The 45,218-nt window shown below is 75.1% G+C and carries 41 protein-coding genes, 2 rRNA genes and 1 pseudogene; 37 read left to right on the forward strand and 7 right to left on the reverse strand.

The window, feature by feature from the left end; translation table 11 throughout:
• From ACI783_RS15310 to ACI783_RS15325, 4 genes are all read left to right on the forward strand, one after another.
• Positions 1-78 (forward strand): 23S ribosomal RNA (locus ACI783_RS15310); the annotation flags it as partial.
• Positions 79-181: 103 nt separating this feature from the next.
• Positions 182-298: ribosomal RNA gene (gene rrf / locus ACI783_RS15315) — 5S ribosomal RNA — on the forward strand.
• Positions 299-1,682: 1,384 nt separating this feature from the next.
• Entirely contained in the window at positions 1,683-2,585 is a 903-nt protein-coding gene (locus ACI783_RS15320; RefSeq protein WP_457141241.1) for a hypothetical protein, read from the forward strand.
• A gap of 86 nt (positions 2,586-2,671) precedes the next feature.
• On the forward strand, positions 2,672-3,034 hold the full coding sequence (locus tag ACI783_RS15325; protein ID WP_457084176.1) for a single-stranded DNA-binding protein: 363 nt from the start codon (positions 2,672-2,674) through the stop codon (positions 3,032-3,034).
• 6 nt (positions 3,035-3,040) lie between these two features.
• Here ACI783_RS15325 and ACI783_RS15330 read toward each other — a convergent pair whose 3' ends face one another.
• Positions 3,041-4,363: a DUF1015 family protein gene (locus ACI783_RS15330; protein WP_457141242.1), complete on the reverse strand. Its 1,323-nt coding sequence runs from the start codon at positions 4,361-4,363 to the stop codon at positions 3,041-3,043.
• 86 nt (positions 4,364-4,449) lie between these two features.
• On the opposite strand from ACI783_RS15330, the gene ACI783_RS15335 reads away from it, so the two are divergent.
• Both ACI783_RS15335 and ACI783_RS15340 read left to right on the forward strand, forming a co-directional pair.
• Complete coding sequence (locus tag ACI783_RS15335; RefSeq protein WP_457084172.1) at positions 4,450-4,848, forward strand: tetratricopeptide repeat protein; 399 nt, start codon at positions 4,450-4,452, stop codon at positions 4,846-4,848.
• A 55-nt stretch (positions 4,849-4,903) separates the two neighbouring features.
• Entirely contained in the window at positions 4,904-5,992 is a 1,089-nt protein-coding gene (locus tag ACI783_RS15340; RefSeq protein WP_457141243.1) for an HAD-IIA family hydrolase, read from the forward strand.
• Between the two features lie 54 nt (positions 5,993-6,046).
• On the opposite strand, the gene ACI783_RS15345 is transcribed toward ACI783_RS15340, so the two are convergent.
• Positions 6,047-6,385, reverse strand: coding sequence for an alkyl sulfatase C-terminal domain-containing protein (locus ACI783_RS15345; protein WP_457084168.1), 339 nt, complete (start codon positions 6,383-6,385; stop codon positions 6,047-6,049).
• 442 nt (positions 6,386-6,827) lie between these two features.
• Between ACI783_RS15345 and ACI783_RS15350 the strand changes: the two genes are divergently transcribed.
• The 4 genes from ACI783_RS15350 to recN are packed head-to-tail and all read left to right on the forward strand — an operon-like array spanning position 6,828 to position 10,609.
• On the forward strand, positions 6,828-7,010 hold the full coding sequence (locus ACI783_RS15350) for a hypothetical protein (protein ID WP_457141244.1): 183 nt from the start codon (positions 6,828-6,830) through the stop codon (positions 7,008-7,010).
• Positions 7,010-7,807 (forward strand): TlyA family RNA methyltransferase, encoded by a 798-nt coding sequence (locus tag ACI783_RS15355; RefSeq protein ID WP_457084165.1) that lies wholly within the window; start codon positions 7,010-7,012, stop codon positions 7,805-7,807. The genes ACI783_RS15350 and ACI783_RS15355 overlap by 1 nt, the downstream gene beginning before the upstream one ends.
• Positions 7,808-7,848: 41 nt before the next feature.
• Positions 7,849-8,850: an NAD kinase gene (locus ACI783_RS15360; protein ID WP_457141245.1), complete on the forward strand. Its 1,002-nt coding sequence runs from the start codon at positions 7,849-7,851 to the stop codon at positions 8,848-8,850.
• Positions 8,825-10,609: a DNA repair protein RecN gene (gene recN / locus ACI783_RS15365; RefSeq protein ID WP_457141246.1), complete on the forward strand. Its 1,785-nt coding sequence runs from the start codon at positions 8,825-8,827 to the stop codon at positions 10,607-10,609. The genes ACI783_RS15360 and recN overlap by 26 nt, the downstream gene beginning before the upstream one ends.
• A gap of 61 nt (positions 10,610-10,670) precedes the next feature.
• Here the strand turns inward: recN and ACI783_RS15370 are convergent, their stop codons facing one another.
• Positions 10,671-11,510, reverse strand: coding sequence for a TetR/AcrR family transcriptional regulator (locus ACI783_RS15370; protein WP_457141247.1), 840 nt, complete (start codon positions 11,508-11,510; stop codon positions 10,671-10,673).
• A gap of 162 nt (positions 11,511-11,672) precedes the next feature.
• Here ACI783_RS15370 and steA point away from each other — a divergent pair, with 162 nt between their 5' ends.
• The 9 genes from steA to ACI783_RS15415 all read left to right on the forward strand — a co-directional run bounded on the left by steA (position 11,673) and on the right by ACI783_RS15415 (position 22,627).
• The gene (steA, locus tag ACI783_RS15375) at positions 11,673-12,857 is read left to right on the forward strand and encodes a putative cytokinetic ring protein SteA (protein ID WP_457141248.1); all 1,185 of its coding nucleotides are present in this window, start codon (positions 11,673-11,675) and stop codon (positions 12,855-12,857) included.
• On the forward strand, positions 12,854-13,807 hold the full coding sequence (locus ACI783_RS15380; protein ID WP_457141249.1) for a copper transporter: 954 nt from the start codon (positions 12,854-12,856) through the stop codon (positions 13,805-13,807). Before steA ends, ACI783_RS15380 begins: the two co-directional genes overlap by 4 nt.
• Positions 13,804-14,652, forward strand: a complete 849-nt coding sequence (locus ACI783_RS15385; protein ID WP_457141250.1) for a hypothetical protein — start codon at positions 13,804-13,806, stop codon at positions 14,650-14,652. Before ACI783_RS15380 ends, ACI783_RS15385 begins: the two co-directional genes overlap by 4 nt.
• Positions 14,649-16,277: a murein biosynthesis integral membrane protein MurJ gene (gene murJ / locus ACI783_RS15390; RefSeq protein WP_457141251.1), complete on the forward strand. Its 1,629-nt coding sequence runs from the start codon at positions 14,649-14,651 to the stop codon at positions 16,275-16,277. Before ACI783_RS15385 ends, murJ begins: the two co-directional genes overlap by 4 nt.
• The gene (locus ACI783_RS15395) at positions 16,270-17,430 is read left to right on the forward strand and encodes a glycosyltransferase family 4 protein (protein ID WP_457141252.1); all 1,161 of its coding nucleotides are present in this window, start codon (positions 16,270-16,272) and stop codon (positions 17,428-17,430) included. Before murJ ends, ACI783_RS15395 begins: the two co-directional genes overlap by 8 nt.
• Positions 17,427-19,790 carry a hypothetical protein gene (locus tag ACI783_RS15400; RefSeq protein ID WP_457141253.1) on the forward strand — a complete coding sequence of 788 codons (2,364 nt, stop codon included), beginning with the start codon at positions 17,427-17,429 and terminating at the stop codon, positions 19,788-19,790. Before ACI783_RS15395 ends, ACI783_RS15400 begins: the two co-directional genes overlap by 4 nt.
• A complete protein-coding gene (locus ACI783_RS15405) occupies positions 19,774-21,510 on the forward strand; it encodes a CTP synthase (RefSeq protein ID WP_457141254.1) in 1,737 nt (578 codons plus the stop codon). Before ACI783_RS15400 ends, ACI783_RS15405 begins: the two co-directional genes overlap by 17 nt.
• Positions 21,510-22,100 carry an NUDIX domain-containing protein gene (locus ACI783_RS15410; RefSeq protein ID WP_457141255.1) on the forward strand — a complete coding sequence of 197 codons (591 nt, stop codon included), beginning with the start codon at positions 21,510-21,512 and terminating at the stop codon, positions 22,098-22,100. Before ACI783_RS15405 ends, ACI783_RS15410 begins: the two co-directional genes overlap by 1 nt.
• 113 nt (positions 22,101-22,213) lie before the next feature.
• Complete coding sequence (locus ACI783_RS15415) at positions 22,214-22,627, forward strand: GlcG/HbpS family heme-binding protein (RefSeq protein WP_457141256.1); 414 nt, start codon at positions 22,214-22,216, stop codon at positions 22,625-22,627.
• Here ACI783_RS15415 and ACI783_RS15420 read toward each other — a convergent pair.
• Positions 22,612-23,256: a hypothetical protein gene (locus tag ACI783_RS15420; protein ID WP_457141257.1), complete on the reverse strand. Its 645-nt coding sequence runs from the start codon at positions 23,254-23,256 to the stop codon at positions 22,612-22,614. The genes ACI783_RS15415 and ACI783_RS15420 overlap by 16 nt on opposite strands.
• Before the next feature lie 142 nt (positions 23,257-23,398).
• Here ACI783_RS15420 and ACI783_RS15425 point away from each other — a divergent pair, with 142 nt between their 5' ends.
• Positions 23,399-24,328, forward strand: coding sequence for a helix-turn-helix domain-containing protein (locus ACI783_RS15425; protein WP_457141258.1), 930 nt, complete (start codon positions 23,399-23,401; stop codon positions 24,326-24,328).
• A pseudogene (locus tag ACI783_RS15430) lies at positions 24,325-24,711 on the forward strand (dihydrofolate reductase family protein); the annotation flags it as partial. The gene ACI783_RS15425 and the pseudogene ACI783_RS15430, both read left to right, overlap by 4 nt.
• 156 nt (positions 24,712-24,867) lie before the next feature.
• Here the strand turns inward: ACI783_RS15430 and ACI783_RS15435 are convergent.
• Positions 24,868-25,740 (reverse strand): oxidoreductase, encoded by an 873-nt coding sequence (locus ACI783_RS15435; protein ID WP_457141259.1) that lies wholly within the window; start codon positions 25,738-25,740, stop codon positions 24,868-24,870.
• Between the two features lie 126 nt (positions 25,741-25,866).
• On the opposite strand from ACI783_RS15435, the gene ACI783_RS15440 reads away from it, so the two are divergent.
• From ACI783_RS15440 to ACI783_RS15480, 9 genes are all read left to right on the forward strand, one after another.
• Entirely contained in the window at positions 25,867-26,310 is a 444-nt protein-coding gene (locus ACI783_RS15440; protein WP_457141260.1) for a winged helix-turn-helix transcriptional regulator, read from the forward strand.
• Between the two features lie 140 nt (positions 26,311-26,450).
• Positions 26,451-27,566, forward strand: a complete 1,116-nt coding sequence (gene ald / locus ACI783_RS15445; protein ID WP_457141261.1) for an alanine dehydrogenase — start codon at positions 26,451-26,453, stop codon at positions 27,564-27,566.
• Between the two features lie 38 nt (positions 27,567-27,604).
• Complete coding sequence (gene xerD, locus ACI783_RS15450; protein WP_457141262.1) at positions 27,605-28,522, forward strand: site-specific tyrosine recombinase XerD; 918 nt, start codon at positions 27,605-27,607, stop codon at positions 28,520-28,522.
• A 217-nt stretch (positions 28,523-28,739) separates the two neighbouring features.
• Positions 28,740-29,660 (forward strand): ParA family protein, encoded by a 921-nt coding sequence (locus ACI783_RS15455; RefSeq protein WP_457084128.1) that lies wholly within the window; start codon positions 28,740-28,742, stop codon positions 29,658-29,660.
• Positions 29,657-30,187, forward strand: a complete 531-nt coding sequence (locus tag ACI783_RS15460) for a hypothetical protein (RefSeq protein ID WP_457141263.1) — start codon at positions 29,657-29,659, stop codon at positions 30,185-30,187. The genes ACI783_RS15455 and ACI783_RS15460 overlap by 4 nt, the downstream gene beginning before the upstream one ends.
• A gap of 36 nt (positions 30,188-30,223) precedes the next feature.
• Complete coding sequence (locus tag ACI783_RS15465) at positions 30,224-30,568, forward strand: hypothetical protein (protein ID WP_457141264.1); 345 nt, start codon at positions 30,224-30,226, stop codon at positions 30,566-30,568.
• Between the two features lie 31 nt (positions 30,569-30,599).
• Positions 30,600-31,430, forward strand: coding sequence for a segregation and condensation protein A (locus tag ACI783_RS15470; RefSeq protein ID WP_457141265.1), 831 nt, complete (start codon positions 30,600-30,602; stop codon positions 31,428-31,430).
• Positions 31,427-32,347 carry an SMC-Scp complex subunit ScpB gene (gene scpB / locus ACI783_RS15475; protein WP_457141266.1) on the forward strand — a complete coding sequence of 307 codons (921 nt, stop codon included), beginning with the start codon at positions 31,427-31,429 and terminating at the stop codon, positions 32,345-32,347. Before ACI783_RS15470 ends, scpB begins: the two co-directional genes overlap by 4 nt.
• 62 nt (positions 32,348-32,409) lie before the next feature.
• Entirely contained in the window at positions 32,410-33,252 is an 843-nt protein-coding gene (locus ACI783_RS15480) for a pseudouridine synthase (protein ID WP_457141267.1), read from the forward strand.
• 140 nt (positions 33,253-33,392) lie between these two features.
• On the opposite strand, the gene ACI783_RS15485 is transcribed toward ACI783_RS15480, so the two are convergent.
• On the reverse strand, positions 33,393-35,753 hold the full coding sequence (locus ACI783_RS15485; protein WP_457141268.1) for a beta-xylosidase/alpha-l-arabinosidase: 2,361 nt from the start codon (positions 35,751-35,753) through the stop codon (positions 33,393-33,395).
• A gap of 72 nt (positions 35,754-35,825) precedes the next feature.
• Positions 35,826-36,824 (reverse strand): LacI family DNA-binding transcriptional regulator, encoded by a 999-nt coding sequence (locus ACI783_RS15490; protein WP_457141269.1) that lies wholly within the window; start codon positions 36,822-36,824, stop codon positions 35,826-35,828.
• 380 nt (positions 36,825-37,204) lie between these two features.
• On the opposite strand from ACI783_RS15490, the gene ACI783_RS15495 reads away from it, so the two are divergent.
• From ACI783_RS15495 to ACI783_RS15525, 7 genes are all read left to right on the forward strand, one after another.
• Positions 37,205-38,455, forward strand: coding sequence for an ABC transporter substrate-binding protein (locus tag ACI783_RS15495; RefSeq protein WP_457141270.1), 1,251 nt, complete (start codon positions 37,205-37,207; stop codon positions 38,453-38,455).
• Positions 38,456-38,500: 45 nt separating this feature from the next.
• Positions 38,501-39,376 (forward strand): carbohydrate ABC transporter permease, encoded by an 876-nt coding sequence (locus ACI783_RS15500; RefSeq protein ID WP_457141271.1) that lies wholly within the window; start codon positions 38,501-38,503, stop codon positions 39,374-39,376.
• Positions 39,373-40,284 (forward strand): carbohydrate ABC transporter permease, encoded by a 912-nt coding sequence (locus ACI783_RS15505; protein WP_457141272.1) that lies wholly within the window; start codon positions 39,373-39,375, stop codon positions 40,282-40,284. Before ACI783_RS15500 ends, ACI783_RS15505 begins: the two co-directional genes overlap by 4 nt.
• A gap of 45 nt (positions 40,285-40,329) precedes the next feature.
• Positions 40,330-41,520 carry a xylose isomerase gene (gene xylA / locus ACI783_RS15510; protein ID WP_457084108.1) on the forward strand — a complete coding sequence of 397 codons (1,191 nt, stop codon included), beginning with the start codon at positions 40,330-40,332 and terminating at the stop codon, positions 41,518-41,520.
• 37 nt (positions 41,521-41,557) lie between these two features.
• On the forward strand, positions 41,558-43,021 hold the full coding sequence (xylB, locus tag ACI783_RS15515; protein WP_457141273.1) for a xylulokinase: 1,464 nt from the start codon (positions 41,558-41,560) through the stop codon (positions 43,019-43,021).
• A 106-nt stretch (positions 43,022-43,127) separates the two neighbouring features.
• The gene (locus ACI783_RS15520; protein ID WP_457084104.1) at positions 43,128-44,204 is read left to right on the forward strand and encodes an ABC transporter ATP-binding protein; all 1,077 of its coding nucleotides are present in this window, start codon (positions 43,128-43,130) and stop codon (positions 44,202-44,204) included.
• Positions 44,201-45,118: an aldose 1-epimerase family protein gene (locus tag ACI783_RS15525; protein WP_457141274.1), complete on the forward strand. Its 918-nt coding sequence runs from the start codon at positions 44,201-44,203 to the stop codon at positions 45,116-45,118. The genes ACI783_RS15520 and ACI783_RS15525 overlap by 4 nt, the downstream gene beginning before the upstream one ends.
• Positions 45,119-45,218 lie beyond the last annotated feature (100 nt).

The raw sequence follows: 45,218 nt of genomic DNA on the forward strand, positions 1-45,218 counted from the left end.
AGCGGGTTGATAGGCCGGAAGTGGAAGCGGCGTGAGTCGTGGAGCTGACCGGTACTAATAGGCCGAGGGCTTGATCACACACACCATCCAGCCTTCTAGCAAGTGATGTGTCGCGTCCACTGTGCAGCTCTGAAACGACGAACACCTCCTGGTGGTGGGGGTGTCGACGGTTTCACAGTGTTACGGCGGTCATGGCGAAAGGGAAACGCCCGGTCTCATTCCGAACCCGGAAGCTAAGCCTTTCAGCGCCGATGGTACTGCCCGGGGGACCGGGTGGGAGAGTAGGACGCCGCCGGACAATCTTTCAACGAACGGGGGGTCGGAGCATCTGCTCCGGCCCCCGTTTCGTGCGTTCAGGGCCTCCTCTGCGCGTGCGGCCGAGGGCCACGAAACGGCCCGCCGGCCGCGATCCGTTCCGGTAGCGCTCAGGCGTGCACCGATTCCCAGTGAGGTACGTACACACCATGACTTCTCCGCGTCGCGGGCCCGCAGGCTCTGATCGAGGTCGAGGCGCTTCCTCCGGGAGCGGCCGCGGAGCTGGCGGTGGGGGGCGGTCCGGTGGACCGCGGCAGGACGCCGCCGGCGACCGCGGGCGCCCCGCCGGACACCGTGGTTCCCGTAGTGGCGACCCGCGCGGGGGTGCGCAGAGCGGTGAGCGTCCGCAGCGTTCCGGTGGCGGGGACCGGCCCTCGTGGCAGGACCGCCGTCCCGCAGGTGACCGTCCGCAGCGTCCCGGTGGCGGGGACCGGCCGTCGTGGCAGGATCGCCGTCCCGCCGGTGATCGTCCGCAGCGTCCCGCGGGTGACCGTCCGCAGCGTTCCGGTGGTGGGGACCGGCCCTCGTGGCAGGACCGCCGTCCCGCGGGTGATCGTCCGCAGCGTTCCGGTGGCGGGGACCGGCCGTCGTGGCAGGACCGCCGTCCCGCGGGTGACCGTCCGCAGCGTTCCGGTGGCGGGGACCGGCCGTCGTGGCAGGACCGCCGTCCTGCCGGTGACCGTCCGCAGCGTTCCGGTGGCGGCGATCGGCCGTCGTGGCAGGATCGCCGTCCCGCCGGTGATCGTCCGCAGCGTCCCGCGGGTGACCGTCCGCAGCGTTCCGGTGGTGGGGACCGGCCCTCGTGGCAGGACCGCCGTCCCGCCGGTGACCGTCCGCAGCGTTCCGGTGGTGGGGACCGGCCCTCGTGGCAGGACCGCCGTCCCGCCGGTGACCGTCCGCAGCGTCCCGGTGGTGGGGACCGGCCCTCGTGGCAGGACCGCCGTCCCGCCGGTGACCGTCCGCAGCGTCCCGCGGGTGACCGTCCGCAGCGTTCCGGTGGCGGGGACCGGCCCTCGTGGCAGGACCGCCGTCCCGCCGGTGACCGTCCGCAGCGTCCCGCGGGTGACCGTCCGCAGCGTTCCGGTGGCGGGGACCGGCCCTCGTGGCAGGACCGCCGTCCCGCCGGTGACCGTCCGCAGCGTCCCGCGGGTGACCGTCCGCAGCGTTCCGGTGGCGGGGACCGGCCCTCGTGGCAGGACCGCCGGCCGGATCGCGCGGCCGGTCGCTCTGCCGGGAAGAGGGACTGGCAGGACCGCCGGCCGGCAGATCCGGACGGCCCGACGGACGAGGTCGTCCGGCGTCCGGCTGCGCCGGAACTGCCCGAGTGGGCGGATGCCCGCGAGCTGGACCCGGCTGTCCGAGCCGCCTTGCGCGGTCTGGACTCACGCAACTCCGACGTCGTCGGCCAGCACCTGGTGGCCGCCGGCGGTCTGCTGGAGGAGGAACCCCAGCTCGCCCTCGAGCACGCCCGCGCTGCCCGGGACCGGGCGTCCCGGCTCGCGGTCGTGCGTGAAGCGGTCGGGGTCGCTGCCTACCACGCGGGTGACTACGCGGAGGCAGCTCGCGAGCTGCGCGCCTATGCCCGGATGGCCGGCGACCAGAGCTACCGCGCCGTGCTGGCCGACTGCGAACGGGCGCTGGGGCGTCCCGAGACCGCGCTGCGACTGGTGCAGGAGGCGCTGGTGACGTCGCCGGAGGGGGAGGAGCTCGTCGAGCTGCGGCTGGTGGAGGCCGGTGCCCGGCAGGACATGGGCGAGGAGCGTGCCGCCGTCCTGGTCCTGGAGGCCGCGCTCGGCGGTAGGCCCACGCCCGCTGATCTCGGCGACGCCGACCTCGGCCGGCTTCGGCTGGCCACCGCGTACGCCGACCTGCTCGCCGACCGGGGTGACGAGGACGTCGCTCAGCAGTGGTACGCGGCCATCGCGGCTGCCGATCCCGACGACCTGACCGGCGTCAGCGCGCACTTCGCCGAGGAACTCGAGGACGAGGAAGAAGACCCGGATGCCGCGGCTGACGACGTGCGTGCGGCCGGCGACGAGGCCACCGACCTCACGTCCGCGCCGGAGAGCGGGAGCGCCGACGACCCTCTCGACGCTGCCTTCGACGAGGAGATGCTGGACTCGGTGACCGGCCCGGTGACCGACGCCGACATCGAGGCGGAGGTGGCCGAGCTGCTGGGGGAGACGCCGCCGCCGGTGGAGCGCGACCACACCCGGCTCTTCCAGGAGCCGCCCGCCCACGGGGGCGAGGAGGACCCGACGACGGACTGAACTCCGTCGTCCACACCGGCCAAGGCTGTCCACAACTCGCGGTCAGCCCTGGCCGGCAGGTCCGGCTCCTGGCGAGGCTTGCCGGTATGAGCCTGGCCGTGATCGACCGGAACGACGTCGTGCTGCGTGGGCGGTTGTCCGCCCCGCCCGAACTGCGCCCATTGCCCAGCGGGGACACGCTGCTGCTGTTCAAGCTGGTGGTGCGACGCGAGAACCCGCGCCCGCGGGCGCCGAGGTCCGACGTCCTGACCTGCGTGAGCACCGTCCCCACGCTGCTGCGCTACGCCTCGGCCTGGCGCACCGACGACGTGGTCGAGGTCGAGGGCTCGCTGCAACGCCGCTTCTGGCGCACCCCCACCGGCACCGCCGTGGCCTACGAGGTCAGCTGCCGACGGGGTCGCAAGCTGCAGCGCACCAGCCGTGCTGCCGCTGCGCGTGAGCCGGTGTGAGCCCGGTCAGTCCTCGTGCGGTCGCAGCACCAGCCCGGTGCGCGGCTTGGGCAGGAAGAGCGTCGACTTGCGCGGCATGCGGGCACCGCTGCGGGCGACCGCGGCGACGTCCGCCGGAGCGGGGGAGTGGAGCAACAGGGCCACTCCCGCGCGCTCACCGGCCAACCGGAGCGCCTGGTCGACGTCGTGGGCGACCAGCACCGACGAGGGGTCGTCGGAGCGGTGCCACAGGTGGCCGAGCAGACCGTGGTGGGCCAGCACCACGTCGAGCGCCCGCCACGCCGCGGGGGCCTCCGTCGGCACGGTCGCCAGCAGGGTCGCGGTCGGGGCCGACAGCTCCACCACGCGCGTCCCGTCGGTCACCAGGAAGACCGGGCCGCCCACCGTGCCGGCCGCGCCGTCCGTGCCGCGGGCCCAGCGACGGCAGACCTCGGCGACCTCGCCGTCGGCGGGGGTGACGTCCCGTGCGGTCAACCCGGTCGCGGCGAGATCGACAGCGGCTGTCAGCGACAGATCGGGTGCGACGCGGTGGATCGCCTGCACCCGCAGGCCCCCGGGCCCGGCGGGCGTGAGCAGGGCGAGCACCGCACACCGCGCGGAGCCACCGGTCGCCTGGTGGGCCCGGGCAGCCGCGAACCGGTGGTGCCCGTCGGCGATGACCGCCTGGGTCCTCCCCAGGGCCGTGGTCAGCCGCTGCAGCACCAGCGGGTCGGTCACCCGCCACAGCCGGTGCGTCACGCCGTCCGGGTCGGTCACCTGCAGGGTGGGCGCGCCCTGCCCCGAGTGCCGCGTCACCTCGGCGACCTCCGGCTCCGGGTCGTGGGCCAGCACGATCGGCTCGAGGTCGGTTCGGGTCTCGTCGAGCAGCGCCCGGCGGCCCTCGACGGCCGGGGCGAACGTGTCCTCGTGCGGCAGCACGGCGGTCGACCCCGCCGGTGGCACGTGGACCGCCCCCAGCCATCCGGTGGTCGCGGTGGTTCCCGGGGTGGCCATCTCGTACCGCCACATCGCCGGCACGTCCTCCCGGACCAGCACCCGCTCGGCCAGCCACTGCCGCAGGTTGGCCGCCGCCGCGCGCGCCGAGGCCCGGTCGCGTGCGGCGCGGCCCCCGGTGACGGGGTCGACGTGCGGCAGGATCAAGCGGACGATGTTGTGCGGGTCGGCCTCGACCAGGCGGTCGCGGCCCCCCACGGTGACCAGGTCGTAGGCCGGCGAGCTCACCCGGGCCAGGTGCGCGGGGTCGTGCTCCCGGTAGACCAGGGCGCGGAAGGGCCGGACGTCGAGCCCCGTCGCGGTGGAGGGCGGGACGTCCGCCGGCGGGGTGGGCACCGCCCGATGGTAGGAGCGAGGTGCCGGCCGGCTCGCGCCGGCCGGGCCTCGGCGGGGCGGTCCGGGGCGACGGGGAAGGAGCAGCGGTGGAGCCAGGTCAGCCGGACGGCGGCGTCTACGAGTGGTACCAGCGCGGTCTCCAGCTGCTGGGAGACGGGCACCCCGATGCCGCGGCCACCTTGCTGGAGCGCGCGGTCCACGCCGAACCGGCCTCCCGGAGCGTGCTGGAGGCGCTGGCGCGTGCCCAGTACGACGCGGGCCGCTACCGCGAGGCGATCGGGAGCTTCGCCCGGATCATCGACGCCAACCCCACCGACGACTACGCCCAGTTCGGCCTCGGGCTCGCCGCCAGCCGCGCCGGGGACCTCGAGCTCGCCGCCGAGCACCTGGCCCTGGCCGTGGCCATGCGGCCCGACCTCACCCACTACGCCCAGGCGCTGCGCGGCGTGCGCGCCCGCCGCGACCTAGCCCAGGAGCTGCCATGACCGACCCGACCCCTGCCTTCCGCCCCGTCCTCGCCGACCGGTCCGAGGCCCCCGCGTGACCGCACCGGAACGGCCGCCGCTCGCCGCTGGCAGCGACCGGCCGCCGGCCGGTGAGTACGACGTCGCGCTGCTCGACCTCGACGGGGTCGTCTACGTCGGCCCTGCAGCGGTGCCCGGTGTGCCCGAGGCCCTCGCCGCCGCGCGCGACCAGGGCATGCGCCTGGGCTTCGTGACCAACAACGCCGCGCGCACCCCGGAACAGGTCGCCGAACACCTCACGGAGCTGGGCGTCTCCGCTGCGGCCGAGGACGTCATCACCAGCTCGCAGGCCGCGGCCACGGTCGTCCGGGAGCTGGTCGGCGCGGACGCGCCCGTCCTGGCGGTCGGCGGCCCGGGTGTGGCGGCCGCGCTGACCGCCGCCGGGCTCCGGGTCGTCGAGCGGGCCGAGGACGGGCCGGCGGCCGTGGTGCAGGGCTACGGGCCCGGGGTGGGCTGGGCGCAGCTCGCCGAGGCCGTGGTGGCCGTGCGGAACGGAGCCCGGCACGTGGCCACGAACACCGACGCGACCATCCCCTCCCCGCGGGGGGTGCTGCCGGGCAACGGCGCGCTGGTGGGGGTGGTCAGCACCGTCACCGGCCGGGCCCCGTTGGTGACCGGGAAGCCCGACCCCGCGATGCACGCCGAGTGCGTCCGCCGCACGGGCGCGGCCCGGCCCCTGGTCGTGGGCGACCGCCTGGACACCGACATCGAGGGCGCCCGGCGGGCCGGCGCGGCCAGCCTGCTCGTCCTCACGGGGGTCGCCACCCCGGCCGACCTGCTCGCCGCGGTTCCCGAGCACCGGCCGGACCTGCTCGCTGCCGACGTCGCCGGGCTGCTCACCCCGCACCCGGCGGTGGAGCCGGTCGAGGGTGGCTGGCGCTGCGGGGGCTGGCTGGCCGAGGCCGCCGGCGGTCACCTGGTGCTGCGGTCGTCGGGCGCCGATGGAGACGGCGGTGACGGGCTGGACGGGCTGCGCGCCCTCGCCGTGGCGTGCTGGGCGGCGGACGGCCGGTCCACCGGCGAGGGCTGCCGACGGCCACCGGTCAGCGCAGCCGACGCCCCGGCGGCCGCGGCGCTGGCGCAGTGGGGTCTCGTCCCGGGTTGACCGCCCTGCCCGGACCGTCGGGCGGGAGACGGGCGGCTCACCGCCGCCCCGGGGTCAGAGCATCGAACGGAGCCGGAGCATGTCGCGCAGCCCGGCCTCCAGCTTCACCCGGCCGCTGGCCCAGGCCGGGGTGAACGACAGCTCGCCGGCCGTTAGTGCCAGCAGGTCGTCGCTGGTCATGGTCAGCCGGATGTCGGCCTTGGGCACCGCCGGCCCCTCAGGCACCGCGGTCATGTCGTGCACGGCTCCCCGGGCCAGCCGGCCCTGCACCACCTGGCCGAGGTCGGTGAGCCGGCAGGAGACGGTGCGGTCGAGGTCGCGGGCCGCGTCCTTCGCGGCCAGCCGGCCGACGAAACCGGTGAGAGCGGTCATGCACTGGTCCAGCGTCGCCACGGAAGGGGTGCCTCCTCCAGCCGGTGGCCGGGCAGGTCCCGGCCGGGGCAGTCCAGAGCGGGACGCTACCGGCGGCCACCGACACCGGCGCGGCCGGTCAGGGGCGGTCGGCGGCTCGGCGGCGCTGGAGGTCCGCGGGTGCTCCGCCGCGCCGCAGGCAGTCCGCACGGGCCGGTAGCCTGCGACGTGGTCCGCCGCCGTCACACCCCGGGGTGGACCGGTCCGGGAGCCCGCAGCACCCGACCGTGGCCCCGACCAACTGCACGCCCATCCGACGGCTCGCCGGTCCACCGACGGCACAGCCCGATCACCGACCCCGTGGAGGAGGACCGTGAGCCACCCGGAACGACCGCGCCCGGTGCCCGGCTCCCCGCGCCCGGTGCCCGGCCCCCCGCGCAGTCCCGCTGTCGGTCCGCCGCCCGCGTCCGACCCGGCGACCGGCGTGACCAGCGGCGCCCCGGGTCCGGACGCGGGATCGGGTCCGGACGCGCCGGCGCGCGACGTCCCCCCGGCCGGTTCGCCGTTCGCCGCACTGGCCGAGCGGCCGGTGACCGAGCACGTGGGGGTCTACGAGGCCGAGCACGAGCGGTTGCAGCGCGAACTGTCGACCATCGACGAGCTCTGATGGCACGTCGCAGCCGGCTCGACGCCGAGCTCGTCCGTCGTGGGCTGGCCCGCTCCCGGGAGCACGCCGTCGCGCTGATCGCCGAGGGGCGGGTCACCGTCGCCGGTGCCGCCGCCACCAAGCCGGCCACCGGCGTGGAGGCCGGCACCCCGGTGGTCGTCCGCACCGACCCCGACCAGCCCAGCTGGGTGTCCCGCGGCGCGCACAAGCTGCTGGGCGCGCTGGCGGCCTTCGACGTCGACGTGACCGGCCGGCGCGCCCTGGACGCCGGGGCCTCCACCGGTGGGTTCACCGAGGTGCTGCTCAGCCGCGGAGCCCGCGAGGTGGTCGCGGTCGACGTCGGGTACGGCGAGCTGGCCTGGTCGCTGCGCACCGACGACCGGGTCGCGGTGCACGAGCGCACCAACGTCCGGGAGCTGACCCCGGAGGTGATCGGTGGGCCGGTGCAGCTGGTCGTGGCCGACCTCTCGTTCATCTCGCTGCGGCTCGTGCTCCCTGCGCTGACCAGCTGCGCCACCCCCGACGCCGACCTGCTGCCGATGGTCAAGCCCCAGTTCGAGGTCGGGCGCGAACGGCTGGGCAGTGGCGGAGTCGTCCGCGACCCGGCGCACCGTGCCGAGTCGGTGCTCACGGTGGCCAGGGCCGCGGCCGACCTGGGCTGGGGCACCGCCGGGGTGGTGGCCAGTCCGCTGCCCGGCCCGGCGGGCAACGTGGAGTTCTTCCTCCGATTGCGCCGCGACGCCCCACCACCGCAACCGGACGACGTCGACCGAGCAGTTCAGGAGGGACCACAGTGACCGAGTGCCTGCCACCGCGGGAGGGGGGCGGGGTCCGGCGCGTGCTGCTCGCCGTCCACACCGGACGGGCCGACATCGTCGCGCTCGCCCGGTCCGCGGCCGCCCGCCTGGCCCGGGCCGGCTTCGTCGTCCGGGTGCTCGACGACGAGGCGGTGGACCTGGCCATCCCCGGCGCCGAGGTCTGCACGTTCGGTCCGCAGGCCGCCGAGGGAACCGAGATCGTGCTCGTCTTCGGCGGGGACGGCACGTTCCTGCGTGCCGCCGAGCTCGCCCGCTCCACCGATGCGGCGATCACCGGGGTGAACCTGGGCCGGGTCGGCTTCCTCGCCGAGACCGAGCCGGAGTCGGTCGAGGAGATGCTCGCCGCCGTCGAGCGGTGCCAGTACGAGGTGGAGGAGCGGCTGACCCTGGAGGCGACGGTCCTCGACGACGAGGGGCGGCCCGTCGGCGGCACCTGGGGCCTGAACGAGGTGTCGGTGGAGAAGGTCGAGCGCGCCCGGGTGCTCGACGTCGTCCTGGAGGTCGACGGGCACCCGCTGACCAGCTTCGGCTGCGACGGCGTGCTCTGCGCCACCCCGACCGGCTCCACGGCCTACGCGTTCTCCGCCGGCGGCCCGGTGGTGTGGCCCGACGTGGAGGCGCTGCTGCTGGTCCCGGCGAACGCGCACGCCCTGTTCTCCCGGCCGCTGGTCACCTCACCGAGCTCGGTGCTCACCGTCGCCGTGCCGCACGACGGCGCCCGGGCGCGGGTCTCCGCCGACGGCCGGCGCGTGGTCGAGGTGCCCGACGGCGGCCGGGTCGAGGTGCGGCGCTCGGACCGGCCGGTGCGGATCGCCCGGGTCAACCCGACCTCCTTCGGCGACCGGCTGGTCGCCAAGTTCGGGTTGCCGGTGCGCGGCTTCCGTGACGCTCGCTCGCACGGGCCCGGGCGCGAGGCGCCGACCTGGCACAGCAACGTGCTCGCCCGCGGGATCAACACCGCCGACGGCGCCACCCGCCGCCCCGAGGAGGTGAGCGGTGGCGACCCGGACGACGCGGCCTGAGCAGGCCCCGCCGGCAGCGCCTCGCAACGGCGCCCTCACCGAGCTGCACATCCGCGGCCTGGGCGCCATCGACGACGTCACGCTGGAGCTCGGGCCCGGGCTGACCGTGGTCACCGGCGAGACCGGTGCCGGCAAGACCATGGTGGTGACCGGACTGACCCTGCTGTTCGGCGGCCGGGCGGACCCCGGCCGGGTGCGCGCCAACGGCCGGGCGAGCGTGGAGGGGCGGATCACGCTGCCGCCGGGCTCGCCGGTCTGGGACCGCGCGGCCGACGCCGGTGCCGATCCCGACGAGGACGGCAGCCTGATCCTGGCCCGCACGATCAGCGCCGAGGGCCGGTCGCGGGCGCACCTGGGCGGGCGCACCGTGCCGGTCGGCCTGGTCGCCGAGCTGTCCGAGGACCTGTTGGCCGTGCACGGGCAGACCGACCAGCTGCGGCTGACCCGGCCGGCGGAGCAGCGTCGTGCGCTGGACCGCTACGCCGGCCCGGCACACCTGGCGCTGATCGAGGAGCACCGGGCCGCCTACGCGCGGTGGCGCGAGCTCGCCGACGACCTGGACCGCCGGCGCAGCCAGGCCCGGGAGCTGGCGCAGACCGCCGACGTGCTGCGGCACGGGCTGGAGGAGATCGCCGCGGTCGCCCCCGAGCCGGGCGAGGACGAGGCGCTCGACGCCCAGGCCCGGCGGCTCGGGGACGCCGACGCGCTGCGCGTGGTCGCCGACGAGGCCCGGATCGCCCTGGTCGGTGACGTCACCGGGGAGCTCGGCGGCGACGGTGGCTTCCCCGCTGACGCCTCGGCCGCCCTGGCCACGGCCGAGCGGGCGCTGGCCGGCTCCGACGACCCGTCGCTGGTACTCCTGGCCCGGGACCTCGCCGACGCCGTGGCGGTGGTCTCCGACGTCGCCGTCCAGCTGGCCGGCTACGTCGCCGACCTGGACGCCGACCCGGCCCACCTGGCCGAGGTGCTGGACCGGCGTGCCGCGATCGCGGGGCTGGTGCGCAAGTACGCCGATCCGGGCGCCGGGCTCGCCGGGGTGCTCAGCTGGGCGGCCGACGCGCAGGAGCGACTGGCCCAGCTCGACGTCTCCGACGAGGCGCTCGAGGCGCTGGAATCCGAGCGGGACGCCGCCCGGGCCGAGCTGGCCGCACTGTCCGCCCGGGTCACCGAGGGCCGTCGGGCCGCGGCCGACGGCTTCGCCGCCGAGGTCGGCACGGAGCTGGCCGGGCTGGCCATGAAGAGCGCACAGGTGTCCTTCCGCATCGACACCGACCCCGACCACCTCGGTGCCGACGGCGCGGACGACGTGGTGCTGCTGCTGTCCGCGCACCCGGGTGCGCCCGCCCGGCCGGTGCACAAGGGGGCCTCGGGCGGTGAGCTGTCCCGGGTGATGCTGGCGATCGAGGTGGTGTTCGCCGGGGCCGACCCGGTGCCGGTGATGGTGTTCGACGAGGTCGACGCCGGCGTGGGCGGGCAGGCGGCCGGTGAGATCGGCGCGCGGCTGGCCCGGCTGGCGCGGGAACACCAGGTCGTCGTCGTCACGCACCTGGCCCAGGTCGCTGCCTTCGCCGACACCCACGTCGTCGTCGACAAGGCGCCGGACTCCGGTGCCGGGGTCACCGCCACCGACATCCACACGGTCACCGGCGAGGAACGGGTGCGGGAGCTGGCCCGGATGCTCTCCGGACTGGCCGACAGCGAGACCGGGCAGGCGCACGCCCGCGAGCTGCTGGCCGTCGCCGCCGACCGCGACCGCTAGGCCTGGCCCCCGTGCAGGGTCCCGCCGCGAGCGCGCGGGTGGCGGGGGCCACGGGGGTCCCTCATGGGCGTTCGGCGTAGCCGGCGAGGCCGGACTGCAGCAGCGCCAGCCCCGAGCGACCCCGGTCGCGCAGCTCGGCGACCAGCTCCGGGCCGGCGGCGCCGGCCAGCACCCGGTCACGGGCCAGCTCCAGCAGCCCTGCGTACAGCCCCAGCACCGAGTGGGCGGCGAGCCACGGTTCGAGCCGGCCCGGCCCGGCGCCGGTCTCGGCGGCGAACTCCGCGGCCAGGGCGTCGGTCAGCGCGCCGAGGATCTCCCGCTCCCGGACCTGCAGGGTCCGCGAGCCGCGGATCACCCGGGCCATCTCGGCGACGCCCTCGGCGGCCGCGGCGGAGCCGAGCTGGCTGATCGCGGCGACCACGAACCCGCCGGCGGCGGCGGGCGCGGACACCCCGGCGCGCCGGTGCCGGACGGCGTCGAGCAGCGCCCCGCGCATCGGCGGGTCGGCCTCGAAGACCAGCCCCTCCTTGACCGGGAAGTGGTTGAAGACCGTCTTCTCGACCACGCCGGCGCGCTGGGCGATCTCCTGCACGCTCACGGCGTCGAACCCGCGCTCGGCGAACAGCCCGGCGGCGGCGTCGACGATCTCCTCGCGGGTCTGCTGGCGGCGCAGCTCCCGCTTGTTCGGCCCCCCGCGCCCGCGCCGGCGGGCCGGGCGGCGGCGCTGCTCCTCGGCGGGCGGCGCGGGCGCGGCCGCCGCGGGCGGGGTGAAGGCCACCACCTGCGCGGTGCGCCCGGCGTCGTCCGCGACGGGATCGGCGCCGGCCGGGTCCACCGGCTCGGCGGCGGGGTCGTGCAGGACGGTCGCTGTACCCCGGCTCGCGGAGGCCCCTCCAGTCACAGCAGCCACGCTAGTGACGGGCCGGTCCCGTCCCCGGGCAGCGACACCCCGTGCGCTCCTCGGCGTGTCGCGGTCGACCCCGTGGCGTTCACCAGCTGTGATCAACCGGTCACCGTTGCGCGTCGGGCCTCGGGGCCCGACGGCCCGTGGGAGCATCGAGAGATGCGCATCGGCACCCTGCGGCGCGGACGGGCGTCCTCGACGGGACCCGGCGTGGCCGGCACCGTCCGGCTCGACCGGCGGACCAAGAACCTCACCAAGCGGCTGCGTCCCGGCGAGGTGGCCGTCATCGACCACGCCGACGTGGACCGGGTGAGCGCCGACTCGCTGGTCGCCGCCAGGGTCGCCGCGGTGGTCAACGCCGCGCCCAGCACCACGGGCCGCTACCCCAACCTCGGTCCCGGGATCCTGGTGGAGGCGGGCATCCCGCTGGTCGACGGCGTGGGCAAGGAGGTCTTCGAGACCCTCAAGGAGGGCACGGAGGTCCGGGTCGAGGGCAACCGGCTCTACGCGGGGGAGACCCTCGTCGCCGAGGGCGTCGAGCAGACCCAGGAGACGGTCGACGCGGCGATGGCCGAGGCCCGGGCGGGGCTGTCCACCCAGCTCGAGGCGTTCGCCGCCAACACCATGGAGTACATGAAGCGCGAGCGCGCGCTGCTGCTCGACGGCGTGGGCGTGCCCGACGTCCGCACCCGGATCGAGGGCCGGCACGCCCTCGTCGTCGTCCGCGGGTACGACTACAAGGAGGACCTGGCGGCGCTGCGGTCCTACATCCGCGACTACCGGCCGGTGCTCATCGGGGTCGACGGCGGCGCCGACGCCATCCGCGAGGCCGGCTACCAGCCGGACATGATCATCGGCGACATGGACTCGGTCAGCGACGACGTCCTGCGCTGCGGTGCCGAGGTCGTGGTGCACGCCTACGCCGACGGGCGCGCGCCCGGGCTGCAGCGCGTGCTGGACCTCGGGGTCGAGGCGATCACCTTCCCGGCGTCGGCCACCAGCGAGGACATCGCGATGCTGCTGGCCGACGAGAAGGGTGCCTCGCTCATCGTCGCCGTCGGCACGCACGCCACGCTGGTGGAGTTCCTGGACAAGGGCCGCGGCGGCATGGCCTCCACCTTCCTCACCCGGTTGCGCCTGGGCGGCAAGCTCGTCGACGCGAAGGGGGTGAGCCGGCTCTACCGCAGCCGGATCTCCACCCTCGCCCTCACCCTGCTGGTCCTCGCCGCCCTGGCGTCGATCGCGGCGGCGCTGGCCGTCTCGACCGCCGGTCGGGTGTACCTGGACCTGCTCATCGACCAATGGAACAGCTTCACGTTCTGGCTGGAGAACCTCTTTTCGTGATCGACTTCCGCTACCACCTGGTCTCGCTGATCGCGGTCTTCCTGGCCGTGGCGCTGGGCATCGTCATCGGCACCACCCAGCTCAACGGGCCGGTGCTGACGAACCTGCAGAACCAGGTCAGCCAGCTGCAGGAGGACAAGCGGGCCCTGGAGGACCAGACCCGGGAGCTGCAGGCCCAGCTCGACGAGGACGGTGGCTTCGACGAGGCCGTCGGCCCGGTGCTGGTGGCCGACCGGCTCGCCGGGCGCAGCGTGCTGCTGGTGGTCGCCGACGGCGAGGTCGACCCCGAGGTCGTCGAGGGCGTCACCGCGTTGCTGGGCAGCGCCGGCGCCACGGTCACCGGCACGATCCGGCTCACCGACGCGTACGCCGACCCGGCCACCGCCAGCAGCCTGCAGAGCTACGTCACCGGCCCCGGGCTGCCGGCCGGGGTCGTGCCCGCCGAGACCGGCGACACCGGCGAGCTCGTCGCCTCGGTGCTGGCCCAGGTGCTGATGGTGCCCAGCTCGGGCACCGAGGGCCCCGGGGAGGCGCCGGACACCGCCGCCACCTCGCAGCTCCTCGCCGGCCTGGAGGAGCTCGACGTGCTCAGCCGGGAGACCAGCTCGGTGAGCCCGGCCGACTACGCGGTGGTCCTCACCTCCGGGGCCGTCGAGGGCGAGGACGCCGAGGCGCGCACCGCCGCGCTGGTGGACCTGGCGACCGCGCTGGACGCCCAGGGGTCCGGTGCCGTCGTCGCCGGGGACGCGGCCGCCGCCCAGGAGGGTGGGCTGGTCGCCGCCGTCCGGGCCGATTCCGGGGCCAGCGACAACGTCTCCACCGTCGACAACGTCACCGCGCCGGCCGGCCGGATCAGCACCGTGCTCGCCCTGGTCGCCGAGGGCGCGGGCACCTCGGGGCAGTACGGGTCCGGCGAGGGCGCCCAGCCGGTGCCGGCGCCGATCTCGTGAGCCCTCGTGGTCGGCACCGCCGGACCCTGGCCCTGACGGCCGCCGGTGCGCTCGCCGCCCGGGCCGGGCTGGCCGGCGCCGCGGCGCTCACCGCCCACCCGGCCGGGGACCGCTGGCGGCGCACCAACTACGCGGGGCGGCCGGTGACGCTGCTCGGCGGTCCGGTGCTGGCCGCCGCGGCGACCGCCACCAGCGCGGCCGGTGCCCCTCCCGGGCAGCGGGCCGCCGCGCTCGTCGTCGGTGCGGCGGCGGGGCTCGTCGGCGGCTACGACGACCTCGCCGGCGCCCGCCCGGAACAGGCGCGGGACAAGGGCCTGACCGGTCACCTGGCGGCGCTGCGCGCCGGCCGGGTCTCGGCGGGTGCGGTGAAGGTCGCCGGGATCGGCGCGGCCGCCGCGGTGGCGGCGGTGCTGACCCGCCGCGGCACCGGCACCGGTGCCCTCGTCGACGGCGTCCTCACCACCGGTCTGGTCGCCGGGACGGCGAACCTGGTCAACCTGCTCGACCTGCGCCCCGGCCGTGCCGGCAAGGCCGCCGTGCTGCTCGCCTCGGCCACCGCCGGTGGGCCCGCCGGAGGGCTCGTCGCCGGCCCGCTGGGGGCCACCCTCGGGGTGCTGCCGGCCGACCTCGGCGAGCGGGTCATGCTCGGTGACTGCGGCGCCAACGCCGTCGGCGCGCTGCTCGGGCTGCGCCTGGCCGCACTGCCCGGTCGTCCGGCGCGCGCGGGCCTGCTCACCGGGATCGCCGCGCTGACCCTGGCCAGCGAGCGGATCAGCTTCACCGGCGTCATCGAGGCGACTCCGGGGCTGCGCGAGCTGGACCGGCTCGGCCGCCGGCGGGCGTGAACGCCCGGCGGGTCGCCTCGGGCGTGGCGGGGGCGGCGCTGCTGATCTCGGCGCTGACCCTGCTGGCGCGCATGGCGGGGTTCGGCCGCACCGTGGTGTTCACCAACGCCGTGGGCGCGAACAGCACCGCGGACACCTACGTCGCGGCCAACAACGTGCCGAACATCGTCTTCGAGGTGGTGGCCGGCGGCGCGTTGGCCAGCCTGGTGGTGCCGATGCTCGCCGGTGGCATCGCCGCCGGCGACCGGGAGCAGGTCCGCCGCACCGCCGGGGCGCTGCTGGGCTGGTCGCTGCTGGTGCTCGTGCCGCTGGCCGTCCTGCTCGCCCTGCTGGCCCGGCCCATCGCGGCGGTGCTGCTGGGCGGGGCCGCCGGGGACCCGGCCAAGGTCGACCTGGCCGCCCGCTTCCTGCTGGTCTTCGCCCCCCAGGTGGTGCTGTACGGCATCGCGGTCGTGCTCACCGGTGTGCTGCAGGCCCATCGCCGGTTCGCCGGGCCGGCGGTCGCCCCCCTGCTGTCCACCCTGGTCGTGGCCGGCACGTACCTGCTGTTCGCCGGACTCGGGGGCAGCCGCACGGTCGACGGGCTGTCCACGACCGCCGAGCTGGTGCTGGGCGTGGGTACGACGCTGGGCGTCGCCGCGCTGGCCGGGTGCCTGCTGGTGCCGCTGCGCGGACTGGGCCTCCGGCTGCGGCCCTCGTTGCGCTTCCCGGTCGGTGCCGCGCCGCGGGTGCGCCGGCTGGCGCTCGCCGGGGTGCTGACCCTGGCCGGGCAGCAGTTGGTGGCGGTGGTGGCGATCCGGTTGGCCAACGCCGGGCCGGACGGCACCCAGACCGCCTACTTCGCGGCCATGACCGTCTTCCTGCTCCCGTGGGCCGCGCTGGCCGTGCCGGTGGCCACCTCGGTGTACCCGGGGCTGACCGAGCGGGCCGCGGTCGGCGACGAGGAGGGGTACCGGCGCACGCTGGCTCCGGCGGTCGTGCTGACGGTGGTGGCGAGCGCGGTGGCCGCGGCCGGACTGGTCGCCGTCTCCGGGCCGATCGCCCGGGTGTTCCTCGCCGTTCCGGACGACCCGGGGACCGCCGCCGCGTTGCAGTCGGCGGTCGTCGCCTTCGCCCCGGGCCTGGTCGGCTACGGACTGGTCGCGCTGCTGTCCCGGGCGCTGTACGCCCGTGGCCTCTGGCGTGCGCCGACCGTCTGCGTGGCCGGCGGGTGGCTGGTCGCCGTCGTCGCCGACCTGGTGCTGTCGGCCGCACTGCCGTCGGCTGACCGGGCGCTCGCGCTGGCCGCCGGGCACACCGTCGGGGTGACCGTCGCCGGCCTGGCGCTGCTGGTGGTGATCGGCCGGCTGGCCGGAGCCGGTGCGCTGGCGGGCGTGGCGCACGCCGGAGGGGGCGCCGTCGCCGCCGCCGTCCTGGGCGGCGCGGCGGGTCTGGCGACCGCCCGCCTGCTCGGCGCCGACCTGGTCCCCGACGGCGTCCCGGCGGCCCTCGGCAGCGGCGTGGTCGCCGGTGCGGTCGTGCTGCTGGTCGCGGGTGCGGTCATGATGGGCACCGCCCGGCGGCCGCTGCTCGCGGCCGTGGCCGGGCTGCGCGGACCGGTACGGCAGGAGGTGCCCCATGGCTGACCCGCAGGAGCCCCCGCTGGCCGACCGGCGGATCGCCGAGGTCCTCGCCACCAGCACCGGTGGCGTCGGCATCCACCTGCGCTCCCTGCTGGGCCCGCTGGGGCGGGCCGGTGCCTCCGTGCGGGTGTGCGGCCCGCGGGCCACCGAGGAGCTGTTCGGCTTCACCGCCGCCGGCGCCGACTTCCGCCCGGTCGGCATCTCCGCCGGTCTGGACCCGGCCGCCGACCTGCGCGCGGTGCTGGCGCTGCGGGGCGCGGCCGCCGGCGCAGACCTGGTGCACGCCCACGGCCTGCGGGCCGGCCTGGTCGCCGCGGCGGCCCGCCGGCTGGCCGGGCAGCGGCGTCGCCCGCTCGTGGTCACCCTGCACAACGCCCTGCCCGAGGGGGGTGGGTTCCGGCGGCGGGTGCTCCAGGTCGCCGAGCGGGCGACCATCCGCGGCGCCGACGTCGTGCTGGCCGCCTCCGGCGACCTCGCCGAGAACGCCCGCCGGCTCGGTGCCCGCGACGTCCGGGTCGCCCCGGTGGCCGCGCCGCCGTTGCCACCGCCGCAGCGCCCCCGGCCGGAGGTCCGCCGGGAGGTGGGCCTGGACGACGACAGCCGGCCGCTCGTGGTCGCCGTCGGCCGGCTGCACCCGCAGAAGGGCTACGACGTCCTGCTGGACGCGGTGGCCCGCTGGGTCGCCGACCCGCGGCTGCGGCCGGCCCCCCTGGTGGTCATCGCCGGTGACGGCCCGCTGCACGACGAGCTCGCCGCCCGGATCCGCGCCGAGCAGCTGCCGGTCACCCTGCTGGGCCGCCGCACCGACGTCGCCGACCTGCTGGGCGCCGCGGACGTCTGCGTGCTGCCCTCGGTCTGGGAGGCCCGCTCGCTGACCGCGCAGGAGGCGCTGCGGGCCGGCACCCCGCTGGTCGCCTCCCGCGTGGGCGGCATCCCCGAGCTGGTGGGGAACGCCGCCGAGCTGGTGCCGGTGGGTGACGCCGGTGCGCTGGCCGAAGCCGTCACCCTCGTGCTGACCGACCCGGCGCGGACCGCCCGGCTGGGCGCCGCAGGCCCACGCCAGGCGGCGACCTGGCCCGACGAGGCGGCGACCGCGGCCCAGCTGGTCGCGCTCTACCAGGAGCTGCTCGGCCCGCCCGCCGGGTTGCGCCGGTGAGCCGGGTGGCCCGGGCGGTGCCCGTCCTGCCGCTGCTGCTCGCGGTGCTGGCGGGTCTGCTCGCCGGCACCACCGGGACGGCGGCCGCCGCGGACGGTGCGGCCGCCGACCGGTGGCGGGCCGACCGGGTCCTGGTGGTCGGGGTGGCCGGCCTGCTGTGGTCGGACCTGGACCCCGAGACGACGCCGCAGCTGTGGTCGCTGGCCGAGGAGTCCGGGATCTCGGCGGTCTCGGTCCGAGCCGCCCGGTCCACCACCTGCCTGCTCGACGGCTGGGCGACCCTGGGCGCGGGCAACCGTGCGCGGTACCCCGGCCCGGTCGAGCCGATCCCGCCGGTGCCGCTGCCCAGTGCCCCGGTGCCCGAGGATGAGGACGGGGACGGCGCCGGACCGGGCACCCCGGCGGCCCAGCCGGTCGACACCTCGCTGTCCTTCTGCGGTCTGGAGGAGCAGGTCGCCGAGGTCGGCCTGGAGGAGCCCCGCCGCACCGTCGAGCGGGTCACCCAGGACGCGGCCACGGCCCGCTTCGGTGCCCGGCCCGGGGCTCTGGGTGACGCGGTCGGGTGCAGCACCGCGGTCGGGCGTGCCGCGTCCCTGGCGGTGGCCGGACCCGACAGCCGGTTCACCGTCGTCGACCGGCTGCCCGACGACCCGGCCGAACTGGCCGCGCTGCTCGACGACTGCGCACTGACGCTGGTGGCCCTGGACAACCTCACCGACGCGGGCAGCTCGAGCCAGCAGGAGACCGAGACCGGCACCCGGGCCGACGCCCGGCCGTGGGCGGTCCGCCAGGCCGACGCCGCCGTCGGCGCCCTGCGCGACGCCGTGGCCGGGCTGCCGGGGGAGACGCTGCTGGTCCTGCAGGGGGTCTCCGAGGTCAACGACGGCCGGCCGCAGCTGCACGTCGGCATGGTCTGCGGGCCCGGGTTCGAGCCCGGCTGGCTCAGCTCGGCGAGCACCGGCCGGGCGCCGTTCACCCAGCTGATCGACGTCGCCCCCACGGTGCTGCGGGCGCTGGGTGCCGAGCGGCCGTCGACGATGAACGGGCAGCCGATGCGGGTGGCCGGTGCACGCCCGCCGCTGGCCGAGGCGGTCGCCGCGCTGGAGCACGCCAACACCCGCGCGGTGGTGCACCACCGCAGCACCAGCACCTTCTTCTGGATCCTGGTGGCGCTCAACGGCGCGCTGCTGGCGGTCGCGCTGCTGGTGCTGGGGCCGCGCCACCCCCGCCGGGACGTGCGCGGCCGGGCCCGGGGTGCGCTGCGGGTCGCCGCGCTGGTCGTCGCGTCGGTGCCGGTGGCCACCTACCTGGCCGGCGTCGTCCCCTGGGAGCAGACGGCCCAGCCGCGGGTCGCCCTCGCGCTGGCCGTCGCCGTCGCCGCGCTCGCCATCGGCGGGGTCGCGGCCGCCGGGCCGTGGCGGCGCCGGCGCCTGGGGCCGCCTGCCGTGGTCCTCGCCGTCACCCTGGTCACGCTGGTCGCCGACGTGCTGGCCGGCTCGCCGCTGGAGCTCAACGGGCTGCTCGGGTACGACGCGATCGTCGCCGGCCGGTTCACCGGGTACGGCAACCTGACCTTCGCCCTGCTGGCGGTCAGCGCCCTGCTGGTCACCGCCTGGGTGGCGGCGTGGTGGGCCGGGCGGGCACCCACGCCGTCCCGGTGGCGCTGGACGCTGCCGGTGCTGGCCGCCGGGGTCGTCTGCGTGGTGCTGGTCGGCGCGCCGGGGCTGGGCCGCGACTTCGGTGGGGTGCTGGCCGCGGTGCCCGGCTTTGTCGTGCTGGGGATGCTGCTGGCACGGATCCGGGTGACCGTCGCCCGGATGGTGCTGGTGATCGCCGCGGCCGTGGTCGTGGTCGGGTCGGTGGCGGTGCTGGACTGGATGGGCCCGCCCGACGACCGCAGCCACCTGGGCCGGTTCGTCGGGCAGCTGATCGAGGGCGAGGCGTGGACGGTGGTCAGCCGCAAGGCCTCGGCCAACCTGGCGATCCTCACCGGCAGCACGCTGTCCTGGATGCTGCTGGTCGCCGCGGCCGCCGCAGGGTGGCTGCTGCGCCCCGGGGGCCTGCTGCGCAGCGCACCCGGACGCCGGCCCGGGGGGCTCTCCGGCGCCCAGCTGCGGGTGCTGCGGGCCGGGCTGACCGCGGTGGCGCTGAGCCTGGCCGTCGGGGCCCTGGCCAACGACAGCGGCGTCGCCCTGCCGGCCACCGCGGCCGCCGTTCTGGTGCCGCTGCTGATCTGGCTGGCCGCCGGCACCCCGGTGGCCAGCGGTGCCGACGGCGACCCGGGGGGCGGCGCCCCGGGAGGGGAGCCGGAGGGCGGGGACCAGAGTGTTAGCGTGGGCGTCCGTGGGTCGACTGGCTGAGCACGGCAACTCTCCCGACAACCGGCGGGGGCCTCTTCTCCCCAACTCGCAGCCGACGAAGTTCATCTTCGTCACCGGCGGCGTGGTGTCCTCACTGGGCAAGGGCCTCACGGCCAGCTCGCTGGGTGCGCTGCTGTCGGCCCGGGGTCTGCGGGTCACGATGCAGAAGCTGGACCCCTACCTCAACGTGGACCCGGGGACGATGAACCCCTTCCAGCACGGCGAGGTGTTCGTCACCGAGGACGGCGCCGAGACCGACCTGGACATCGGCCACTACGAGCGCTTCCTGGACGACGACCTGACCGGCCGGGCCAACGTGACCACCGGGCAGGTGTACTCCGACGTCATCGCCAAGGAGCGGCGCGGGGAGTACCTCGGGGACACCGTGCAGGTCATCCCGCACATCACCAACGAGATCAAGTCGCGCATCATGGCCGTGGCGGACAGCGCCGAGCGCGTCGACGTGGTGATCACCGAGGTCGGCGGCACGGTCGGCGACATCGAGTCGCTGCCCTTCCTCGAGGCCGCCCGCCAGGTGCGGCACGAGATCGGCCGGGACAACTGCTTCTTCCTGCACATCTCCCTGGTGCCCTACATCGCGCCCTCGGGGGAGCAGAAGACGAAGCCCACCCAGCACTCGGTGGCCTCGTTGCGCAGCATCGGCATCCAGCCCGACGCGCTGGTCTGCCGGTCCGACCGGGAGGTCGGGGAGAGCATCAAGCGGAAGATCAGCCTGATGTGCGACGTCGAGGCCGAGGGCGTCATCTCCTGCCCCGACGCCCCGTCCATCTACGACATCCCGAAGGTGCTGCACCGGGAGGGGCTGGACGCCTACGTCGTCCGCCGGCTCGGGCTGCCGTTCCGGGACGTCGACTGGACCGTCTGGGGCGACCTGCTCGACCGCGTGCACCAGCCGAAGCAGACGGTGACGATCGCCCTGGTCGGCAAGTACATCGACCTGCCCGACGCCTACCTGTCGGTCACCGAGGCGCTGCGGGCCGGCGGCTTCGCCCACCGGTCGCGGGTGGAGATCCGCTGGGTCCCCTCCGACGACTGCGAGACAGAGGAGGGCGCCGCGGCGGCGCTCGCCGGCGTCGACGGCGTGTGCATCCCCGGCGGCTTCGGGGTCCGCGGCATCGAGGGCAAGCTCGGCGCGATCCGGCACGCCCGGGTCAACGGGATCCCGACGCTGGGGCTGTGCCTCGGCCTGCAGTGCATGGTGATCGAGACCGCCCGCAACCTGGCCGGGATCACCGGCGCGAACTCCACCGAGTTCGACCCGGGCACCTCCGACCCGGTCATCTCCACGATGGCCACCCAGCTCGACGTCGTCGCGGGGCGGGGGGACATGGGCGGCACGATGCGGCTGGGCAGCTACCCGGCCGCGCTGCAGAAGGGCTCGGTGGTGGCCGCCGCCTACGGGTCGACCGAGATCACCGAGCGGCACCGCCACCGCTACGAGGTGGCCAACGCCTACCGTGACCGGCTGACCGAGGCCGGCCTGGTGTTCTCCGGCACCTCGCCGGACGGGACGCTGGTGGAGTTCGCCGAGCTGCCCGCCGACGTGCACCCCTTCTTCGTCGGCACCCAGGCCCACCCGGAGCTCAAGAGCCGCCCCACCCGCCCGCACCCGCTCTTCGCCGCCTTCGTGCAGGCGTCGGCGAGCTACCAGGACTCCGCACGGCTCCCGGTGCCCGACGAGGAGCCGGTGGGCATCTGATGGGGGCGCCGCACCAGTACGAGGTGCTCGCCAGCGAGGAGGTCTACGCCGGCCGGGTGATCTCGCTGCGCAAGGACACCGTGGCGATGCCCGGTGGCGGGGACAGCGTCCGCGAGGTCGTCCGGCACCCGGGTGCCGTCGCGGTCGTGGCGGTCGACGACGACGACCGGGTGGTGCTGCTGCGCCAGTACCGGCACCCGGTGGGGCAGCACCTGTGGGAGCTGCCGGCGGGGCTGCGCGACGTCGACGGCGAGCCGCCGGTGGTGACCGCCCGCCGGGAGCTGGCCGAGGAGGTGCAGCTGGCCGCCGAGCGATGGTCCCTGCTCACCACCCACTTGTCCTCACCGGGCTTCTGCGACGAGCAGGTGGTCATCTACCTGGCCGAGGGCCTCTCCGACGTCGACCGGCCCGAGGGCTTCGTGGTCGAGCACGAGGAGGCGGACATGACCGTCGAGCGGGTGCCACTGGCCGAGGCCGTGCAGCAGGTCTTCGACGGGACGATCCGCAACGCTGCTGCCGTCGTCGGCCTGCTGGCCGCGGCGCAGGCCCGGGCGACCCGGCCCCGGCTGCGCCCGCTCGACGGCGCCTGAGGGAGGACCACCCTCCCTCCCCACGCCTCGCAGGCTCGGCGCGGTGCCCTGGTGGGCGGCCGACGTGGCGCCCCGGCTTGTCGCCGGGGCGCATGGCAGGACAGGCTGGAGCCGTGCTGACCCTGGACCAGGCCCTGGAACTGCTCGCCTCCGCCCGGGCGGAGGCCGAGGGCATCGGCGTGCCGATGTCGTTCGCGGTGACCGATCCCGGCGGCCACCTGGTGGCCGTGGCCCGGATGGACGGCGCGCCCTGGATCACCCCGGAGGTGGCGCAGGGCAAGGCCTGGACGTCGGTCGCCTTCCGGGTTCCCAGTGACGTGCAGAAGACCCGGATGCAGACGATGCCGAACTTCGTGTCGGCGCTGACCGCCATGACCGGTGGCCGGTACACCCCGCAGACCGGCGCGGTCCCGGTGCACGCCGACGGTGCCCTGGTCGGCGCGATCGGCGCGGCCGGCGGCAGCGGCGCGCAGGACGAGGCGGTCTGCGCGGCCGCGGTCGCCGCGTGCGGCTACACGGTGGGCTGATCCGAACGGGCGTCCGGGGGCACCTCCAGGCCCAGCCGGCGCAGCTCGAGCGCGGCCAGATCGCGCACCGCGGCCGGGTCACCCGTCCGCCAGCGGGCGCCGGTGCCCACCGGCAGGCGGGCCAGGTCCGGCAGCGGCGCGGTCGCCATCGCGCGGGCGGCGAGCAGCTCCAGGTCGGCCGGCTCCACCCCGCCGGCCGCCAGCAACCGGCCGGCCGCGCCGGCCTCCCGCGCCCAGCGCAGCCGCGCCGGCAGCCGGCGGGCCAGCAGCCAGCCCACCGGGAGCACCACGAGGACCACCGCCAGCACCGCGCCCAGGGTGTGCACGGCGTCGGAGGTGGCCTGTCCGGCGCCGGTCACCGAGGCGCCGGCCTGGCCGAGCGCCTCGAACGGCCCGGACAGCTCGTCGCCGACCACCGGGACGTCGTCGGCCGCGCCGGCGGCGGACTCCATCGTCCCGGACAGCTCACGGCCCAGGCCGGCCACCGCCTTCCCCGGCTCGGCCAGGGTCAGCACGGCGCCGTGCACCGTCCGGGCGACCAGCACCCACAGCACCGCCCAGAGCAGCAGGCCGAGGTCGCCGGCCACCTGGCGGGCCCGGCGGTCGGCGCGGTCGGCGTACAGGCGCATCGGGCAGCTCCGGGGGAGGGGTGCGACGTGGGTCCGGTCGAACGGGTCCTGGGCATCGTGCGGCACGCGGCTGCGCGCGGCGATCCAGAACCGAGCAAGAACGGTCGGGCCGGCGAGCCCGCCCGCTCGGGAGACTGCTGTCATGACCGAGGACGTGCGGGCCGGGCGTGACCGGCTGCGCGAGCTGCTGGACGCGGTGCTGGACGAGGGCAACCGCACGCTCACCGAGATGGCCGGGGACGCCTTCGCCTCCCCGTGGCACTTCAGCCGCCAGGTGGCCCGGGGTGCCGGGGAGTCGCCGGTGGCGCTGCGCCGGCGGGTGGAGCTGGAGCGGGCGGCCTGGCAGCTGCAGCAGGGGCGGCGGGTCACCGACGTCGCGTTCGCCGCCGGGTACGAGTCGGTGGAGGGGTTCAGCCGCGCGTTCGTCCGGGCCTACGGCCACTCCCCGGGGCAGCAGGCACCGGCGCCCACCCGCGACCACCACTGGCTCCCCGCGCCCAACGGCATCCACTTCCACCCGCCGACCTCGCTGTGGGTGGCCGGTGAGCCCGGTGCCCGCGGCGGGGACGAGGTCACCGCCCTGCTGGTGCACCACGCCCTGGACGACACCCGGTCGCTGCTGGAGATCGCCCGGGAGCTCACCGACGACGAGTACCGGCGTCCGCGCGCCGCCGATCTGCAGGTGCTGCCCTGGGACGGCCCGGAGGAGTCTCTCGCCGCCGTCCTCGAGCACCTGGTGCGGACGACGGAGGTCTGGCTCGCCTCGGTCGAGGGGGCCGATCACCCGGCCCGAGGCAGCGACGGCCCCGTCGCCCTGCTCGCCCGGCATGACGCCGCCGCGCCACGCTGGCTGGCCTTCGTGCGCGACGTCTCCCGCCGCGGCGCCTGGGGAGACCGGCTCGTCGACGCGCTCTGCGACCCGCCGGAGACGTTCGTGCTGGGCAGCGTCGTCGCCCACGTGCTGACCTTCGGGGCGCACCGGCGGCTGCTGGCGCGCCACTGGTTCCGCGCGGCCGGTGTGCCGGTCGACGCGGGCGACCCGATCGACTGGCTGAGCAGGAGGGCGACATGACCCGCACCGTGTACTACACCGCCACCTCCCTGGACGGCTTCATCGCCACGGGGGACCACTCGCTGGACTGGTTGCTCTCCCGGGAGAGCGACGAGGACGGGCCGATGGGCTACTCCGGGTTCATCGCCGGGGTCGGCGCCCTCGCCATGGGCGCGACCACGTGGGAGTGGGTGCGCCGGCACGACCCCGACTGGCTGCCGGAGCGGCCCGCCTGGGTGTTCACCCACCGCGACCTGGACGCCCCACCCGGCGCCGACGTGCGGTTCACCGCCGACGACCCGGCGCGGGTGCACGCGGCTATGGTGGCGGCCGCGGCCGGGCGCGACGTGTGGATCGTCGGCGGCGGGGACCTGGCCGGTCAGTTCGCCGACCGCGGCCTGCTCGACGAGGTCGTGGTCTCCATCGCCCCGGTGACCCTGGGCGCGGGGGCGCCGCTGCTCCCGCGCCGGTCGAGCTCGAGGTGCGCGAGTGCGCCCGCAACGGCGAGTTCGTCTGCGTGCGGTACGCGGTGGTCCCGACGCCGCCTGCGGCCTGAGCGGTCAGCGGCCGATCGCGTCGAGCTCGGTGAGGTCCTCGGCACCGAGCTCGAGCCCGGCGCCGGCGACGTTCTCCCGGAGGTGCGCCGTGGACGAGGTGCCGGGGATCAGCAGGACGTTGGGCGAGCGCTGCAGCAGCCAGGCGAGGGCGACCGACATGGGGGTCGCGCCCAGCCGGTCGGCCACCGCGGACAGCGCGGTCGACTGGAGCGGGGCGAACCCGCCGAGCGGGAAGAACGGCACGTAGGCGATCCCGTCCGCGGCGAGGTCGTCGATCAGCTCGTCGTCGTGCCGGACGGCGAGGTTGTACATGTTCTGCACGGCGACGATCGGCGCGATCGACCGGGCCTCGGCGACCTGTGCGGGCGTCGCGTTGCTCACCCCGAGGTGCCGGACCAGGCCCTGCTGCTGGAGTTCGGCCAACGTCTCGAACGGCTCGGCGAGCGAACCGGCGACGGGCCCCCCGGCGTCGCCGAGCCGCAGGTACACGAGGTCGAGCACCGGCAGGCCGAGCGTCCCGAGGTTCTCCTGCACCTGACCGCGGATCTCCTCCGGCTGCCGTGCCGGGGGCCAGCCGCCGGCCGGGTCCCGGGTGGCACCGACCTTGGTGGCGACGTGCAGCGACTCCGGGTAGGGGTGCAGCGCCTCGCGGATCAGCCGGTTGGTGACCCCCGGCCCGTAGGCGGCGCTGGTGTCGACGTGGGTGATGCCGAGGGCCACGGCCTCGCGGAGGACGGCGAGGGCGCCGTCGTGGTCGGCGGGCGGGCCCATGACCCCGGGGCCGGCGAGCTGCATCGCGCCGTAGCCGAACCGGGGAACGGTGAGGTCGCCCAGCGTCCAGCTGCCGCCGGGCAGCGGAGGGGAGAGCGTGTCCATGTCCTGCCTCCTCGGATGAGCAGGGGGTGTCCGGTGGTTCCTCCGGAGAGGGTGGTGCCGGAACTCCCCGGCGGGAAGCAGGCACCTGGAAGTGCGTAGGGCACCCAGGGGGAAGAGGAGCGGTTCGTGGCGACGACGACGGCGGCCCAGCGGCGGGCGCAGAGCAAGGTGGAGTACGACGCGTTCCTGGCGGCCTGCGCCGGCCGCCAGCTGTTCGACCGGATCTCCGACAAGTGGGTCACGCTGGTGCTGGCCGCACTGGGCAGCGGCGGCCCGCACTCCGACGGTGGCCCGTGCAGCGGCGAGCCGCGGGCGCTGCGGTACTCCGAGCTGGCCCGCCAGCTGGCCGGGGCCAGCCAGAAGATGCTCACCCAGACGCTGCGCTCCCTGGAGCGGGACGGGTTGCTCACCCGCACCGTGACGCCGACGGTGCCGGTCACCGTCACCTACGAACTGACCGACCTGGGTCTGTCGTTGTACGAGAGGATCCGCGGCCTCAAGCTCTGGGCCCAGGGGCACATGGACGAGGTGCTCGTCGCCCGCGCCGCCTACGACGCGCGGGTCGGCTGACCCGCCGAGGGTGGCCGTCGACACACCCGGCGCACCGGCCCTGCCTAGACTCCGCCGGGAGGCGCGCCCCGATCGGGCGCCCACGATGCGGTGGCGCCACCGGCACCCCGGGACGCCCGCCGAGACGGGGAGTGGGGACCATGCGGGTCGGAGTCGCCCGAGAGGTCAAGAACCGTGAGTACCGGGTCGCGCTGACGCCGTCGGGCGTCACCGAGCTGGTCGCCGCCGGGCACGAGGTGCTCGTCGAGCACGACGCCGGGGCGGGCTCGTCGATCCCGGACGCCGACTTCACCGCCGCCGGCGCCCGGATCGTGCCCACCGCCGACGACGTCTGGGCCGACGCCGACCTGCTGCTGAAGGTGAAGGAGCCGGTCGCGGAGGAGTACGGCCGGCTGCGCGCCGAGCAGACGCTGTTCACCTACCTGCACCTGGCCGCCTCCCGCGCCTGCACCGACGCGCTGCTGGCTGCGGGCACCACCGCCATCGCCTACGAGACGGTGCAGACCGACGGCGGGGCCCTGCCGCTGCTGGCCCCGATGTCGGAGGTCGCCGGCCGGATGGCGCCACAGGTCGGGGCGCACACCCTGGAGCGCGCGCAGGGCGGGCGCGGGGTGCTGCTGGGCGGCGCGTCCGGGGTGCACGCGGCGAAGGTCGTCGTCCTGGGCGCCGGGGTCTCCGGGATGAACGCGGCCACGATCGCACTCGGCATGCAGGCCCAGGTCACCGTGCTCGACCGCGACCTGGAGAAGCTGCGCGCCGCCGACCGGCTCTACCGCGGGCACCTGCAGACGGTCGCCTCCAACGCCCTGGAGGTCGAGCGGGCGGTGCTGGAGGCCGACCTCGTGATCGGTGCCGTCCTGGTGCCCGGCGCCAAGGCACCCACGCTGGTCAGCGACGAGCTGGTCGGCCGGATGAAGCCGGGGTCGGTGCTGGTGGACATCGCCGTCGACCAGGGCGGGTGCTTCGAGTCGACCCGGCCGACCACGCACGACGACCCGACGTTCGGCGTGGCCGACTCGGTCTTCTACTGCGTGGCCAACATGCCCGGCGCGGTGCCGCACACCTCCACCTACGCCCTGACCAACGTCACGCTGCCCCACGTGCTCGCCCTCGCCTCCCGGGGCACCGACGGTGCGGTGACGGCGGACCCGGCGCTGGCCCGCGGGGTCAACGTCGCCGCCGGCCGGTTGGTGCACGAGGGGGTGGCCGCGGCACACGGCCTGCCGTGGGAGCCGCTGGCCGAGGTGCTGTCCTGACTGCCGCGCGGACCGGGGCCGGCCCCGACGTGCAGCGGGTGGTCACCGGGTACCTGGACCACCTGACGGTCGAGCGTGGCCTGGCCGCCAACACCATCGCCTCCTACCGCCGGGACCTGCGCCGGTACGCCGAGTTCCTGGCGGCCACCGGTGTGCGCGGCCTCGGGGAGGTGGGCGAGTCCGACGTCGCGGCGTTCCTGGTGGCGCTGCGCACCGGCGACGAGGACCACCCGCCGCTGTCGGCGACGTCGGCCGCGCGCGCGGTGGTCGCCGTCCGCGGGCTGCACCGCTTCGCGCTGCTCGACGGGCTGGTGCCCGACGACGTCGCGGCGGAGGTGCGTCCGCCGGCGCCCGCCCGCCGGCTGCCCAAGGCGATCCCGGTCGAGGAGATCGAGGCGCTGCTGACCGCCGCCGGGTCCGTGGAGGGCCCCCGCGGGCTGCGCGACCGGGCGCTGCTGGAGCTGCTGTACGGCACCGGCGCCCGGATCTCCGAGGCGGTCGGGCTGGCCGTCGACGACCTCGACCTCGGCTCGGCGGCGGTGCGGCTGGCCGGCAAGGGCGGCAAGGAACGGGTGGTGCCGGTCGGCAGCTACGCCGTCCGCGCCGTCGAGGACTACCTGGTGCGGGCCCGCCCGGCGCTCGCCGAGAAGGGCCGGCCCGGAGGGCAGCGTGGTGGAGCGCTGTTCCTCAACGCCCGCGGCGGGGCGCTGTCCCGGCAGAGCGCCTGGTCGATCCTGCGCGACGCCGCCGAGCGGGCGGGGATCTCCGCCGAGCTCTCCCCGCACACGCTGCGGCACTCCTTCGCCACCCACCTGCTCGACGGCGGCGCCGACGTCCGGGTCGTGCAGGAGCTGCTCGGGCACGCCTCGGTGACCACCACGCAGGTGTACACGCTGGTCACCGTCGACCGGCTGCGCGAGGTCTACGCCACCAGCCACCCCCGCGCGCTGCGCTGACCAGCCCGCGCAGCCCGTCGGCAGATTTGTCGACAACTCGACCGCCAGCCGGTCACGTCCCCCTTCCGGGCTGCCGAGATCACCGGTGGGAGATCGGTGCGGAGGCTTCCCCCCGCCGTGCCGCGACGTCTCCCGGCGCGGCCACCGTCCGGTGGCCGCGGGTCCGGGGCCGGCGCACGCCGCCGGTCGGCACCAGCGAGGGAAGAGGGCGCACACCATGTCGACACGAGCCGAGGCGGCGGGGCGCGCGGTCGCGCTCCCGTACGGCGGGGCCCCGGCCGGCGATGCCGAGATGGGGGCGCCGGCCAGCCGGATCGACCCGGCGAAGGCGCGGCAGCGCAAGCTGCCCGACCCCAAGCCGCTCACGCAGCACGGGCCCGCGCGGATCATCGCGATGTGCAACCAGAAGGGCGGCGTCGGCAAGACGACGTCGACCATCAACCTCGGTGCCGCCCTCACCGAGGCCGGGCGCAAGGTGCTGCTGGTCGACCTGGACCCGCAGGGTGCGCTGTCGGTCGGCCTGGGCATCCCCGCGCAGCAGCTGGACCGCACGATCTACAACGCCCTGATGGAGCCGGCCACGACGCTGGCCGACGTGCGCGTGGCCACCGGCGTGCCCGGCCTGGACCTGGTGCCCAGCAACATCGACCTGTCCGCCGCCGAGGTGCAGCTGGTCAGCGAGGTCGCCCGCGAGCAGACCCTGATGCGGGTGCTCGCCCCGATTCGCGCCGAGTACGACTACGTGCTCATCGACTGCCAGCCCTCGCTGGGCCTGCTGACGGTCAACGCGCTGACCGCCGCGCACGGCGTGATCATCCCGCTGGAGTGCGAGTTCTTCTCCCTGCGCGGCGTCGCCCTGCTGGTCGACACCATCGACAAGGTCAAGGAGCGCCTCAACCCGGCGCTGGAGGTCTCCGGGATCCTCGCCACCATGTACGACACCCGGACCGTGCACTGCCGCGAGGTGTTCAGCCGCGTGGTCGAGGCCTTCGGTGACACCGTGTTCCAGACCGTCATCGGCCGCACCGTGCGGTTCCCGGAGACGACCGTCGCCGGGCAGCCGATCACCACCTGGGCGCCCACCTCCTCCGGTGCCGCGGCCTACCGCGACCTGGCCAAGGAGGTCATCGCACTGTGACGCGCCGTCCTGTCCTCCCGGGGGCGAGCGAGCTGTTCCGGCGCACCGACGCACCGGCCGCGCCGTCGGCGCCGGTCACCGAGCTGCCGACCCTCGCCGCCGCGCAGTCGTCCCCGGCCCTGCGCGGCGCCAAGGCCGAGCCCGCCCGGCCGGCCGCCGAGCCGCAGACCGCTCCGCCGCCGCCCGGTGCGGCCCCGCTGACCCTGGTGCCCGACGTGGCCGGGGGTGCGCCGCGGATCGTCGTCGACGAGCTCGCCGGCCACCGCGCCGCGCTGCCCGCGCCGGCCCCGAAGGCCGCTGTCCGGCAGCGCGCCGACCGCGGGCGCACCCGGCACGAGGAGAAGATCACCGTCTACTGCTCCGCCGAGGAGCTGCTGGCGCTGGAGTCGGCCCGGCTCAGGCTGCGCGGCCAGCACGGCGTGGTGGCCGACCGGGGCCGGATCGTCCGTGAGGCGATCGCCGTCCTGCTCTCGGACTACGAGCTGCACGGCGAGGACTCCGTCCTCGTCCGCCGCCTCCGGAAGTGAGCTGACCACCGCGGGAACCGGACCTACCCTGGCCCGGTGCCCGCGGCCCCGTTCACCGAGGAGCTCGTCCGCCGACTGCGGATGGGGGAGAGCGAGCTGGAGGTGCGGTTCGGTGGCCACCGCTCGGTGGAGATCCGGCTGTACCCGGGGGACCTCGACCACCCCTTGACGCTCTGGACGAAGGAATCCGATCTGGAGGCGGCCGTGCTCGCCCTCGGCGCGGGCTGCCGGGACGACCTCTGGCCCGACGACAGCGTGGCGTCCGCCGGCCTCAACCTGCTGCTCGTGCACCTGGACGAGGTCATCGCCACCCGCGACACCAGCGAACCGCTGCGGATCAGCTCCGTGGGGCTGGAGTGGCCACGGTGGTCACGTGACTGACCAGCGCCTCCGGGCGATCTAGGCTCGGAGCGTGACGACGACGGTTGCGGAGGTGGTCCCCGACGGGCGGTTCACCGTCCGGCTGACCAACTTCGAGGGGCCGTTCGACCTGCTGTTGCAGTTGATCGGCAAGCACAAGCTCGACGTCACCGAGATCGCGCTGTCCAAGGTCACCGACGAGTTCATCGCCCACCTGCGCGCCCTCGGCGACGAGCTGGACCTGGACCAGGCCAGCGAGTTCCTCGTCGTGGCCGCCACCCTGCTGGACCTCAAGGCCGCCCGGCTGCTGCCGGCGGCCGACGTCGAGGACGAGGACGACCTGGAGCTGCTGGAGGCGCGCGACCTGCTGTTCGCCCGGCTGCTGCAGTACCGGGCGTACAAGCAGGCCGCCGAGTTCCTGCGCGAGCGGGAAGCGCAGGCGGCCCGCCGGTTCGCCCGGGACGCCGCCCTGGAGCCCCGCTTCGCCGACCTGCTGCCCGAGGTGCTGCTGGGGGTGGGCCCGGAGCAGTTCGCCGCGCTCGCCGCGCAGGCGCTGACCCCCAAGCCCCCGCCCACGGTCAGCGTCTCCCACCTGCACGCGCCGGCGGTGAGCCTGACCGAGCAGCTGGTCCTGGTGCGCGCCCGGCTGGCCGAGGCAGGGACGGCGACCTTCCGGGGCCTGAGCCGGGACTGCGCGCACACCCTGGAGGTGGTGGCCCGCTTCCTCGCCCTGCTGGAGCTGTACCGCCAGCAGCTGGTCGCCTTCGACCAGGTGGTCCCGCTGGGGGAGCTGCACGTGCGGTGGACCGGACCGCAGCTGGTCGACGGCCGGCTGCCGGGGCTCGACGACGACGCCGACGAGCGGGTGGAGGAGTACGCGTGACCGGGCCCGAGCCGCCCGAGGACCAGCAGACCGGCGACCAGCCGGCCGAGGAGCGCCCCGCCTTCTCCTGGGACGCGCTTGCCGCCGAGTTCGCCGCCGCCGGGCAGCACGACGACGACCCGCCGGTCGCGGCCTGGGACGCCATCGCCGCCGAGCTCGCCGCCGGCCTCGGCGCCCCCGAGGACGCCGACGGCCCGCCGGAGGGCTCCCTCCCGGACAGCGCCCCGGACGCCGACGGACCCACCGAGCCTCCTCTCGGGCGAGCTCCGGCCGCCCCGCCGGTGGAGCTGGTCGTCGTCCCCGAGCCGGAGGCGCCGGTGGAGGAACCGGCGGCTGCGGCCGCGGCGGAACCAGACGGCCCGCCGCTGGACGCCGTCGCGCTGCGCGGCGGGCTGGAGGCGCTGCTGTTCGTCGCGGACGCGCCGCTCGACGAGGGGGCCATGGCCGCCGCGCTGCGCTGCTCGGTGCTGCGGCTGCGCCAGGAGCTGGCCGATCTGGCCGCCGAGTACGACGCCCGGCGCGCCGGGACGGTGCTGCGGCGGGTGGGGGAGGGGTGGCGGCTCTACACCCGGGAGGAGCACGCCCCCGTCGTCGAGCGGCACCTGCTCGGCGGCCAGCGCAGCCGGCTGACCCAGGCGGCGCTGGAGACGCTCGCGGTGATCGCCTACCGCCAGCCGGTCACCCGGGCGCGCGTCTCGGCGATCCGCGGGGTGGGCGTCGACGCCGTCGTCCGGACCCTGGTGACCCGGGGGCTGATCCGGGAGGCCGGCTCCGACCCCGACACCGGGGGAGGGCTGTACGTGACCACGCCGCTGTTCCTGGAGCGGCTCGGCCTCACCGGCCTCGACGAGCTGCCGCCGCTGGCGCCGCTGGTGCCGGACACCCGCGCCCTGCTCGACGAGCACCCCGAGCGCTAGCCGGTCCCGGTCGCGCTGGTGAGCCGTTGGGGCAGCCGGCCCGGAGTGGGAGACTGGCGGGGATGAACACGCACGCAGACGACGAGTCCCAGACCGCGGGCGGCGAGGGCTGGTCGGAGGAGATGGAGCTCGCGCCGGCCCACCCGGGCGACCGGGAGACCGCCGAGCCCGACGACGACCGCCCCGGTGAGCGGCTGCAGAAGGTGCTCGCCCGCGCCGGCATCGGCTCCCGCCGGGTGTGCGAGGAGATGATCGACGCCGGCCGGATCAGCGTGAACGGCGCGGTCGTGATGGCGCAGGGCATGCGGATCGACCCCGACACCGCCGTGATCGCGGTCGACGGGCGGCGGATCGACATCCGCAACGACAAGGTCACCTACGCGATGAACAAGCCCGCCGGGATCATCACCTCGATGAGCGACGACCGCGGCCGCCCGACCGTGGGCGACATGATGGGCGACCTGGCCGCGGGCCTGGTGCACGTCGGCCGGCTGGACCAGGACACCGAGGGCCTGCTGCTGCTCACCACCGACGGCGAGCTGGCCCACCGGCTCGCCCACCCCTCCTACGAGGTGAAGAAGACCTACCTGGCGCAGGTCAGCGGCTCGGTGCCGCGCGACATGGCCCGCCGGCTGCGCAAGGGCATCGAGCTGGAGGACGGCCCGGTGAAGGTCGACTCCTTCTCCGTCGTCGACACCCACGCCGGGCAGTCCGTGGTCGAGGTGGTGCTCCACGAAGGACGCAAGCACATCGTGCGGCGGCTGCTGGCCGAGGTGGGCCTGCCGGTGAACCGGCTCACCCGCACCGCTGTCGGCCCGGTCGACCTGGCCCGGATGCGGGTCGGCACGATCCGGAAGCTGACCCGCCAGGAGGTCGGCGCCCTGCACGAGCTCGTCGGCATGTAGTCGAAGGACCCTCCTGCCCCCACCGCTCGCACGCACGCGGCCGGCGCCCTGCTCGGGCGCCGGCCGCGGCGGCTCGGGATCGGCCCCCGTGCAGGGTCCCGCCGCGAGCTCGCGGGTGGCGGGGGCACGGAGGCCCTACTTCACAGGGGGCGGACCTCCACCGGGGTGCTCAGCACCCGGTCGGTGCCGACGACGCGGGGCGCGCCGGTCAGCTGCACGGGGAGCTGGAACCGCAGGTCCTCGCTGGAGGCGCCCAGCTGGAACACCAGGTCCCCGGGCTCGACGATCCGCTGCATGTCCCGGCCGGTGAACGACGTCCGGTCCGCGTGCACGGTGAACGTCACCTGCGCGGCGGCGCCGGCGGCGAGCTCGACGCGGGCGAAGCCGACGAGCTGGCGCACCGGGCGCACCACGCTGGCCACCGGGTCGTGCAGGTAGAGCTGCACGATCTCCGCGCCGTCCCGGTCACCGGTGTTGCGCACCGTCACCGACACGGTCACCTCGCCGTCGCTGGGCAGCTCGGCCGCCCCGACCGCGGCGTCCTCCCACGCGAAGGACGTGTAGGACAGGCCGTGCCCGAACGGGAAGACCGGAGTGGGGTCCGCGGCGCTGATCCCGCTCTTGGCCCCCAGCGCCGCGTGCAGGTAGGTGTTCGGCGCCCCACCCGGCGTGCTGGACACCTGGACCGGCAGCTTGCCCGAGGGGTTGACCCGGCCGCTGAGCACACCGGCGACCGCGCCGGCGCCCTCCTCGCCGGGGAAGAACGCCTGCACGATGGCGGCGGCGCGGTCGACCACGGCACCGAGGGCGTAGGGCCGGCCGGTGAGCAGCACCACGACGACGGGCTTGCCGGTCTCCAGCAGGGCGTCCAGCAGCTCGCCCTGGGCGCCGGGCAGCCGCAGGTCGTCCGCGTCGCAGCCCTCGCCGGAGGTGCCGCGGCCGAACAGGCCCGCCACGTCGCCCAGCACGGCCAGCACCACGTCGGCGCTCTCGGCCACCCGGACCGCGTCGGCGATGCCGCTGCGGTCGACCTCCTGCACCGGGCAACCCTGCGCCGTGGTGACCTCGGCGCCGGCGAACTCGGTGCGGACGGCGTCCAGCAGGGTCGGCAGCTCGATGCCCAGCTCCATGTCCGGGTGCTGCACCCCGACGTGGTTGGGGAAGGCGTAGCAGCCCATCAGCGACAGCACCTCGTCCGCGGCGGGGCCGACGACGGCCACCTTGCCCGGGGCGCTGAGCGGCAGGGTGCCGGCCCGGTTGTCCAGCAGCACCACCGAGCGCTCCGCCATGGTGCGGGCCAGCGCCCGCATGTGCGGCGGGTCGAAGTCGATGGTCGTGCCCCGGCGCAGCACCTCCGGCTCGGGGTCCCAGCCGGCGTCGAGCAGGCCGAGCTCGCCCTTCTGCCGGAGCACCCGCTCCAGCGCCGTGTCCACGACCGACATCGGCACCTCACCGGAGCGGATCCGCTCCAGCAGCGGCTCCCCGTAGCAGCGCACGGTGGGCAGCTCGACGTCGATGCCGGCGGTCAGCGCCAGCGCCGCGGCCTCGCCGGGGCCGCCGGCCACGCCCTGGGTGGTCTCCAGGAACGAGACGGCGAAGTAGTCGGCGACCACCACGCCGTCGAAGCCCAGCGTGCCGCGCAGCAGGTCGGTCATCAGCGCGGGGTCGGCCGCCGGCGGCAGGCCGTCGACGGCGGCGTAGGAGTTCATCACCGAGCGGGCGCCGCCCTCGCGCAGGGCGGTCTCGAACGGCGGCAGCACGACGTCGCGGAACTCGCGCTGCCCCATCCGCACCGGGGCGTGGTTGCGGCCGGCACCGGAACCGGAGTAGCCGGCGAAGTGCTTGAGGGTGGACACGATCCCGGCCTCCTCCAGGCCCCGCACGTAGGCGGTGCCCAGCGCCGCGACCAGGTACGGGTCCTCGCCGATGGTCTCCTCGGTGCGCCCCCACCGGTGGTCGAAGCTGACGTCGAGCACGGGGGAGAGCCCCTGGTGGACGCCGACGGACCGCATCAGGTCACCGATGCCGCGGGCCATGGTGTGCACCGACTCGGCGTCGAAGGACGCGCCCCACGCCAGGGGGATCGGGAACACGGTCGCCTGCCAGGCGGTGAAGCCGGTGAGGCACTCCTCGTGCGCGATCGCCGGGATGCCCAGCCGGGACCCCTCGACGATGCCCCGCTGGGTCTGCGCCAGGACCCGGGCGCCGGTCTCGGGCTCGACCGGCCCGGTGCCGAACATGCGGGTCAGCTGACCGAGGCCGGGCTTGGTCAGCTCCTCCCACGGCGGGAGCGGCTCGGCGAACTCGTGCTGGTTGGGGGCGACCTCCTCGCCCTCGGAGATCGCCGTCCAGACGCCGTACAGCTGGGCGACCTTCTCCTCCAGCGTCATGGCGGCCATGAGCTCGCGCACCCGCTCGTCCAGCGGGCGGGCGGGGTTCCGCCACCCGGCGGTGGCCTCCGCGGCGTCCGCGGCGGTGTGCTGGTCGTTCGGGTTCGTCACGGTGGTGCTCCTGGTCGTCAGGGTTCAGCAGGGTGGTCCGGGTTCAGCGGCGGCGAGCTCAGGTCGCCCTGGTCAGGTACGGGGAGGTGCGGTGGAGGCGCGGGTGACCAGGTGGGTGGCGAGCTCGACCCGCTGCGTGGCCAGCTCACCGCCGGTGATCAGGTCGGTCAGCACCCGACCCGCCATCCGGCCCATGTCGGCCAGCGGCTGGCGGACGGTGGTCAGCGGCGGTGAGGACCAGCGCGCCATCGGCAGGTCGTCGAAGCCGACCACGCTCAGGTCGCGGGGTACGGAGAGTCGGGCCTGCCGGGCGGCCTCCATCACGCCGAAGGCCTGCTCGTCACTGCCGGCGAAGACCGCCGTCGGCGGGTCGGGCAGCTCCAGCAGCCGGCGGGCCTGCTCGTAGCCGCCCTCGTGGTGGAAGGTGCCGTGGCGCAGCAGCTGCGGGTCCATGGCGATGCCGGCCCGGTCCAGGGCGGCCCGGTAGCCGTCCAGCCGGGCACGGCTGCACAGGTAGGGCTCCGGCCCGCCGATGGCGGCGATCCGCCGGTGCCCCAGCTCGATGAGGTGCTCGGTCGCGGCCAGCCCACCGGCCCAGTTGGTCGCGCCCACGCTCGGCACGTCCTGCCCCGGCGTGTCGACCGGGTCGATGACGACGACGGGCAGCCGGGACCGGCCGAGCCGGCGCTGGTCGGCCGGGGTCAGCCGGGAGGTGACGACGATGGCCCCGCGGCGACCGCCGGCGATGAGCTGCTGGGCCCAGTCGTTGCCGGGGGACTGGCTCAGCGCGTTGACCACGACCTGCAGGCCGCTCTCGGTGATGCCGCGCAGGATCTCGATCGCCCAGGGGCTGTCCAGGGCGGTGAAGACGACGTCGACCAGCAGGCCTTCGGGGGCCTTGCGGTTCAGCGGGACGTAGTTGTGCTGCTCGAGCACCTTCTGCACGTGCGCTCGGGTGGCGGGGGCGACGTCCTGCTTGCCGTTGACCACCTTGGAGACGGTCGGCAGCGAGACGCCGGCCGCTGCGGCGATGCTCGCCAGCGTGGGTCGGCCCACCGGTGGGGCAGCCACTGTCGGTCCTCCCGGGTTCGGCATGCGGGCGCCGGCTGCATGCGGAGCCGCGCACGGGCAGGGAGCACCGGGCGGGCCGGCGTCGCTGTCGGCGTGGAGACGGATGCTAGCCACTGCTCGGCAATTATCGAAACTCCCCGGCCGCAGCGGGTCGTCCGAGGGGGTGCAGACTGACCCGGATCGAGGCGAATGTCACGGCTTGGACACCGTTCCGTCGTGCCGCGGCCCCGTCGTTGACACGCATCGTGGCGTGTCTTACGTTCTCGCAACTGCCCGAAACTTTCGGTTTTCAACGACGAAACAGGAAGGTGCGTGGGATGACATCCCGGCGTCTGACCCGTGTGGCCGTCTCGGCCACGTCCCTCGTTCTCATCGGCTCCATGGCCGCCTGCGGGTCCTCCGGCCCCGGCGGCGGTGGTGAAGGCGGTGGAGGCGGCGGCACCACCCAGATCTGGGCGCTGCAGGATGCTGCGCTCCAGCCCATCCTCGAGGGCTCCATCGAGCGCTTCAACGAGCAGTCCGAGACCGGCGAGGCCGACCTCACGACGTTCGGCAACGACCCGTACAAGCAGCGGCTCCGCATCGCGATCGGCAGCCCGACCGCGCCGGACCTCTTCTTCAACTGGGGCGGCGGCAACCTCAAGGAGTACGTCGACGCCGGTGAGGTCGAGGACCTGACGGGGCTGCTCGACGAGAACCCCGACCTGCGCGAGGCCTTCCTGCCCAGCGTCCTCGCCGGCGCGGAGCTGGACGGCGCGAACTACGGCCTGCCGATGCGCGGCATGCAGCCGGTGTTCCTCTACTACAACCAGGCGGTCCTCGACGAGGCCGGCGCCACCGTCCCGACCACCTGGGACGAGATGCTGACCGCGGTCGACCAGCTGAAGGCCGCGGGCAAGACCCCGGTCGCCCTGGCCGGCAACCAGCCGTGGACCGAGCTGATGTGGGCCGAGTACCTGCTCGACCGCGTCGGTGGGCCGGAGGTCTTCCAGAACATCCGCGACGACCAGGCCGGCGGCTGGGAGCAGCCCGAGGTCCTCGAGGCGATGACCCTGCTGCAGGAGTTCATCGAGCGCGGTGCCTTCGGCACCGACTTCGCCTCCGTCGGCTACGACGTCGGCGGCGCCTCGACGATCCTCGCCCAGGGCGACGCGGGCTTCCACCTGATGGGCTCGTGGGAGTACACCAACCAGCTGGACCAGAGCCCGGACTTCGTCGCCGCCGGCGACCTCGGCTGGACGGAGTTCCCGGCGATCGAGGGTGGCGCGGGTGACCCGTCGAACCTGGTCGGCAACGTGTCGAACTTCTACTCGCTGACCGCCAACTCCGACAACAAGGAGACGGCCCGCGAGTACCTGCGGACCCAGCTGACCAGCGACGAGTACATCACCGACCTCATCGAGGCCGGGGACGTGCCGCCGGTGCAGGGCATCCGCGACCAGCTCGAGGCCACCGAGAACGGCGAGCACGCGACGTTCGTGTACGACTCCACCGTCGAGGCGGACAACTTCCAGCTCTCCTGGGACCAGGACCTCACCTCTGACGAGGCGAACGAGATGCTGGAGCAGCTGTCGCGGTTCTTCCTCGGCGAGATCGACGCGCAGGGCTTCGTCGACGCGCTGGCCGGCTGAGAGAACGAACGAGAACGGTAGATCATGAGTTCACGAGGGTCATCCGTGCAGACGGGTCTGCAACGACCGTCTGCCTGGTACGCCACACCGGCACTGCTCTTCTTCGGGCTGTTCGCACTGGTGCCCATGGTGCTGGTCGTGTACCTCAGTTTCACCGACTGGAGGGGCTTCGGCTTTCCGGGCCTGTCCGGGACGGAGAACTGGACGCGGCTGGCGCAGGACGGCGAGGCGCTCGCCTCGCTGCGGCTGACCCTCGCGTTCATGGTCCTGTCCTGGCTCGTCCAGACCCCGATCGCGCTGGTGATCGGGGTCTGGGCGGCCGGGAAGCAGCGGAACCGGGCGGTGCTGAGCACGCTGTTCTTCCTGCCGCTGCTGCTGTCCACCGCCGCCATCGCCCTGCTGTGGCGGTCGGTGCTCGACACCAACTTCGGCGTCACCCAGGCTTTGCCGTTCCTGGACCGGTTCAACTTCCTCGGTGACACCTCGATCGTCGTCTACACCGTGGTGTTCGTGGTGAGCTGGCAGTACATCCCGTTCCACACGCTGCTGTACCAAGCCGCCACCCGCGGGATCCCGGCCAGCCTCTACGAGGCCGCCACGATCGACGGTGCCGGCCGGTTCAAGCAGTTCTTCTCGATCACGCTGCCGCTGCTGCGCTACACCGTCATCACCTCGTCCGTGCTGATGCTGGTGGGCTCGTTCACCACGTTCGACACGATCCTGATCCTGACCGGCGGCGGTCCCGGCACGGCGACCCGCGTGGCGCCGCTGTACATGTACATCACCGGGTTCAGCGCCTACGAGCTCGGTTACGCGAGCGCCATCGCCGTGCTCCTGCTCGTGCTGGGTGGTGTGCTGTCCCTGGTCGTGACCAGGGCGACCGGCTTCCGCAACATGCAGAGCGAGCAGGAAGGCGCGTGACCGTGGCCCAGACCGCCATCGACCCGGAGACCATCAGCGCGGGCTCGTCGGCCTCCCGGCCGCCCCGCCGCAGCGGCAGCGCGGGCGGCCGTCGGGAGAAGCCCAACTACCTCGCCGGCGTCCTGGCCACCCTGTGGCTGGCCATCGTCGCCGTCCCGCTGTACTACCTGGTGGCGGCGAGCTTCCGCACCCGGACGGACTACCTCTCGACGAACCCGCTGAACCCACCGGCGGACCCGACCGCGGAGAACTACTCGACGGTCCTCCAGGGCGGCTTCCCGACCTACCTGGTCAACACCGCCATCGTCACCCTCGCCACGGTCGCGATCGTGGTCGGGCTGTGCGTGCCGGCGGCCTACGCCATCGCCCGCAACACCGGACGCTTGGTGCAGCGCGGCTTCTCGCTCATGCTGATCGGCCTGGCCATCCCGGCCCAGGCGACGATCATCCCGGTGTACCTGCTCATCACCCAGATGCGGCTGTACGACACCCTGCTGGCCGTCATCCTGCCGACGGCGGCCTACGCCATGCCGGTGGCGCTGCTGGTGATGACCAACAGCCTGCGCGACATCCCGAAGGAGCTCTACGAGGCGCAGACCCTCGACGGCGCCGGGCCCTTCGCCGTGCTGCGCAGCCTGGTGCTCCCGCTGGCCAAGCCGGCGATCACCACCATCTCGGTGTTCACGGCGCTGAACGCCTGGAACGGCTTCCTCTTCCCCCTGGTGCTCACCCAGTCCAAGGACACCCGCGTGCTCACCCTGGGCCTGTGGGACTTCCAGGGCCAGTTCGGCACGAACGTGCCCGGCCTGCTGGCGGCTGTCACGCTGTCGGTCGTCCCGATCTTCCTGCTGTACCTGTTCGGTCGGCGCTACCTGCTGGGCGGTCTGACGGCCGGCTTCGGCAAGTGACCCGGTACACCTCCTGATCCACCTGCTCTCGAGAGGAACTCCCTGATGACCGACCTGAAGCCCACGCGCGAGGACAAGTTCACCTTCGGTCTCTGGACCGTGGGCTGGCCGGCGGCCGACCCGTTCGGCACCGCGACCCGTGAGCCGGTCGACGTCGTCGAGTCGGTGCACCGCCTGGCCGAGATGGGCGCCTACGGCGTCACCTTCCACGACGACGACGTGATCCCGTTCGGCAGCGACACCGCCGCCCGGGACGCGCACATCAAGCGCTTCCGGGCCGCGATCGACGAGACCGGCCTGGTCGTGCCGATGGTCACCACGAACCTGTTCACCCACCCGGTGTTCAAGGAGGGCGGCCTGACCGCCAACGACCGCGAGGTGCGTCGCTACGCGATGCGCAAGGTCATGCGGAACATGGACCTGGCTGCCGAGCTGGGTGCCCAGACCTACGTGCTGTGGGGTGGCCGCGAGGGCGCCGAGGTCGACGTGGCCAAGGACCTCATCGCGGCGCTGGACCGCTACGCCGAGGCGATCGACACCCTGGCCGCCTACTCCGAGGCCCGCGGCTACGGCCTGCGCTTCGCCCTGGAGCCCAAGCCGAACGAGCCCCGCGGCGACATCTTCCTGCCCACCATCGGGCACGCGCTGGGCTTCATCGCCAAGCTGGAGCACTCGCACCTGGTGGGGCTCAACCCGGAGACCGGGCACGAGCAGATGGCGAACCTGAACTTCACCCACGGGATCGCCGAGGCGCTGTGGGCGGGCAAGCTCTTCCACATCGACCTCAACGGCCAGCACGGGCCGAAGTTCGACCAGGACCTGGTGTTCGGCCACGGCGACCTGCTGCAGGCCTTCTCCACCGTCGACCTGCTGGAGAACGGCGGCGTCGACGGGGCCCCGGCCTACGACGGCCCGCGGCACTTCGACTACAAGCCGCTGCGCACCGAGGACATGGACGGCGTGTGGCGTTCGGCCGCGGCGAACATGCGCACCTACCTGATGCTCAAGGAGCGGGCTGCCGCCTTCCGGGCCGACCCCGAGGTGCAGGAGGCGCTGGCCGCCGCTCGGGTGCCCGAGCTGCGGCAGCCCACCCTCGGCGCGGGCGAGAGCTTCGAGGACCTGCTGGCCGACCGCTCGGCGTTCGAGGACTTCGACGCCGAGGCCGTCGCCAAGCGGGGTGCCGGGGTCGTCCGGGTCGACCAGCTGATGATCGAGCACCTGCTCGGCGCCCGCTGACCTGACGCCCGGATCCACAGAGCAGCAGAGGTAGGTCATGACGCTGGTGGCGGGGGTCGACTCGTCGACCCAGTCGTGCAAGGTCGTGGTGCGGGACGCCGAGAGCGGCGCCCTGGTCCGTGAGGGCCGGGCGTCGCACCCCGACGGCACCGAGGTCGACCCCGCCGCCTGGGAGGCGGCGCTGCGGCAGGCGATCGACTCGGCCGGTGGCCTGGGCGACGTCGCCGCGGTCGCCGTCGGGGGACAGCAGCACGGCATGGTCTGCCTCGACGAGGCGGGCCAGGTCGTCCGCCCCGCGCTGCTGTGGAACGACACCCGATCGGCCGGCGCCGCCACCGACCTCATCGCCGAGCTCGGCGACGGGGACGGCGACGCCGGCCGCCGGGCGTGGGCCGAGGCGGTCGGCCTGGTCCCGGTCGCCTCGTTCACCGTCACCAAGCTGCGCTGGCTGGCCGAGCACGAGCCGGCCAACGCCCAGCGGACGGCGGCGGTCGCCCTCCCGCACGACTGGCTGACCTGGCGGCTGGCCGGGGGGCGCGGGGGTGGTGGGTCGGGTGACCAGCACGGCCTCGACGCCCTCGTCACCGACCGGGGCGACGCCAGCGGCACCGGTTACTGGTCGCCGTTCACCGGGGAGTACCGGACCGACCTGCTGGCGCGGGCGTTCGGCTCCACCCCGGTGCTGCCCCGGGTGCTGGGGCCGGCCGAGCGGGCCGGTCAGGTGGCCGCGGGTGCGCTGGCCGCCGACGGGGGAGCGGTGCTCGGCCCGGGCAGCGGTGACAACGCCGCCGCGGCGCTGGGCATCAACGCCGAGCCCGGCGACGTCGTGCTGTCCATCGGCACGTCGGGGGTGGTCTCCACCGTCTCCACGACCCCCTCGGCGGACCCCTCGGGGACCGTCGCCGGCTTCGCCGACGCCACCGGCAACTTCCTGCCGCTGGTCGTGACGCTCAACGCCGCGCGGGTGCTCGACGCCACCGCCCGGCTGCTGGGGGTCGACCACGACGAGCTCTCCCGGTTGGCGCTCACCGCGCCGGCCGGGTCCGGCGGGCTGGTGATGGTGCCCTACCTCGAGGGGGAGCGGACGCCCGACCGCCCGCACGCCACCGGGGCGTTGCACGGTCTGACCCTCGCCACCAGCGACCCGGCGCACCTGGCGCGGGCCGCGGTCGAGGGGCTGCTGTGCGGGCTCGCCGACGGCCTGGAGGCGATCGCCGCACTGGGCAACCCGGTTCGCCGGGTGCTCCTGGTCGGCGGCGGCGCCCGGTCCGAGGCGGTCCGCCGCCTCGCCCCGGCGGTCCTCGGCGTCCCGGTGCTCGTGCCCCCGCCGGGGGAGTACGTCGCCGACGGCGCCGCCCGGCAGGCGGCCTGGACGCTCGCCGGCGGGGACACCCCGCCGGTGTGGCCCGCCACCAGCACCCAGACCTACGAGGCCGACCCGGTCCCGCACGTGCGGGAGCGCTACGCGGAGGTGCGGGAGCTGACCGCCACGCGGGTGTGACCGCTGCACGCGGGCCCCGTGCCGGAGTGCATGATCACCACAGCACGACCGTGACCCACCCCACTCGGATCGTCCGGCACGTTCCTGCCGGTAGGAGGAGCACACCATGGCGTCTGTCACCTACGACCACGCAACCCGCCTGTACGCGGGGGCCGAGCGCCCCGCGGTGGACGCGATCAACCTGGAGATCGAGGACGGGGAGTTCCTCGTGCTCGTCGGCCCGTCGGGCTGCGGGAAGTCCACCTCGCTGCGCATGCTCGCCGGGCTGGAGGAGGTCGACGGCGGGCGCATCCTGATCGGCGGGCGCGACGTCACCGACGTCCCCGCCAAGGACCGCGACATCGCGATGGTGTTCCAGAACTACGCGCTGTACCCGCACATGAGCGTCGCGGACAACATGGGCTTCGCGCTCAAGATGGCCGGCGTCGGCAAGGAGGAGCGCCGCAGCCGCGTGGAGGAGGCGGCCAAGCTGCTCGACCTCGAGCCGTACCTGGACCGCAAGCCCCGCGCCCTCTCCGGTGGCCAGCGCCAGCGCGTCGCCATGGGCCGTGCGATCGTCCGCAGCCCGCAGGTCTTCCTCATGGACGAGCCGCTGTCGAACCTGGACGCCAAGCTCCGGGTGCAGACCCGCACCCAGATCGCCTCGCTGCAGCGCCGCCTGGGCGTCACCACCGTCTACGTCACCCACGACCAGACCGAGGCCATGACCATGGGCGACCGGGTCGCGGTGCTCAAGGACGGCCTGCTCATGCAGGTCGGCAAGCCGCGCGAGCTCTACGACCAGCCGAAGAACGTCTTCGTCGCCGGCTTCATCGGCTCCCCGGCGATGAACCTGTTCGACCTCGACGTCGTCGACGGCGGGGTGTCCTTCGGCGACACCGTCTACCCGGTCCCGCGCGACGTGCTGGGCCAGTCGGCCGGCAGCGGCAAGGTCACCGTCGGCATCCGCCCCGAGGACGTCGAGTTCTCCGACCACGGCCTGCCCGTCGAGGTCGACGTCGTCGAGGTCCTCGGCGCCGACGCCTACGTCTACGGGCGCACCAAGCTCGGTGACGGGGAGCACGACATCATCGCCCGCGCCGACGGCCGCACGCCGCCGGAGAAGGGCGACCTGCTGCACGTCAGCCCGCGGCGTGGCCACGTGCACCTGTTCGACTCCACGAGCGGCGAGCGCATCGGATGACGGTGCTCCCCACCGGGCAGCAGTACCTGCTCTCCTGCGCCGGGGCGGAGGTAACCGTCGTCGAGGTGGGCGGCGGGCTGCGCACCTACCGCTCCGGCGGCCGGGACGTCGTCGACGGGTTCGCCGAGCACGAGCTGGCCGAGTACGGCCGCGGGCACGTGCTCGCCCCGTGGCCGAACCGGCTGCGCGACGGCCGCTACACCTGGGACGGGCAGGAGCAGCAGCTGCCGCTCACCGAGCCCGAGGTGGCCAACGCCATCCACGGGCTGGTCCGGTTCGTCAGCTGGTCGGTGGTCGAGCGCGCGAGCGACGCGATCACCCTCGAGCACCTGCTGCACCCGCAGCCGGGCTACCCGTTCGCCCTGCGGCTGCGGGTCGGCTACGAGCTGTCGCCCGAAGGGCTCACGGTCACCACCACCGCGACCAACGAGGGCGACACCGCGCTGCCCTACGGCGAGGGGCACCACCCCTACCTGGCGGCGGGGCCCGGGCTGCGGGTCGACGACTGCACGGTGGTCGCCCCCGGCGCCACCCGGCTGGAGACCGACGAGCGCGGCATCCCGACCGGCTCGGCTCCGGTCGAGGGCACCGAGTACGACCTGCGTGGGGGCCGGCTCATCGGTGACCTGCGGATCGACCACGCCTTCACCGACCTCGAGCGCGGCCCGGACGGGCTCGCCGAGGTGCGGCTGACCGGGCCGGACGGCCGGGGCGCGGTGGTCTGGATGGACGGCTCCTACGACCACGTGCAGGTGTTCACCGGCGACGTCGTCGTCGGACCGCGCCGCCGCGGCGGCCTGGCGGTGGAGCCGATGACCTGCCCGCCCAACGCGCTGCAGAGCGGCGAGGGGGTCCGCCGGCTGGAGCCGGGGGAGACCACCACCGGCCGCTGGGGCATCCGCCCGATCGGCTGAGCACCGGGGGGGGGGGGGGGGGGGGGGGGGGGGGGGGGGGGGGGGGGGGGGGGGGGGGGGGGGGGGGGGGGGGGGGGGGGGGGGGGGGGGGGGGGGGGGG

The organism is Modestobacter sp. SYSU DS0511 (assembly GCF_054050755.1).

Bases quoted from the DNA above. Each gene is read 5' to 3' on its own strand.
- ACI783_RS15420 (WP_457141257.1), bottom strand. From the start codon at position 23,256: ATGCGCCTGTACGCCGACCGCGCCGACCGCCGGGCCCGCCAGGTGGCC.
- ACI783_RS15455 (WP_457084128.1), top strand. From the start codon at position 28,740: ATGTCGACACGAGCCGAGGCGGCGGGGCGCGCGGTCGCGCTCCCGTAC.
- ACI783_RS15520 (WP_457084104.1), top strand. From the start codon at position 43,128: ATGGCGTCTGTCACCTACGACCACGCAACCCGCCTGTACGCGGGGGCC.
- ACI783_RS15395 (WP_457141252.1), top strand. From the start codon at position 16,270: ATGGCTGACCCGCAGGAGCCCCCGCTGGCCGACCGGCGGATCGCCGAG.
- ACI783_RS15480 (WP_457141267.1), top strand. From the start codon at position 32,410: ATGAACACGCACGCAGACGACGAGTCCCAGACCGCGGGCGGCGAGGGC.
- ACI783_RS15525 (WP_457141274.1), top strand. From the start codon at position 44,201: ATGACGGTGCTCCCCACCGGGCAGCAGTACCTGCTCTCCTGCGCCGGG.
- xylA (WP_457084108.1), top strand. From the start codon at position 40,330: ATGACCGACCTGAAGCCCACGCGCGAGGACAAGTTCACCTTCGGTCTC.
- ald (WP_457141261.1), top strand. From the start codon at position 26,451: ATGCGGGTCGGAGTCGCCCGAGAGGTCAAGAACCGTGAGTACCGGGTC.
- xylB (WP_457141273.1), top strand. From the start codon at position 41,558: ATGACGCTGGTGGCGGGGGTCGACTCGTCGACCCAGTCGTGCAAGGTC.
- ACI783_RS15425 (WP_457141258.1), top strand. From the start codon at position 23,399: ATGACCGAGGACGTGCGGGCCGGGCGTGACCGGCTGCGCGAGCTGCTG.
- ACI783_RS15355 (WP_457084165.1), top strand. From the start codon at position 7,010: ATGGCACGTCGCAGCCGGCTCGACGCCGAGCTCGTCCGTCGTGGGCTG.
- ACI783_RS15325 (WP_457084176.1), top strand. From the start codon at position 2,672: ATGAGCCTGGCCGTGATCGACCGGAACGACGTCGTGCTGCGTGGGCGG.
- ACI783_RS15495 (WP_457141270.1), top strand. From the start codon at position 37,205: ATGGCCGCCTGCGGGTCCTCCGGCCCCGGCGGCGGTGGTGAAGGCGGT.
- ACI783_RS15410 (WP_457141255.1), top strand. From the start codon at position 21,510: ATGGGGGCGCCGCACCAGTACGAGGTGCTCGCCAGCGAGGAGGTCTAC.
- steA (WP_457141248.1), top strand. From the start codon at position 11,673: ATGCGCATCGGCACCCTGCGGCGCGGACGGGCGTCCTCGACGGGACCC.
- ACI783_RS15435 (WP_457141259.1), bottom strand. From the start codon at position 25,740: ATGGACACGCTCTCCCCTCCGCTGCCCGGCGGCAGCTGGACGCTGGGC.